This window comes from Listeria weihenstephanensis (genome assembly GCF_003534205.1).
In the GTDB taxonomy this organism is placed as follows: domain Bacteria; phylum Bacillota; class Bacilli; order Lactobacillales; family Listeriaceae; genus Listeria_A; species Listeria_A weihenstephanensis.
In genome coordinates this window covers 786,374-844,044 of sequence record NZ_CP011102.1, presented here as the reverse complement: position 1 = coordinate 844,044, position 57,671 = coordinate 786,374, and the positions used below count along the sequence as shown (strand labels likewise).

The 57,671-nt window shown below is 40.5% G+C and carries 57 protein-coding genes, 1 tRNA gene, 1 pseudogene, 1 CRISPR repeat array and 1 riboswitch (2 of these 61 running past the window's edge); of the genes and pseudogenes, 20 read left to right on the top strand and 39 right to left on the bottom strand.

The genetic code is table 11. The features are described 5' to 3' along the window. A CRISPR array of direct repeats spans positions 1-225; the repeat unit is 36 nt; unit sequence GTTTTAGACCTCTTCTATTTTGAGGTACTCTAAATC; it reaches 273 nt to the left of the window's first position. 127 nt (positions 226-352) lie between these two features. The 3 genes from cas13a to UE46_RS04060 all read right to left on the bottom strand — a co-directional run bounded on the left by cas13a (position 353) and on the right by UE46_RS04060 (position 5,070). Continuing rightward, positions 353-3,508 (bottom strand): type VI-A CRISPR-associated RNA-guided ribonuclease Cas13a, encoded by a 3,156-nt coding sequence (gene cas13a, locus UE46_RS04070; RefSeq protein ID WP_118907415.1) that lies wholly within the window; start codon positions 3,506-3,508, stop codon positions 353-355. Between the two features lie 852 nt (positions 3,509-4,360). Then, positions 4,361-4,852, bottom strand: a complete 492-nt coding sequence (locus UE46_RS04065) for a DUF4274 domain-containing protein (protein WP_077912451.1) — start codon at positions 4,850-4,852, stop codon at positions 4,361-4,363. Next, positions 4,852-5,070: a helix-turn-helix domain-containing protein gene (locus UE46_RS04060; protein ID WP_233230983.1), complete on the bottom strand. Its 219-nt coding sequence runs from the start codon at positions 5,068-5,070 to the stop codon at positions 4,852-4,854. Before UE46_RS04060 ends, UE46_RS04065 begins: the two co-directional genes overlap by 1 nt. Positions 5,071-5,159: 89 nt before the next feature. Here UE46_RS04060 and UE46_RS04055 point away from each other — a divergent pair, with 89 nt between their 5' ends. Then, on the top strand, positions 5,160-5,441 hold the full coding sequence (locus UE46_RS04055) for a hypothetical protein (RefSeq protein WP_036059178.1): 282 nt from the start codon (positions 5,160-5,162) through the stop codon (positions 5,439-5,441). A 265-nt stretch (positions 5,442-5,706) separates the two neighbouring features. On the opposite strand, the gene UE46_RS04050 is transcribed toward UE46_RS04055, so the two are convergent. The 8 genes from UE46_RS04050 to UE46_RS04020 form a co-directional block, all read right to left on the bottom strand. Beyond that, positions 5,707-6,189, bottom strand: coding sequence for an immunity protein YezG family protein (locus UE46_RS04050; protein ID WP_036059176.1), 483 nt, complete (start codon positions 6,187-6,189; stop codon positions 5,707-5,709). A gap of 51 nt (positions 6,190-6,240) precedes the next feature. Beyond that, positions 6,241-6,687: an SMI1/KNR4 family protein gene (locus UE46_RS04045; RefSeq protein ID WP_036059172.1), complete on the bottom strand. Its 447-nt coding sequence runs from the start codon at positions 6,685-6,687 to the stop codon at positions 6,241-6,243. A 35-nt stretch (positions 6,688-6,722) separates the two neighbouring features. After that, positions 6,723-7,055 carry an immunity protein YezG family protein gene (locus UE46_RS04040; protein ID WP_077912450.1) on the bottom strand — a complete coding sequence of 111 codons (333 nt, stop codon included), beginning with the start codon at positions 7,053-7,055 and terminating at the stop codon, positions 6,723-6,725. Between the two features lie 11 nt (positions 7,056-7,066). Further along, on the bottom strand, positions 7,067-7,201 hold the full coding sequence (locus UE46_RS16465) for an immunity protein YezG family protein (protein WP_077912449.1): 135 nt from the start codon (positions 7,199-7,201) through the stop codon (positions 7,067-7,069). Beyond that, positions 7,198-7,704 carry an immunity protein YezG family protein gene (locus UE46_RS04035; RefSeq protein ID WP_233230982.1) on the bottom strand — a complete coding sequence of 169 codons (507 nt, stop codon included), beginning with the start codon at positions 7,702-7,704 and terminating at the stop codon, positions 7,198-7,200. Before UE46_RS04035 ends, UE46_RS16465 begins: the two co-directional genes overlap by 4 nt. Beyond that, positions 7,685-9,190, bottom strand: a complete 1,506-nt coding sequence (locus UE46_RS04030) for a DNA/RNA non-specific endonuclease (RefSeq protein ID WP_159103080.1) — start codon at positions 9,188-9,190, stop codon at positions 7,685-7,687. Before UE46_RS04030 ends, UE46_RS04035 begins: the two co-directional genes overlap by 20 nt. Further along, positions 9,177-9,392, bottom strand: a complete 216-nt coding sequence (locus tag UE46_RS04025; RefSeq protein ID WP_036059169.1) for a hypothetical protein — start codon at positions 9,390-9,392, stop codon at positions 9,177-9,179. Before UE46_RS04025 ends, UE46_RS04030 begins: the two co-directional genes overlap by 14 nt. A 74-nt stretch (positions 9,393-9,466) precedes the next feature. Continuing rightward, positions 9,467-10,348: a helix-turn-helix domain-containing protein gene (locus UE46_RS04020; RefSeq protein ID WP_036059167.1), complete on the bottom strand. Its 882-nt coding sequence runs from the start codon at positions 10,346-10,348 to the stop codon at positions 9,467-9,469. 369 nt (positions 10,349-10,717) lie between these two features. Here UE46_RS04020 and UE46_RS04015 point away from each other — a divergent pair, with 369 nt between their 5' ends. Then, on the top strand, positions 10,718-10,912 hold the full coding sequence (locus UE46_RS04015) for a hypothetical protein (RefSeq protein WP_118907414.1): 195 nt from the start codon (positions 10,718-10,720) through the stop codon (positions 10,910-10,912). A gap of 35 nt (positions 10,913-10,947) precedes the next feature. Here UE46_RS04015 and UE46_RS04010 read toward each other — a convergent pair whose 3' ends face one another. Then, the gene (locus UE46_RS04010) at positions 10,948-11,271 is read right to left on the bottom strand and encodes a helix-turn-helix domain-containing protein (protein WP_036059165.1); all 324 of its coding nucleotides are present in this window, start codon (positions 11,269-11,271) and stop codon (positions 10,948-10,950) included. 216 nt (positions 11,272-11,487) lie between these two features. Here UE46_RS04010 and UE46_RS04005 point away from each other — a divergent pair, with 216 nt between their 5' ends. Beyond that, positions 11,488-11,748, top strand: a complete 261-nt coding sequence (locus UE46_RS04005; RefSeq protein ID WP_036059163.1) for a hypothetical protein — start codon at positions 11,488-11,490, stop codon at positions 11,746-11,748. A gap of 403 nt (positions 11,749-12,151) precedes the next feature. On the opposite strand, the gene UE46_RS04000 is transcribed toward UE46_RS04005, so the two are convergent. Together UE46_RS04000 and UE46_RS03995 are read right to left on the bottom strand one after the other, a co-directional pair. After that, positions 12,152-12,241: transfer RNA gene (locus UE46_RS04000), tRNA-Ser, on the bottom strand. A gap of 157 nt (positions 12,242-12,398) precedes the next feature. Beyond that, on the bottom strand, positions 12,399-13,565 hold the full coding sequence (locus tag UE46_RS03995; RefSeq protein WP_036059162.1) for a GNAT family N-acetyltransferase: 1,167 nt from the start codon (positions 13,563-13,565) through the stop codon (positions 12,399-12,401). 173 nt (positions 13,566-13,738) lie between these two features. Here UE46_RS03995 and UE46_RS03990 point away from each other — a divergent pair, with 173 nt between their 5' ends. Next, on the top strand, positions 13,739-14,365 hold the full coding sequence (locus UE46_RS03990; protein ID WP_036059160.1) for an FMN-dependent NADH-azoreductase: 627 nt from the start codon (positions 13,739-13,741) through the stop codon (positions 14,363-14,365). A 496-nt stretch (positions 14,366-14,861) separates the two neighbouring features. Here the strand turns inward: UE46_RS03990 and UE46_RS03985 are convergent, their stop codons facing one another. Then, positions 14,862-15,752 carry a hypothetical protein gene (locus tag UE46_RS03985; protein ID WP_036059158.1) on the bottom strand — a complete coding sequence of 297 codons (891 nt, stop codon included), beginning with the start codon at positions 15,750-15,752 and terminating at the stop codon, positions 14,862-14,864. Positions 15,753-16,021: 269 nt separating this feature from the next. Here UE46_RS03985 and UE46_RS03980 point away from each other — a divergent pair, with 269 nt between their 5' ends. From UE46_RS03980 to UE46_RS03955, 6 genes are all read left to right on the top strand, one after another. Continuing rightward, a complete protein-coding gene (locus UE46_RS03980) occupies positions 16,022-16,327 on the top strand; it encodes an NfeD family protein (RefSeq protein ID WP_036059156.1) in 306 nt (101 codons plus the stop codon). Then, entirely contained in the window at positions 16,324-17,259 is a 936-nt protein-coding gene (gene floA, locus UE46_RS03975; RefSeq protein ID WP_036059155.1) for a flotillin-like protein FloA, read from the top strand. The genes UE46_RS03980 and floA overlap by 4 nt, the downstream gene beginning before the upstream one ends. Before the next feature lie 631 nt (positions 17,260-17,890). Continuing rightward, complete coding sequence (locus UE46_RS03970) at positions 17,891-18,268, top strand: hypothetical protein (RefSeq protein WP_036059153.1); 378 nt, start codon at positions 17,891-17,893, stop codon at positions 18,266-18,268. A gap of 224 nt (positions 18,269-18,492) precedes the next feature. Further along, a complete protein-coding gene (locus UE46_RS03965) occupies positions 18,493-18,702 on the top strand; it encodes a LapA family protein (protein ID WP_051492796.1) in 210 nt (69 codons plus the stop codon). 26 nt (positions 18,703-18,728) lie between these two features. Continuing rightward, on the top strand, positions 18,729-19,946 hold the full coding sequence (locus UE46_RS03960; protein WP_051492795.1) for a chloride channel protein: 1,218 nt from the start codon (positions 18,729-18,731) through the stop codon (positions 19,944-19,946). Positions 19,947-19,970: 24 nt separating this feature from the next. Then, on the top strand, positions 19,971-20,351 hold the full coding sequence (locus tag UE46_RS03955; protein WP_036059151.1) for a PH domain-containing protein: 381 nt from the start codon (positions 19,971-19,973) through the stop codon (positions 20,349-20,351). Positions 20,352-20,416: 65 nt separating this feature from the next. Here the strand turns inward: UE46_RS03955 and UE46_RS03950 are convergent, their stop codons facing one another. The 10 genes from UE46_RS03950 to UE46_RS03905 all read right to left on the bottom strand — a co-directional run bounded on the left by UE46_RS03950 (position 20,417) and on the right by UE46_RS03905 (position 36,359). After that, the gene (locus UE46_RS03950) at positions 20,417-21,067 is read right to left on the bottom strand and encodes a MarR family winged helix-turn-helix transcriptional regulator (protein WP_077912446.1); all 651 of its coding nucleotides are present in this window, start codon (positions 21,065-21,067) and stop codon (positions 20,417-20,419) included. Between the two features lie 100 nt (positions 21,068-21,167). Next, positions 21,168-22,808, bottom strand: coding sequence for a M6 family metalloprotease domain-containing protein (locus tag UE46_RS03945; RefSeq protein ID WP_051492794.1), 1,641 nt, complete (start codon positions 22,806-22,808; stop codon positions 21,168-21,170). Positions 22,809-22,955: 147 nt separating this feature from the next. Then, a complete protein-coding gene (locus tag UE46_RS03940) occupies positions 22,956-26,834 on the bottom strand; it encodes a right-handed parallel beta-helix repeat-containing protein (RefSeq protein WP_118907413.1) in 3,879 nt (1,292 codons plus the stop codon). 81 nt (positions 26,835-26,915) lie between these two features. After that, positions 26,916-29,120 (bottom strand): InlB B-repeat-containing protein, encoded by a 2,205-nt coding sequence (locus UE46_RS03935; RefSeq protein WP_233230981.1) that lies wholly within the window; start codon positions 29,118-29,120, stop codon positions 26,916-26,918. A 238-nt stretch (positions 29,121-29,358) separates the two neighbouring features. Further along, a complete protein-coding gene (locus tag UE46_RS03930; RefSeq protein ID WP_051492793.1) occupies positions 29,359-30,039 on the bottom strand; it encodes a L,D-transpeptidase family protein in 681 nt (226 codons plus the stop codon). Between the two features lie 402 nt (positions 30,040-30,441). Next, positions 30,442-30,978 carry an AAA family ATPase gene (locus UE46_RS03925; protein WP_118907806.1) on the bottom strand — a complete coding sequence of 179 codons (537 nt, stop codon included), beginning with the start codon at positions 30,976-30,978 and terminating at the stop codon, positions 30,442-30,444. Positions 30,979-31,451: 473 nt separating this feature from the next. Beyond that, positions 31,452-33,284, bottom strand: coding sequence for an ABC transporter ATP-binding protein (locus UE46_RS03920; RefSeq protein ID WP_036059146.1), 1,833 nt, complete (start codon positions 33,282-33,284; stop codon positions 31,452-31,454). Further along, on the bottom strand, positions 33,281-35,005 hold the full coding sequence (locus UE46_RS03915) for an ABC transporter ATP-binding protein (protein WP_036059144.1): 1,725 nt from the start codon (positions 35,003-35,005) through the stop codon (positions 33,281-33,283). Before UE46_RS03915 ends, UE46_RS03920 begins: the two co-directional genes overlap by 4 nt. Before the next feature lie 8 nt (positions 35,006-35,013). Beyond that, positions 35,014-35,481 (bottom strand): MarR family winged helix-turn-helix transcriptional regulator, encoded by a 468-nt coding sequence (locus UE46_RS03910; protein WP_036059143.1) that lies wholly within the window; start codon positions 35,479-35,481, stop codon positions 35,014-35,016. 116 nt (positions 35,482-35,597) lie between these two features. Continuing rightward, entirely contained in the window at positions 35,598-36,359 is a 762-nt protein-coding gene (locus UE46_RS03905) for an SDR family oxidoreductase (protein WP_036059141.1), read from the bottom strand. Positions 36,360-36,525: 166 nt separating this feature from the next. Here UE46_RS03905 and UE46_RS03900 point away from each other — a divergent pair, with 166 nt between their 5' ends. The 4 genes from UE46_RS03900 to UE46_RS03885 all read left to right on the top strand — a co-directional run bounded on the left by UE46_RS03900 (position 36,526) and on the right by UE46_RS03885 (position 39,506). Next, complete coding sequence (locus tag UE46_RS03900) at positions 36,526-37,101, top strand: TetR/AcrR family transcriptional regulator (RefSeq protein ID WP_036059261.1); 576 nt, start codon at positions 36,526-36,528, stop codon at positions 37,099-37,101. Positions 37,102-37,210: 109 nt separating this feature from the next. Next, complete coding sequence (locus tag UE46_RS03895) at positions 37,211-38,551, top strand: MATE family efflux transporter (RefSeq protein ID WP_036059139.1); 1,341 nt, start codon at positions 37,211-37,213, stop codon at positions 38,549-38,551. Between the two features lie 123 nt (positions 38,552-38,674). Then, on the top strand, positions 38,675-39,025 hold the full coding sequence (locus tag UE46_RS03890; RefSeq protein WP_036059137.1) for a magnetosome magnetite crystal formation protein family: 351 nt from the start codon (positions 38,675-38,677) through the stop codon (positions 39,023-39,025). A 79-nt stretch (positions 39,026-39,104) separates the two neighbouring features. After that, a complete protein-coding gene (locus UE46_RS03885; protein WP_036059136.1) occupies positions 39,105-39,506 on the top strand; it encodes a hypothetical protein in 402 nt (133 codons plus the stop codon). Positions 39,507-39,537: 31 nt separating this feature from the next. Here UE46_RS03885 and UE46_RS03880 read toward each other — a convergent pair whose 3' ends face one another. From UE46_RS03880 to UE46_RS03860, 5 genes are all read right to left on the bottom strand, one after another. Then, on the bottom strand, positions 39,538-40,038 hold the full coding sequence (locus UE46_RS03880; protein WP_036059133.1) for a GNAT family N-acetyltransferase: 501 nt from the start codon (positions 40,036-40,038) through the stop codon (positions 39,538-39,540). Positions 40,039-40,108: 70 nt separating this feature from the next. After that, on the bottom strand, positions 40,109-40,672 hold the full coding sequence (locus UE46_RS03875) for a hypothetical protein (RefSeq protein WP_051492792.1): 564 nt from the start codon (positions 40,670-40,672) through the stop codon (positions 40,109-40,111). A gap of 49 nt (positions 40,673-40,721) precedes the next feature. Beyond that, the gene (locus tag UE46_RS03870; protein WP_118907412.1) at positions 40,722-41,750 is read right to left on the bottom strand and encodes a DUF4097 family beta strand repeat-containing protein; all 1,029 of its coding nucleotides are present in this window, start codon (positions 41,748-41,750) and stop codon (positions 40,722-40,724) included. Then, entirely contained in the window at positions 41,743-42,321 is a 579-nt protein-coding gene (locus UE46_RS03865; RefSeq protein ID WP_051492791.1) for a DUF1700 domain-containing protein, read from the bottom strand. The genes UE46_RS03870 and UE46_RS03865 overlap by 8 nt, the downstream gene beginning before the upstream one ends. Beyond that, the gene (locus UE46_RS03860) at positions 42,314-42,646 is read right to left on the bottom strand and encodes a PadR family transcriptional regulator (RefSeq protein WP_036059127.1); all 333 of its coding nucleotides are present in this window, start codon (positions 42,644-42,646) and stop codon (positions 42,314-42,316) included. The genes UE46_RS03865 and UE46_RS03860 overlap by 8 nt, the downstream gene beginning before the upstream one ends. A gap of 180 nt (positions 42,647-42,826) precedes the next feature. Between UE46_RS03860 and UE46_RS03855 the strand changes: the two genes are divergently transcribed. The 3 genes from UE46_RS03855 to UE46_RS03845 all read left to right on the top strand — a co-directional run bounded on the left by UE46_RS03855 (position 42,827) and on the right by UE46_RS03845 (position 45,834). After that, positions 42,827-43,366, top strand: coding sequence for a biotin transporter BioY (locus tag UE46_RS03855; RefSeq protein WP_036059124.1), 540 nt, complete (start codon positions 42,827-42,829; stop codon positions 43,364-43,366). A gap of 89 nt (positions 43,367-43,455) precedes the next feature. Further along, a complete protein-coding gene (locus tag UE46_RS03850; protein WP_051492790.1) occupies positions 43,456-44,178 on the top strand; it encodes a Crp/Fnr family transcriptional regulator in 723 nt (240 codons plus the stop codon). A 294-nt stretch (positions 44,179-44,472) separates the two neighbouring features. Next, positions 44,473-45,834: an LPXTG cell wall anchor domain-containing protein gene (locus UE46_RS03845; RefSeq protein ID WP_051492789.1), complete on the top strand. Its 1,362-nt coding sequence runs from the start codon at positions 44,473-44,475 to the stop codon at positions 45,832-45,834. A gap of 254 nt (positions 45,835-46,088) precedes the next feature. On the opposite strand, the gene UE46_RS03840 is transcribed toward UE46_RS03845, so the two are convergent. After that, entirely contained in the window at positions 46,089-46,760 is a 672-nt protein-coding gene (locus UE46_RS03840) for a hypothetical protein (RefSeq protein WP_118907411.1), read from the bottom strand. A gap of 94 nt (positions 46,761-46,854) precedes the next feature. Here UE46_RS03840 and UE46_RS03835 point away from each other — a divergent pair, with 94 nt between their 5' ends. Continuing rightward, positions 46,855-47,082, top strand: coding sequence for a hypothetical protein (locus tag UE46_RS03835; protein ID WP_036059568.1), 228 nt, complete (start codon positions 46,855-46,857; stop codon positions 47,080-47,082). 193 nt (positions 47,083-47,275) lie between these two features. Here the strand turns inward: UE46_RS03835 and UE46_RS03830 are convergent, their stop codons facing one another. Both UE46_RS03830 and UE46_RS03825 read right to left on the bottom strand, forming a co-directional pair. Next, positions 47,276-47,464 (bottom strand): hypothetical protein, encoded by a 189-nt coding sequence (locus tag UE46_RS03830; protein WP_118907410.1) that lies wholly within the window; start codon positions 47,462-47,464, stop codon positions 47,276-47,278. 217 nt (positions 47,465-47,681) lie between these two features. After that, complete coding sequence (locus UE46_RS03825; protein ID WP_036059571.1) at positions 47,682-48,209, bottom strand: HdeD family acid-resistance protein; 528 nt, start codon at positions 48,207-48,209, stop codon at positions 47,682-47,684. 312 nt (positions 48,210-48,521) lie between these two features. Continuing rightward, a riboswitch (SAM riboswitch) is annotated at positions 48,522-48,622 on the top strand. 120 nt (positions 48,623-48,742) lie between these two features. Here UE46_RS03825 and UE46_RS03820 point away from each other — a divergent pair. Together UE46_RS03820 and metX are read left to right on the top strand one after the other, a co-directional pair. Beyond that, positions 48,743-50,020: an O-acetylhomoserine aminocarboxypropyltransferase/cysteine synthase family protein gene (locus UE46_RS03820; protein ID WP_036059572.1), complete on the top strand. Its 1,278-nt coding sequence runs from the start codon at positions 48,743-48,745 to the stop codon at positions 50,018-50,020. A 30-nt stretch (positions 50,021-50,050) separates the two neighbouring features. Beyond that, positions 50,051-51,160: a homoserine O-acetyltransferase MetX gene (gene metX / locus UE46_RS03815; RefSeq protein WP_036059574.1), complete on the top strand. Its 1,110-nt coding sequence runs from the start codon at positions 50,051-50,053 to the stop codon at positions 51,158-51,160. 16 nt (positions 51,161-51,176) lie between these two features. Here metX and UE46_RS03810 read toward each other — a convergent pair whose 3' ends face one another. From UE46_RS03810 to fdrA, 6 genes and pseudogenes are all read right to left on the bottom strand, one after another. After that, positions 51,177-51,665: a GyrI-like domain-containing protein gene (locus tag UE46_RS03810; RefSeq protein WP_118907409.1), complete on the bottom strand. Its 489-nt coding sequence runs from the start codon at positions 51,663-51,665 to the stop codon at positions 51,177-51,179. A 153-nt stretch (positions 51,666-51,818) separates the two neighbouring features. Then, entirely contained in the window at positions 51,819-52,619 is an 801-nt protein-coding gene (locus UE46_RS03805) for a formate/nitrite transporter family protein (protein WP_036059619.1), read from the bottom strand. 246 nt (positions 52,620-52,865) lie between these two features. Next, on the bottom strand, positions 52,866-53,825 hold the full coding sequence (arcC, locus tag UE46_RS16255) for a carbamate kinase (protein WP_036059620.1): 960 nt from the start codon (positions 53,823-53,825) through the stop codon (positions 52,866-52,868). Positions 53,826-53,855: 30 nt separating this feature from the next. Then, a pseudogene (locus UE46_RS16250) lies at positions 53,856-54,449 on the bottom strand (oxamate carbamoyltransferase subunit AllH family protein); the annotation flags it as partial. A gap of 194 nt (positions 54,450-54,643) precedes the next feature. Then, positions 54,644-55,912: a YlbE family protein gene (locus UE46_RS03795; RefSeq protein ID WP_036059575.1), complete on the bottom strand. Its 1,269-nt coding sequence runs from the start codon at positions 55,910-55,912 to the stop codon at positions 54,644-54,646. A gap of 22 nt (positions 55,913-55,934) precedes the next feature. Next, positions 55,935-57,671, bottom strand: partial view of an acyl-CoA synthetase FdrA gene (fdrA, locus tag UE46_RS03790; RefSeq protein ID WP_036059577.1) — the 3' portion only. 36 nt of this gene lie beyond the right edge of the window; only the last 1,737 of its 1,773 coding nucleotides appear in the window; its start codon lies off the right edge, out of view — the gene reads right to left on this strand; the stop codon is at positions 55,935-55,937.

Below are 57,671 nucleotides of genomic sequence, written 5' to 3'. Positions count from 1 at the left end.
CTCTTCTATTTTGAGGTACTCTAAATCGAAAAAGGTGAGTTAGCAAGCCTTGGAACAGTTTTAGACCTCTTCTATTTTGAGGTACTCTAAATCATGACTGGGCTCAATAGTATCAGTATCTCTGTTTTAGACCTCTTCTTTTTTGAGCTACTCTAAATCACTTGTAGACCGTCTCACTCGATTATTCTAGTTTTAGCCCTCTTTTGTTCTGAGGTACTCTAAATCATATTTTTTGTAACGGCTTGCAATCATTTGTTTTAGTCCTCTTCTGTTTTGAGGTATTTTTTAATAGCAAAATGAAATTGCATTCTCCCATCCAATTTCATTTTGAAATTAACTGCAACATTCTATATCAAATTTCTAATAGTCTCTTTACTATACCACAATACTCTTCTGAAACTTGATTTGTTTCTATATAACCATTATCGATTTTTTTCTCACCTAGATGTCTCAATTTTTTTGGCTCTAAGCTTTTTATCACCAACCTATGTTTATTTTCTTTCAAGTTAGCAAATACGACGCTCATACCATGTCTATCTAAAATATCGATTAATGACTTGGAAACGGCATTCTTTAATTTACGATCATACTTAAAAATTTCTCTCAACCTCTCAGATAAATACAGCAACGTGCACTCAGATTTGAGTGATAAATAATTTAAATGCGCTATATGATTCCTTGCATTTTTCTCAGAAACAAACAGTCCTTCTTTTTTCAAGAATGTATCCAGCTTTTTAATACTTTTTAGTCTATTATCGCCCCAATATTCCACTCTCTCAGTTATTCCTGAATGCTTAAAATATTGATTCGCCATACATTGAAAGTCTCTATCAGCTATTGCTACATAGCCAACATATCTTCCCAGAATTTCAATTAGCAAATGGTGCAGCTCATTAACGTATACAAGCGTAGTTTTATTTTTATGCCAATTGTAAGCATCAATAGCGTCACAACACTCTTTATACTCTTTAAAAAATGCATTATTTTGCGGTTTTTTGGGATTTTTTTCCCATTCATTATGCAATTCTTTTCTTCGCTCAATAGTCTCTTCAATGGTTTCTTTTTGCCGCTCCCACTCAGTTATGTTGCATTTCGACACTTTAAACTCAGGACTAGCATCAAAAAGCCGTTGAATCACTGTTTCAGTACCATACTTCCTCGCTTGCTCTACACCACGAAAAAGAATCGGTGTTTTGCCATCACTTTGTCGGTACGGTTCCCGCTGATACAATTCCTCTCCAACATAGCCCTTCATAATTTTCTCGTATTCCCGTTCTGAGCTAAAAAATTGCTTCCAATCATTCTCTCGTGAATCCACTCCAAGCAATGCTAAACCAATGATTTCTTGTTCTCCAGTTAAATGACCGTCATACTTAATCATTTCGTTTCTTAGCTCGCTTAAATGCCTAGCATCCAGCATTTTGCAGAATGTCCAAAATGCAATATAGTCATCTTTATTTTTCAAAAATGATGGCTCTACTTTAATATCAAAGCTCATTTCCTCAATTTCACTTTGTTCTAGCCCCTGATTTCTTGGATTTTTAATAAATTTTAAATCAGCAGATCTCATATGACTATCAAATCCCTTAATAAAAACCTGGCTAATAAATTTTTCAAAATGATTCGGTGTATCCTCAGTTGAATCCTCATGTATCGCTATTTGACCTTGGACATAGCCCATATAGTCTCTAGGCATCTCACCTTCTTCAACTTCTCTAATGTTAATAAAAGCTTTTGCATCCTGCTGTCTATTTTTATTTAATCGCAATACAAAATTGGCAGCATCTCGGAAAGCATTATTATCAGCTGTAAACCATGGCATAAATTGTTGATAATAAACTAGCTTCGTCAGGAAATAGCGTGCACGAAAATCTTCTTCTCCATATTCCAAAATATCAAAAGTAGTCAAACCTAAATCATAATATCTATTTTTAGAAGTTTGGTAGTCGTGCCCTTTTGCGTAGACACGTTTAAAGCTTGGGACAAACGGCGCATTAGTAGTCAACAACGAAAACCCTTGCTTCATTTCCCAGATAGACTGCAATTTATCATGACTGTAGAACCTTATTATCCCACTACTTTTAAGTTTTTCTTCGATGAAGTCTGGAATTTTGGCGATATCTTTATCCATCAATTTTTGCATATCAGAATCCGTATATTTCATATTGTTAGGTTCAAATTCAAAGCCTTTTATTTTAAGTATGCTTTTCCAAGAATGCTTTTTGCAATGGTAAACCTCATTTCTAATTTGCTGAATAGAGCCCCTAATCGCCCAGATAGCTTCATCAAAATTCACATTTTGAATCTCATCCGAGAAAAAAGGAATCATTTTTTTCACAACATCAGACTGCGTAGTACTGTTTGGCAAATTCTTTTTAAAATCGCCCTTACCTAAAATATCCTTTTCACATTCAGGGTTTAAAATCATCTTCAAATTATTGGATGCGAAGGCGCAAGCATTAATAAATTTGAAGCTAAATGCCTCACCAGATCTAATATCCTGCAAGTCTTTTGTTTTAGGATCTGTTAGCTCATATGCCTCCATTTTTCCTTGTTCCAGTACATAATGATATACAGCATTTTTAAATTGCTGCTCCACTGTAGACTCAATTAATTCCTTTTTCAAAAAGTCCGCTCGCGCATGTTTACTTCTATTCGGTGCACGTTTGATTGGGAAATATCGCTGTATATACTTCTTCACTTCTATACCATATTGATTTAACTCTGGATCTTCTTTCAATTCATCCAAAATATTTCGCTGATGTTGTTGCAAGCACGCTTTAATTTTATAGTTTGCACTTTTATCCTCGTTCAAATCTACTACTTTAAACGACTCCGCTAAGTCTGCCAGTTTATATTTTTTCGCCACAAGATCGAGTCCCAGCGGTTCTCCATTCAAAAAGGCTGTGACATATTTTTGCAATACTAATTTCCTTGGCGAATCAGGGGACTGTATTTTGTTTTGCTCAATGGATTTCTGTATGGTTGTCTGCTTATAGTGAATGTATGATTCTGCCCAATCCGTATAGGGTTTCAATTTTTCAAAAAAAATGCCCCAATCTGGCTTAATTTCATCTAAATCTCGAATCGCTGGTACCGCTATATCTGTAAGGCAAAATTGAACATGTTCGGCACCTTTGCTAGGCGGATAAGAAATCATGTTTTGGAACTTCGGTTTAAATAGTTTAGTTAAAGATTCCGTATTTAGACTCTTTAAATTATGTAACTTTTGGCTTGGCACTTCTTGATGTAACAGCGCCAACATTAATTCTGTTATTTCTTTATTAATCGCTTTATTAATTGCCTGCTTACGCCTATTTTTTTCTTTTTCATCAGGTTTTCTCACAGTTTTATTGAGGATACTCTTATAAAACGATTCTTTTTTCTTATCAAATATAATTTCTGTTGTCTTATTTCCATCGATACCTTCATAAACCAGTTGACCTTCCTTACTTGTCCTCTCCATTACGATAGTTCTTCCATCTACTCTCATCTTTGTGATTTTCATCTGTCTACTCAGCTCCATTTGGTTTTATAGTCATGTACCTAATGCTTCATTATTGCTGAAACTTTAATTGGTTTCTTCATGCGTGTATGAAATTTCTATTATTTATCAATATATTCATTATACAAGAAGGCACGTTGCAAGACAACATTCGCTGACAGTTCATCTACAATACTAAGAATTGAATAAAGCCATAAAAACCAATAATCCAGTTCTTTGGATCACAGTTTTTATGGCTTTATTTCGAATACTTATCCACAAAAGAGGTTTTAGTCCTCTTTTGTTTTGAGGTACTCTAAATCGGATTTAACGTACTTCACAAGTACAGAGTTGTTTTAGTCCTCTTTTGTTTTGAGGTACTCTAAATCAAAATGGACGAGATTATTGTCGGAGAGTGCGTTTTAGTCCTCTTCTGTTTTGAGGTACTCTAAATCTATGAAAATAATGTAACACCAATCGTTTGGGTTTTAGTCCTCTTCTGTTTTGAGGTAATATATCCGCCTATTCGCTTGCAACAACATAACTATACCAGATTATTAATGAATCTGCAGCTTGACAGATTAGCAAAACATAATTATTTTTTCATAAATTAAGAGACAGCTCAGCAGCCATCTCTTAAATTCAACCAATTATCTTCTGCTAACAAAATACCTTCCTTCTTGAAACTCTTCATAATAATTCAATACCTGTACCTCAAGTTTTTGTAAGTCAGCAACTGGGTTTTTAAGCAGATTTTCAGTTAACTGCTGCCAATGAAATTTTTACAATTACCGATATTAATAAATAGCAAAATTAAAAATCTAAGTTCAGAGAAAATGTTGCTAGTTCTGATTTCAATTAGATTTTTGTGTTGAATTATATCATAGGAATCTCAATATCATTTCCCTCTATACCATCCAAGAAAAAACCGGGTATGTTTGGATTCGATTTTTTCAATTTAAATAGTTGTACCTTAGTCAACTCTGGATAATATGAAATACTGCTGCGCTTGAAAACATCCATCTCAAGTTTGGAATAAACCTCCGTTATAAATTTACTCCATTCATCCAGTCCCGATTGTTCAACACTTTCTTTATCTACTAGTAATCTAATACCGTCAGACAAATAGAACATCATTAAACCCGTTGACATGTCACAGTTATTATTAGTAATTATCGCCCTAGGTATACTAAATCCGTTATCCCAATTATAATTTGCCGCAAGTACATAAAGCATTTCTGAATCTCCAATGCTCGCCACTTGTTTTGTGGCTTCATTCAAATCCTCAGAATACAGAATTGCCTCTATACAACTAATTTTTTCACTGTCGAGTCCTCCGTGCATAATATCTCCTCCATAAACCTTCATTAATGAGATTCTATACTTATTATCTCCCTTATATCATCAATTTCGAGCGCCTCTGCAATCCTTTCAATATGTCGCAATGAAATTCTCTCATGCTTATTATTTGATAGCTTATTAATAATCGAAGGCTCAATATCAGATAACCGTGCAAGTTCTCGTAAAGATATATTTCTGCTCTCCACCAGATTCTTCAAGTTAATAATTACATATCTACTCAACATGCTCATCCCTTTCTGTTGTTTATAAGAACATCATATAGTATAATGTGTAATCATATGGTGTCGCTAAAGACATCGGAAAGGAGTTATTGATGAAAAATTTAGATATTGATTTTCAAGAATTTGTTCTTACCCGAATTGAAACCCTTATGGAAAGCCCTTCAACTGATAAAAAATTAGCGGAATTTAATTCTAATTGCACTTCCTTATTAAATGAATTATTTTTACAATTAGACGAAGATGACCAAGCGCTAGATCTTTTAAATCGTTATGAAAAAACCATCCTTAACTATGAACAACTTCTTACTCAACACATTTATAAGCTAGGATTTAATGATGCTAAAACTCTGTTATTCCAAAACCATATTGTATAAACACCAAATAAGACATTGAACCCAAACACAGTTCAATGTCTTATCTAATCATTAATCTTATTTAATTCTTTTTAAACCAACTACATCATCTGTTCAATTTACTAAGCAGCATGCAGCACGCTCCTCCGCCATTATTTTCAATTAATAAAGCTTAGTATTTTGTTGGAAGTTTAACACCCCACATATTTTCCTCGTTGCTTACTATGTCTTTTGTAGGTAATGGTAATACGACTGAACCTTTTTCTATGCGCATTTTATACTCCACTCACTTTTTCTTGCTTGCATCTTTTTTATACTTCTCAATTAACTTGCAACCACTTACATCCTTAATGTTAGGCAGGATACCTAGTTTTTCATACTTCCAAATTTTAACCCGCTCAATATAATCATAGCCATCCTTCTCCAAGTCATCGTAGCTGTATTGAATATTGAACTTGCCCTCAGAATCCAGACTTAGATTTAAACTTTTCCATGGTTCTTGTTTATTATCAATAAATTCATTCCATAAATCTCTTAATAATCCATTTAAATTGCTCAGTCCATTTTGAACTTCATCCATATCAATGTGCTCCATATCTTCAATATCCAAACTATAGATGGGATCTTTGCCTTCAACCAGATAATAATAAAAGAAAGTTGCTCCTCTGTATTGATCCATTTCAGAGTAAAGTAAGAACCGGCTCCAGTCCTCTGGAATAACATTATTCACTTGATTAGCTATTTCTTGATACAATGCTTCCATACTCATTTAATACCCTCTCTACTGTAACTAGCTTTCTAAATTTATCATTCTATAGAACTATTTTTCTGGTTTTAGTCCAGAGATAAAAGTGCTAAACGGAGTTGCCAACTTATAAACATTCTCCTCATCACTAGACCCTTCTAATTCTTGCCCATTATCCCAAAAATATATTCCTTCTTGATCCCCTTCACATATTAGAATAAATAATCCAGAGCCATATTCTGTCCCTATGATTAATGCTGACTCCATCAATTCATCACCGTACTCTTTATACCAGCTTTCTAAATCAAAATTATCATTTTCGTTAACTCCCAATAACGCGCCTAAAACAATCTCTTCGCCATTAGATGGGATTATCATAGACAAATAATTTTCTGCTGGAACCCCACCATTTTTATTCACCAAAAATTGTTTATAGTCTTCTGGAAATTTTAGTTGCATCTCTTTTTCTAACCTAATAATCTCTTGCATTGACAATGTGCCAAAACCTTTAATTTTATGCATATCCGTTGCTCCTTAGCGGCAAACGATTTTTAATACTATTTCCCCTTGCTAGATTTCTTTTTATAGTTTTCAATTAGTTCTATACCACTTATATCAGTCGGTTTGGGTAACATGTTTAATTTCTCATATTCCCAAATAGCTATGCGATCAACATAATCATAGCCATCTTTCTCTAAATCTTCATAGCTGTATTGGATGTTAAATTTGCCCTTTGAATTTAAAGTGAAGTTTAGACTTTTCCATGTTTCTTGTTTGTTTACAATAAATTCATTCCAAAGTTTTCTTAATAGATCACTTAAATTGCTCAAACCGTTATCTACCCCTTCTACGTCTACACCCTCTATATCCTCAATATCCAAGCTATATATCGGTGTACTATTTAGTAAAAGAAAGTTGCGTCACTGTGTTCTTCCACCTCTGAATATAATAGAACCTCACTCCATTGCTCTGGAATTATCATATTGAGTTCTGTCGCTATTTCCTGATAAAGTGAATTAACATTTTCATTACTCATTTATTTTTGTTCGCAATATAAGCCTCTACCATACTCAATTCATCATCCCGCCCAGCTTTAGGCAAGATACCTAGATGCTCATATTTCCAAACGATAACTCTCTCAAAATGATCATATTTACCCGCATCCAAATCCGTATAATCATAATCGATAGTGAAATCGCCTTCTGCATCTACCTCAAATGTTAAATTAGTCCATGGCTCATGTTCATTTCTTATAAACTCTTCCCACAAATCTCTCAATAAATTACTCAATTGGCTTAAATTATCTTGTGTTATATCTTCATCCACACCATCTATGTCTTCAATGTCCAGACTATAGATTGGTTCCTTACTATTTTTAGGATAATAGTAAAACATTGTTGAATCGCTATATTTATCCACCTCGGAATAAAGCTTAAATTTATCCCATGCTTCTGGTATTGTCTCTATGACCTGTGTTGCGATCTTTTGATATAATTCGTCTAGTATTTTAGTCTCCATTTTATTTGCTTCCATACTCATTTAATAGCCTCCTTGATACTTTTTCTCCATCTATTGAATAATTGATATTAAACGCTACTGGTCGTTTGGATGTACCAAGATACTCAGGTCTAATATCGACAATTACTTCTTTACCTTGCGATAACGCAGCTGCCCATTTATTTTCGATTTGCTTATATGCACTAACGTTTACATTTCCGTTCATGGCAACAATATTATCAATAAGTGGCGACCCATTAAATCTAGTCGCTATTAAATGTCCACCATGATCTCCTTGTGTACTAGGAGCTATAATACGATCTTCTCCACCCGCCTTAAGTTGATGAGTGGTATTCCTTGTACCGTTCACAGCTGTCAGTTTACCTTTAGCTTGTTTAACTCTGCTAAGCTCATCTGTCTTATACATATATCCTTTACTATCGTACTTAACATTTGGCTTTAATTCAAATTCACTCAAAAAATGGCTATTATCATTAAGAACAATTCTACTAGATGTCCCTTTAAGCTTCACATTACTATATATTTTACTGACATTGCTTTTAGGCACCTTAATCCCTTTTGATTTCATAGCTACTCCGCCTAATAGAACAAAAGAGACAATAGAAATACTCTGCATTTTAGTTAAAGGTACATCGGGATTAAGTGTATTGATACCCTTCATTGCATCTAGCATATAATCCGTCATGAAATCGCCAGTTTCTTCGGATGTCACTTTAATTGTACCATCTTTTAAACCATCATTATAGGCAATGCTTGCTTCTGCGGTTTCGCGATTCGTGATGCCCTTTTTGCTTAAGATCCAATAGCTACCTTCCAGCGTCTTCGTGTAATCATCGAAATTATACGTTTTCTTCGGCTTCTTCTCTGGTACTAGATGGTTCAGCCAGCCCAATTGCATTTTACTGGAATCGTAGGTGTGTGTTGTCGCATTGAATGCTTTTCTGGCTAGGATTTCATTCACGCCCGTCTTCACCTGATACATCCGCGATAAAACATCGTGCATCACGTTCGTATGACTATGCTCAAAATCCAGATACCGTTCTAAAATCTTGATCTCCTCTTTGATTTGCATCATCGACGTTTCCAGTCCCAGCTTCATGCCTATCTGTTGCCCAAGGTTCAAGTTGCCCGTCATCGAATCCATCGCGTGCGTGAAGTCATCCAACAAATTCTCTGACCGCCTGATTTCCGCATACAGCGCATCTAATTTATCCGAATCCAATCGCGAGTCAAACGCATCATCCACCTGCGCTTCAAAGTCCTGCACATACTTCTTCAAAATCCGATCCGCTTCACTCAAACACTCGATGGTCGTGTCTACGATGGGATAGTGCACCGTTTCATAATAGCTTTTCGCGCTATCGACAAATTCGCCTTTAATCTCACCATCCGCCACTAACTTCGCGACGGCTTTCCGGTAATCCCGCAACGCATCTCGTAATCGTTTACTTTCTCTTAAAAACTGTTCCACAAAATAACGTACTTCCCCAATCTCAATCCGTGGCATGCGCATCAGCCTCCTTCGATGCAAATTTAGCTCGCTGGTGAGCGCGATGCGATTCCTGTATCGCATCATCCACGGCGTACATCTGTTTTTTCCGCTTCTGCCATTCTTCCGTCATCGTTTCTTCCACGAGTCCTAATCGCTGTCGTGACCGATTCCCCTGCCACGCATCCTGAAAAGTATGTAACACATTCCATCCTTTCATTATTTTTTCTTAAAAAGCTTCCTCTCATTTTTCTAGCACCTTTATTATACAATTTCTAGCATAGACCGGCAAACTCAATTTACCGGAGCCGCTTCTAATTCGGTAATAAAGTTCCTCCAAGAATGATCAATATCATCGGCTAATTGTTGTTTCTTACTTAATGACAGAATTGCAATCGCATTGTCTATCAAGATTTGCGCCTCTTCTATTTCACCATGAGCATGCTTCACTTTTGCTATTTCTGCATTGGCAAACGACATGGTGACTAAATTATCGGCTGCATATGACAAATCTCTGGCTTTTTCGACAAGCGGTAACGCCGTAGCATACAATCTCTTGGAAATACGATAGCCACCAGCATTCAGCAAGAAAGCGATTCGCGTGCCTTGTATATTCTCATACGAATTATATTTTTCGAATTCTTTGTCGATTCGTTGCACAATTTCCAGTGCGCGTTTTTCTGGGAAAATGTAAAACAGTTTGGACATGACGTAAATCTGTTCATACGTCCATATTTTTTGTTCTTCGATACGATCATAAATAGCAAACGATTTCGGAGAGTCAATTTCATACGTATCCGACTCGCTTATCTCAATGTAACTATCTAAGATGACTTTTAAATCTTGTATGAACATGTCGCGCGGGTTATTCTCTACGTATTGTTCTATACGGTGTTTCAATTCGACATTCTCTTTGGCATACAAACTATGTCGCATGGCACGTACATCTTTGAACAGTGTGGTACGCTCATCATAAGCATAGCCATTTAATATGAACATAAATTCGTCTAAACTCACATGCAATTCGCTGATGATATCCAGAAACGTATTCACGCGCGGTACCGTGTTATTCACTTCAATATTGCCGATTGTACTTTGCTTGATGTTTTTAAAAGCGCGTTGACTCATGTTTAAATTCTTTCGCAGGTAAGCGAGCGTACTTCCAATGGGTTTCATATATTCTGCTCCTTCGATTGTATTTTGGGTCAAATGAAAAATGGAACTATTTGTGTGATATACTAAGATTTAACAAGTAAAAGAGTGAGGTGAATCTACATTGAAAAAAGTACTTGCTTCTATGTTAACGGTTACTTTTCTACTAGCTACAGTCAGTCTAGTAGTGGCGGAGTCTCCAATCGCCCAAACAATGATTAATATTCATACAGGATGAATGTAAAAAAGCCGAAGCCTATTCTTTCCAATCCCGACGATTGTGTAACGAAAGATAGACCTCGAACATATACTTAGTCTACCATATATTATGAAAAAGTAAAAAAGAAAATGAGTGATGAATGAGCATCATATTATCGTAGGAGTGAGGCTGAGATGGAATTAAAACACGGGTTACTATTAGAACATGCGAAAAAAAATAAAACGCATTACAAAAAGATAATAGAGATAATTGATCAGGATAGAAATAGCAAAGATGAATTGATGGCAGCAGGATACACAGAAGATGAAGCATTCAAAACATTGTTTATACTTAACGGTGCATTTTTATCAACACTAGCTTGCAAATAATCATCGTCCCATTGCCGCCTTTCTTGGGCGGTTTTCTATTTATCCTTTTTTTGATTTTCAACCGTTTTTATCAAATGTCTGATGGATTCCGCAAAGTCACTATTTTGCTCCATGTAATCAATAATATCCTGTATTTCAGAGGAATGACCATTTTCTGGAATTGGATTATCTGATCTGCCGAGTAGGTAATCCACAGAAACGTCAAGATAATCCGCAACCGCGCGAAGCTTATCACTAGTGGGAGCATTGGTTTTCCAAGCGTAGATTGAATTTTCTCCTATATTTACACTGCGAGCTAAGTCTTGAAGCGACATGCCTCTCGCTTTGCAGAGCTTTTTTATGCGTTCAAAGGTTATCATTTTACCCTCCCTAATTTCATTTTTATTAAATGCAATGATAAAGTGTATCCATAAACTAATTTATCCGCTTACAATGACTGTAACAAATGTTATGTTTCGTACTTACAAGTTATGGATTCATTTTATCAAATTTAATAAATCAAGTCAATATTAGAGAGAAAAAACCAAAATAATGAATGATGTATCGTTATAAACTATAGAAAGAGGTGATCACCCTTGATTCCAAAAACATTCGAACAAGACTTTGAAAACTTTTGCTCCATGCGATTACAGGCTATGTTTGAAGATGAAGTCAACCACAAAACATACCAAGAAAAAAGTGCTGCCTTTTATCAAGTACGCGACCAAATGGAAGAACAATTGTTTCCCGCAGTCCTCCCCTTTCTTGATGAACTAGAGAAATTCCAAGTGGAAGCCTTTGCGTATATTTATTCGGTAGCCTTTAGAGAAGGCTTACAGTTTTCACAAAATAAATAACAAACTTCCATTTATTCTTTCGTAATAAATCATATTCAAGGCATTAAAAAAAGCTCCTATCCTCGTTTTTTAAGGATACAAGCTTTTTGGTTTCATAATTTTATAACTTGTTGTTAGTGCTTAGAATTGGGGAACTTAGCCCTCTAAATTCCGTCGGTCTTAAGTAAGTTTTGGTATTCGAATAACGGTAAACATACAGCCACATAATAGATGAATTAGAGCAAAAAGAATCCCGTCAAGTAGGTGATATTATGAGCGATGTATGAGCAAATATTGCTTAATTTCTTGTAAAAAGGCTTATTTCTATGTTTTTCTTTCATTTTCCCTCAAACAAAAAAACACCATAAATCGCATCATATCAACGATTTACAGTATCTTCTCTTTTTCCTTCATTTCCTATAAACGGAGAAACGGGGATTCGAACCCCGGCGCGGCCTGAACCGCCTAACAGATTTCGAGTCTGTCCCCTTCAGCCGGACTTGGGTATTTCCCCAGATTGCATGATATGTATCATGACCACAAACTATATTTTAATGTATTTTTTTCTAAAAAGCTAGTGTTTTCTTCTATTAAATCTCATGTTGTGATTATTTACTCCAATACGCAAAAAAACCACAAGAGTCTGGCCTAATCTCCTGTGGTTCTCCATCTCAAAATGCGTCGTAAAAATCGCTACGCACGTGTGGTATCACTTTTTCCCATGCGGCAATTGTTGCTTCGCTCGCCGTGGCCTTATCATAATACACCAAGTCAGCGGGTCTCACAAAGCCCATCAACATCTGGCCAAGCCCTTGAATCGTGATCGCGAACACTTCTTCCTCTGTACTTTCTACTCGTTTCACAAAGTTACCACGGACTTCAAAAATGCCTTCGTTCCAAGGGGCTGTCTCGTCCTCCACTTTCAAATATAACGCTGCGTCAAATCGTTCCGCGAAACGATATTTAATCAAAAACGGTTCAACATCGACAATTCGCATCATAAAATCAAGAATTTCGCGCTTTTTGAAATTAGGCGACGGGAAAGCGAGCGCAACATCGCGTAATGAACCGACGTTCTTCGCAATCACGCGATCTACCATCATGCTATGCGTTCCAATAAATCGCCATAACCCTTTTTCCGCTTCGTAATTAAGTGCGATCATCTCGTGAACCTTCAATACCTCGTGATCCATCGTGAATAACATATACCCCATCGTGACCCCATTTTCATCACAATACATCGCAATTTCCTTTGTATATCCACGGCGGGCCATTCGCAACCACCACGCATCATCGCGCATCATCATGCCACTTTTTCGCGTTAAGGCGAATCGATTATACATCTCGCGAATCACCGCAATCCCCGTGCCATCCTCACTACTAAGTCGCATCACACGACCAGGGACAGTTCCCATATCCGGCAAATCATGCGACTCGATTTCCAGCTCCACTTTTTCCGTAAACAGCTCATAGCCGAACTTGCGGTAAAAAGGGATTGAGAACGGGCTTAAATAAGAAACCAGCTGCCCAGCCTCACGCATTTTCACAAGCGATTCTACCATTAATTGACGAACCAAGCCTCCGTTTCGATACTCTGGATAACTCGCCACATAAGCAAGCCCACCCATCGCAAAACGTTCACCCAAGATCGACACGCTCAGCGGATATGTTAATACTTGCGCCAGTAAATGCTCGCCATAAAACAAACCAAGACGCCTCGCATTTTCTGCCCAATAATTAAAATCATCTTCTCCACCAGAAGCTGGAAGTCTAAATGCATAGTCGCGTAAATCCTTTATTTTTCCAATCTCAGAATCCTTAATTTCCCTCAATTCCATGACAGCACCCCATTTCTCCTTTATTTTAGCACAAACTGCGTCAATATGTGCAGGTAAACGCTTTCACTTACTTTTTACAACAAACTAATTTTTTGTAAGCATATTACTTGAAGTGTAAAGAGAGATAGGATAGAATGTGAAAGTAATCAAAACATATTGGAGGAATTTATAAAATGGCTAATGTATTATTTATCAAAGCAAATGGTTTACCAGCGGAACGTTCCGTGAGTGTGAAATTATACGAAGAATTCTTAAAAAACTATACGGCAAGCAACGCAGGGGATACAATCACTGAACTTGATTTGTTCCAAGCAGACCTTCCTTATTATGACGCAACGATGATGAGCGGCCTTTACAAAGAGTCGATTGGCGAAACATTAACGCAGGACGAAGCTCGCCTAGCAAAAGTTGCAAACAGCTACCTAGAACAATTTTTAGCAGCTGACAAAGTTGTGATGGCATTCCCATTGTGGAACTTCAGCATCCCAGCACAATTCCTAACTTACCTATTCTACTTAAACCAAGCTGGTAAAACATTCAAATACACAGCAGAAGGCCCAGTTGGTCTTGTAACAGATAAAGAAGTCGTACTACTAAACGCACGTGGTGGCGTATACACAGACGGCCCAATGCAAAGCTGGGAAATGTCCCTTAACTACGTGAAAAACGTATTAGCACACTTCGGTATCACAAACCCTGAAACTGTAGTTGTAGAAGGTCACAACGCAGCACCAGATCAAGCACAAGATTTAATCGCAGCAGGCGTTAAAGAAGCCGGCGAATTAGCAACTAAGTTTTAATACGAAGTGCAGAACACGCCCGTTAGCTTCGACAGAAATTGCTAGAGGGCGCAGGAAAAGTCCTCTTTGACTTTTGCGGAGGCCACGAAATTTCCGAGAAGCTGGCGTGTGGAGCCGGATCAATCGAAGTGCAGAACACGCCCGTTAGCTTCGACAGAAATTGCTAGAGGGCGCAGGAAAAGTCCTCTTTGACTTTTGCGGAGGCCACGAAATTTCCGAGAAGCTGGCGTGTGGAGCTAGATTAATCGAAGTGCGGAACACGCCCTTAGCTACACAGAACGCTAAACGAAATAAGTCTCACTACTTCTCAAAAAAGTAGTGAGACTTATTTTTTTGCTTACTCTACTAACAATATTTCCTCTACCTATTATGCTTAAGAATTCCACTTTTCCCGTAAAGGACGTACAGCCCCACCTTAGGAAAGCTCATATTCAAGTCCTGAAATATAACATTACGAAATTGTTTCGTCACATTTTTTAATTCTACTAAATGCACATTATTTCTCCCCTACTGTGTATAAATTATGCGTTGCGAAGAAGGTAACTTTCTTCCCGTCCACTTGATAACCTAGATAATCTGCTTTATTCAATAATGTTTCATTTGTAGTCATGTCCTCTACTGTGAACCTCCCAGTTGACATAACTTGTAGAATATAATTATCGGCTATAACTGTAGCATACGCCACCGATCCATCTAAGTCTTTCAACTTATCCAGACCACTGTACAACTGGTTTCCCTTCACATAAACAACATCCCGTTTATAGGTACTCAGAGAACTTTCCTTAACATCTTTGCTAATAAGAGTAAATTGTGATAAATACTCGTTTGTTTCATAAAGATTTTCCCCTCCATTTTCGGCAATCAGCGCATATATTTCACCGGTATTTGAAGAAATACCCTCAAAAATATTCTTTGCCTGATCATTGATTACGATATTTTTTTTGTTTGCAGTACCATTAGAATCGACTTCAAGAATTCCTAATAATGAATTTTCTTTCTTAGAGTAATCAATAATGGCAAACAAGTATTTGTTATTACTGATGGCAAAAGGGAAAAGTGCTTCTGTTTTACTTTCTAGTTTGTAGATGGATTTATAATTGCCCTTGTTCTGCACAAATACTTCAAACTCATTCGACGTAGAGTTTCCAGATGTTATGTATTTGGAGGAATTAGGAAATACATACTGAAATTGATTATCACGGGTGTCCCAATCCCCTAATGACATCTTAGTTTTCATGTCAAATTTCACAAGCTTTGCCCCGTCATACACTAGATTTGTAGCTTCACTAGTATTTAAATCAATACCTTGCTCCTCTAGTTCGTTTGAAGAACATCCCGATGCAAATAGTAGCAAAAACATCATTAAAATAACTTTTAATAGTTTCATAATTTACTCCTTTTTCAATGTATAGCCCCTATGTTGGTTTTTTATCCATTTAAGTATTATTTAGTCATCTATACACGAATATATTACTATATAATCCCCTGTTAATCAATCTTCATTTTCCAATCTTTAGTTGTATTATGTATCTTTTTATACAGTTCGACTACTTCCCTGAAATAATTTCATACTATTTCCACATTCCTCCCCACACCTAACGCAAAATAGGTTATACTAGAAGTAAGCAATCTATTATCAAGAGGATGGTGAGCATAATGTCGCGAGAATATACCGAAGATGATCTTGTATACGGCGAATCTTGGGGACTTGTACATCGTGGTTTCTTAGCGGACAGCGAGATTGAACGAATGAAAGCGCTACGAGATAAAGTGATGGACAAGCATGGAACAGCTGGGACAACTTTGAAACCGATTGGCAGAGTTATCATTGATGGTGAATGGTATGACGCTAGGTTAAAAGACGGCTATTTAGATATAGGAACTCCTATCGTTGTTGTCGGCATTGATATTGGCTATGTATTAGTAAACGAAGACCTAAAAAGAGAGGAAGATAATTCATGATTGGACCAATTATTATCGCAGTTTTAGTACTTGTAGTTTTGATTATATTTTTCACACTAGTACCAGTAGGCCTATGGATCAGCGCCATTTCCGCGCAAGTTCGCGTAGGATTGGGAACACTTGTCGGCATGCGTTTGCGCCGGGTAACTCCTTCCCGCGTTGTCAAACCACTAATTAAAGCTGTAAAAGCCGGGCTTGACCTAGAAGTAAACCAACTGGAAAGCCATTACTTAGCTGGTGGGGACGTCGATAAAACCGTCGATGCTCTAATTGCCGCGCACCGTGCCAATATTCAACTTGATTTTAGCCGTGCCGCAGCGATTGACCTTGCAGGACGTGACGTTTTAGAAGCCGTTCAAACTTCCGTTACACCAAAAGTTATCCGCACACCTGAATTTACTGGTGTTGCTCAAAACGGTGTTGAAGTAAAAGTTATCACACAAATTACCGTGCAATCCAATATCGACCGTATCGTCGGTGGTGCCGGTGAAGATACCGTTATCGCGCGTGTCGGTGAAGCCGTAGTCTCAACTGTCGGTGAAACTCGCGAGCATACCGATGTACTCGAAAATCCAAACAGCATCTCGAAAAAAGTACAAGAACAAGGTCTTGGCGATGGCACAGCCTACACGATTCTATCGATTGATATTGCCGAAATGCGTATTGGCGATAACATCAAAGCCAAACTAGACATCGAAAAAGCCAACGCGGACATGGAAGTTGCACAAGCCGCAGCATCCAAACGTAAAGCAGAAGCGATCGCACTAGAACAAGAAAACCGTGCAGTCGTAGTTGCCGCCGAAGCCGAAGTTCCAAGAGCCCTTGCAAAAGCACTTGAAAAAGGTAACCTTGGCGCAATGGATATTTACCGTATGGATAATGTTCAAGCGGATACGACAATGAGGGAAGCTATTGCTAAAGAAGACAAATAAGTTTAGTGGGCATTGTCGTTATTAGGGATTAGATATTCACTTTGTTCATATCTATATTGATGCTGTAACTCATCTTATTCGAACAGCCTCAACAATGCGGGAAGCAATAGCGAAGGAAGACAAATAAGTTTCGTGAGCATTGTCGTTGTTAAGGATTAGATATTCACTTTGTTCACATCTATATTGATGCTGTAACTCATCTTATTCGAACAGCCTCAACAATGCGCGAGGCTATTGCGAAAGAGGACAAATAAGTTTCGTGAGCATTGTCGTTGTTAAGGATTAGATATTCACCTTGTTCACATCTATATTGATGCTATAACTCATCTTATTCGAACAGCCTCAACAATGCGCGAGGCTATTGCGAAAGAAGACAAATAAGTTTGGTGAGCATTGTCGTTGTTAAGGATTAGATATTCACTTTGTTCACATCTATGTTGATGCTGTAACTCATTTTATTCGAACAGCCTCAACAATGCGAGAAGCTATTGCGAAAGAGGACAAATAAGTTTAGCGGGCATTGTCGTTGTTTAGCGGGTAGGATGTTCACTTTGTTCACATCCATATTGATGCTGTAACTCATTTTATTCGAACAATTCCCACCGTAGTTCAGAAAGAAGGTGTAACGAAAATGGATAGTATTTTTGATAATATTGGTGATTGGTTTGGTACCGCCGTCGTTATCATTGGGATTCTTTTCGGGCTCATCAGCTATTTCAAGAAAGCCGAAACCGAGCAGGAGGAAGAGGAGAGATCCAACCTTCCAAAAGTCCCAAAGCAACGTTCTCAAACCCGCTCCAGCACTAAAACAACACCTGCTAAAAAACCGCAACCATCGGGATACAAAGATACTGTAATTAAAGATGCAATCACAAATGCCGATACAAATGTGACGCGCATGCACCATCACCATACCGTTACGAAAAAACGTGTTCGTGGTAAGATGCAAGACGCTATCATCATGAAAGAAATTTTAGATAAACCCGTTTCACTAAGACAGGAGAAATAAGGTCGAGCCAGTAAGTGTTGCGTCTTCTCGCGCATTTACTGGTTTTTTCGATTTCATTTTCATGCAAGTAATAAATTCAACAAAAAGGCACATAATAGTTCCGTTCCGCCTATTTATATTGTATAGTAATTTATGAACGGCTTATCCAAACTGTATCTAAGTTTAGCCTAAATCATTCTAGGGAATTGTTATTTACTTAAGTTTCAAGATAAGGAGGGTTTCACATGGCCAATAAAAAAATATCCGTCAAAGCTATTATCGGGATTATCATTGCTATTCTATTTATTATTTTCGCCTTTGCCAACTGGGATAGCGTTCGTGTTAGCATCGTATTTATGCACTTCAATGCACCACTTGTTTTCATCATCCTCGGCTCCGCTATTATGGGTTCATTAATCACGCTAGCCTTTAAAAAGTTCAGGAAAAATAAATAAAGTAGCACCATGGGGGTATGGAAAACATGAAACTTCGATTACAACTAGTTCTAACTTTATACGGAATTATTCTAGGCACGCTCGTAGCCGTTATCGCCTTCTTATTCCTCCGATTGGTAAATTTCCTCATCTATCTTGTCTGGGATGCAGGAGCTTCGTTATTCGGTGATCCCGTATTTTGGCCAATCTTGATATGTACATTAGGCGGCGTATTTGTCGGTCTATCACGAAAACACATTGGGCCATACCCGCGTGAAATGGATGAAGTCATGGGCGAATTTCATGCAAATGGTCGCGTTTCCTATCAAGGAAAACTCTGGCGAAACCTTGTAGCCGCTCTGATCGTACTAATGTTTGGCGCAAGTCTTGGTCCAGAGGCCGCTTTAGTCAGTATCTGCGCAGGTCTTGTAACATGGGTCGGCGATAAACTCCATTTTACATACCAACAGCGCGACGCACTCATCGAATTCGGAATCGGCGCATTGCTATCTATCATCTTTGCCTCGCCATTATTCGGAATTGCTTCTACACAAGAAGGAGAAGCTAACAACATAAGTAAAAAGTTACATATCCAAAAAATAATTATTTACTTCTTCTCCGTTTCTGCAGGCTTTCTGGTTTTCTACTACCTACTGCAACTTAATGACGGCCCAAGCCCATTTGCAAATCTAGGCTCTGCTACCATCTCTTGGCCAGAATTGCTCTTACTAATTCCACTCTTACTCGCAGGCAAATATTTTGGTAAAGTATATGGCCTTTTCGAAACTGGCATTACCTTTGCAACTCGGAAAATTCAATCCAAACCCATTATGCTTGCCGTAAGTGGTGGCTTGATTTTAGGTGTTTTCGCTTTCTTCCTGCCTAACATGCTCTACTCCGGTGAACACGGTGTCGGTGAAATCGCGAAAGAATACGATTCAATGTCTATCTATCTTTTACTCGCCATTGGTTTTGCCAAGTTATTCGTAACAAGAATATGCCTCGGCACAGGTTGGCGCGGTGGTCACATTTTCCCAATCATTTTTGCCAGTATTGCCGTAGGTTTTGCCTTGACGAAAATACTTCCCGCTGACCCAATATTCATCGTCGCCATTTTTGCAACAGCCTCTTGCGCTGTGATTCTGAAGAAACCGCTAGCCGCTGCTTTTTTACTAGCCTTATTTTTCCCGTTCCAATTATGGCTATTTATCGTAGTTGCAGCGTACCTGGCCGTTTATAAACCTAAACGCGTGTCAGCATCATAAATATCATTCAAGGAGGAGATTCAGTTGGGATTCTTAGACAAAATTATGGGAAATGCATCTACAACAGACTTAGAGGAAGTTCAAAAGGAGCTAGTGGATGTCCTTATTCCCGATGAAGAAATTATTGCGGGCTACAAAATCATCCGCAACTCCCTAGCCTTCACAAATAAACGCCTGATCTTAGTTGATAAGCAAGGCGTGACGGGGAAAAAAACCGAATATAAAACCATTCCTTATAAAAGTATCAGCCGATTCAGCGTCGAAACAACCGGCCATTTTGATTTAGATGTGGAATTGAAAATCTGGATTTCTAGTGAGTCAGACCCTTCCACAAGCATCAATTTTTCAAAAGGTGCACCTGTCGTGGAAATACAAAAAATCTTAGCACAGGCTATTCTCTCATAAAGAAAACAAGCGCAGTATGGAGTCTAGGGTTATAATCCCAAGCTCTATACCGCGCTTTTGTATGCTTATTTTTGGTTTTCAAAATCGTGATGTCCGAAATGGTCTACGTCGCGCATAGCACCAAAATCGGGATATTCACCACGAGAAAATCTTGGGTCGCAATGATGGCCTCTGTGACCATGGCCGCCTGGGTGTGGTCTTCCACCGCCAAAGCCTGGGAAGCCGCCTCTACCTTGCATCCGTGGATCTTCGAAAGCTTCATCGCCGGCAATATCGCCTAACTCTTTCTCAAGTTCATCTGTGATTCGGTGCATATAATCGTGCAAATTAGCCTTTTCTTCATCCTTTAGCACGTCGAAAATCTTGTTATAGTCGGTTTGGTTATCTTTACTTTGCTCCGCTGCCTCGGCACCAGCTTCGGTCAATTTCACATTCATCACACGGCGGTCTGCTTCTGATGGTTCGCGCGTAATGTATTCGCTTTTTTCCAGCTTCGTCAATAACTCGCCTAATGATTGGTTACGCATATCAAGCAAATATGCCAATTCTTTCTGTGTAATCTCTGGTTTCATTTTCAAAATGGATAGCACGCGTCCTTGACCTCGATATGGGTTGCCGAATGGTCCTGCACTTCGTAAATTGTGGATTTGGTAATGGTGCAGCATCCGGTTAAATTGAATAAATTGTTTCATCAAATTGTTTTCTGTTTCGCTCATTTGTAATTCCTCCATTTGATTGTTTTTTCGTCATTAGACATAATTAAAAGGTACCTTTGTTTTATATTATAAAGGCACCTTACTAATTTGTCAAGCTGATTTAATTCGTTACTTTAATGAGCACGGTATCCTTTTTAGAGCCGTCTAATGTTCGTGCTGTGATTGTAGCTGTACCAACCGCTTTCCCGGTTATCTTACCTTTTGCATCTACTGTCGCAATTTTTGCATTCGAGGTTGTCCACGCGATTCCTTTATTCGATGCGTTGGTTGGTGCGATGGTTGCGCTCATCTGGAAAGAGGCATTCTTTTTGATGTAAACACCGCTACGATTAAGTGCGATCGCTGTCACTGGATACGCTGGGCCAATCGTGACGGACATCGCAGTTCCTGACTTGGAATTGACTTTGAATGAGAAATTTGGATAAACGCCATTACTGAGGCGGTTCGACGGTTTTGTGCGATTATTCAAATAGATCTGTTGCGCTTTTCCTCGAGATCCCGTGCCAACGTAGTAAAGAGCGTCGGACATTGCGGTATTGCCACTATTTAGTTGCGAGTAGCCTATGATTCCCTGATTCGCTTCAATCAGCGTGACAAGTTGTTTGCCGATCGTTTGATTGCTACCATAATTCGTATTCACATGATAAATCGCGATGCCTCCTTTAAAAACTTTTCCAATAAGCGCGCGATCAAAACCGGTAAACTGCCGATTTTCGATTAAAAAGTACTCTTTTGCGGAGCTCGTATTCACACGTAAAATTGTTGTTCCTGCGTAAACGTTTTGAACGGAAGACGTTGTTGTGCCTACAACTCGAGGTGTCACAGCGCCAATTTTGACTTTGGAATAAGCATCTAAAAGCACTGGTGTCTGTCCTGGATAGCTATCGCCAGGCTGCGTTCCCCAAGCGCCTTTTGCCATCAAACTGTAAACGCCAAGCCCACTTCCTGTGCCGTTCGTGTTATAAAGATCCAGCAAGCCTAAATCGTGTCCAAGCTCATGCGTGATCACACCAATCGTTGCCATATGCGTACCGTGCATCTCGCCAAATTGTGTGTACGTGAAAAACGTTTTGCCGTCCAATTTGGGCGTAACATTTGTATTCATTCCCCACATATGCCCCCAAACTGAAATCGGAGTGTTTGTATACGCCCGTTCCTGCCCAGCCACAATCGTCATTACATGTAGCTCTCTCGCATCGATACGTCCATTTTTATTCGCATCATATTGCGCAAAATTAACAAAACCATTCGCTGCGATTAAAGCGTCCCGAACAATATATTGATTGCGCGTATCGATTGCAGCGCCAGTCCTAGGATGGTTACGATTCAACGTCACCCGGACCACGCCATTATTCGCCGTACCAGACGTTTCATTCGCTGGAACGAGATTAATTTTGGCATTCGTCGCTTGTGTGTAATAAAGTCGTACTGATTTACTCGTCGTACTAAAAACCTTCTGATTCCAACTTGCTTCGCTTTGCTTGATTGCCGCGTCTTTGAAACTCACTAAAATAACTAAAACACGGTTCGTTGTTGGCATAGCGCTAACTTTTGGAATCGCCGTCGTTGGTGCCTGCGCTGGTAGAGATGATGCGCTCGGATATTTACTTACCGTAACGGGGGTCGTTTTTAGATGGGTTGCCTCTAAGGAATCTGCGGAACTTGCTTGTGCTATCGTTGCGGTACATATCGATAGAACCATCATGACTATCAGCGCCATCCATTTCAGAATAGGCCGCATGATTTGTTCCTCCTTTAATTTCGGCAAAATTCACCGCTTCTTGATTGGTAATTAATACCCGAATTTAAAAAAGGTTAAACGATGCGCACTAGTGAACACAAGAAAAGGACCTCCACGTTTCAATCATTGGATGTCCTTACCCTTTAATTATTTCCCTATTTCAACTGCTTTGCGATTAACGACAGTATAGATGTGATCAACAGCAATGAGTTCGACTTTATCCGTATTCTTCTTAATCTTTGTTTGGCAGTCTGTAAAAAGATATGTATTCCCTGTTAATGTTGCCTGCGCCACGATATTACCATTAACAGATAGACGAATCCGGCTACAATCTTTCCCAAAAGTTCCTGTTAACTCCGATGCCCCAAATCTATAGGCTTTGTTTGTCAATGTGTAATCTATTATTTTAATCGCCAATCGATTGACTATTTTATTTTGCTGATCTAATGCTACGACTTCTACTTTATCAGTGACTTTAACTATTGTCTTTTGAACATCCAGCCAACTGTAAATCCCATTTTTAGTAGAGGCGAAGGAGCTGCTTTTTCCGTTAATCCACAACTGCACACGAAAAATATCGCTACCGTATGTTCCTTTTAGCATTGTACTACCCAGCATGTACGTTGAATTTGTTAAACGTTGATCATATATCACTACGCGGATTCGATTAACTTCACTGTAGTTCGTATCAACAGCAACAAGAATAGCTGCTACATTTGCATTTTTAAGTAGATTTGTAGCATTGGAAATAGTGAACTGACCTGCTGCTTTTGTTGCTTGAGCTACTGTTTTTCCATCGACAACAAGCCGTACTTCATGAATATCTGTTCCATAACTACCTGTTAATTGCTCATCATCTAGTTTGTATGGATTCACAGTTAGTGTGAAATTGGCTTTCTGTTGAATACTCACCTTGATTCGTTGCACCTCTGTATAATTGGAATCGACACCTATTAGTTCCACTATATCCAAGGCGTTTTGGATATAGTTAGCCGCTTTTGTAATCGTATACTTACCATTAGATGTCGCCGCTTGCACCACGACTTTTCCATTGACCCACAGACGGATTCGGTTTATATCTCGGCCAAATAATCCAGTTAGTATATCCTCCCCAAACGTGTATGTATCTGCATCTAGTCCATAATCAGAGACATATTCCAAAACGTTCACGCCAATCGCTCGAACTTCTTTTCCGTCTTCATCCATAGCTATTATTGTCACTTCATCCGTTATTTTGGTGATGTAACCTGATATATTAGTAAAACGATACACACCGGAATTTCCACCTGTTATCGTCTGTTTTCGCATGCCATTGACTTGCAAAATCAAAGAATGTACACTCGCGCCATACGTTCCCGTCAATTCTTCCTCTTTGCGCGTATAGTCATTTGCAGTGATACTAAAATCCAGCACACGTACAGGAAGCGTTTGAACCGGCGTATAAAATTTATTGATCGCTACTATTTTCATCGAATCATCTTGACTCCTGACTAAACTATTGACGTTTACAAATTGAAAAGTTTGTCCCTCCATATTTAGCTTAGCCTGTTGCTTCACTTGCTCATTCACAAATAAACGCACCTGAAATATATCATGACCATATATCCCCATCAAGCTATCGTCTTCTAGTATATAATCCTGAATAGCTAGTGTATAATTGATGCCTCTACTAAGGCTTACCGTGATTCGCCCGTGCTCCATATATTTCTCATCTACCGCAATGATTTCCACTGCATCCGTAATATTCTTGATAAAACTAGCCACATTTTGAAACGTAAAGCGACTTGTCTCCCAATCCATCGTAGCCTGCTGCTTCACCGCACCATTAATCCATAACCGAACATAGGCTGTATCTTTCCCGAAACTCCCCGTCATCATCTCATTACCAAGCGTATACGCGTCCACCGATAAACGATAATCCAATACAGACACTGTAATACGCGCCAATTCCTGCCCATCCTTATCAAAACCGCACACTTCAAGTTCTGAACCCGCCACATCTGGCACACTACTCATATCGAAATAAAAAGAGCCCGTTTGCTCTGATATTGCATTTTTTATAACCTCTCTTCCATTTATCCATAACGCCAATCGCGAAAATGATTTCCCATACGTCCCCTGTATTTTCTCCTCACCAGCGAAGTAAGCATCAGTAGAAAGCGCATACATAACTGAAGTAAATTCAATCGTTTTCCGTTCCATAATCTCACCTAAATGATCTAAACCAACCACTTCATAATTAGCCTGCTGATCCTGTAGATATATTTTGGCATTCTGAACCCTGTACATCCCGTCCTCTACTAATGCCTGCATGTGAAATACCCCGTTCTTAAAAATCTGAACTTGCTGAACTGGCCCATAATAATGTCCCATATAAATAGAATCCTTCTTGTCATCAAAAGGCAATGATTCTACCCACGTTGTTTCCAATACATTGATTCGTCCCTCAACCGAAATAGTTGGCTCGGTTATATCCGTACTATATTTCTTCACAAAATTTTGAATCAAAGCTAGCTTTTGAAGAATTGTAACTGGTTCTTGTGGCCCCGTAACCGCGACAAGTTTAGTGATTGGCGTCCATTCAGAATCTGCTGGATCTAACGGCTCATATAAAATCGTATTATCTTTTAGCACAACTTTATCCGAGGACGTCCTTACTTCACAAAACTTAGGGGATCGATATGGATTTGTCAAATCAGATCGCTGTTCGATTGTACCTTTTATGTGGAACTCGTTATTTGTTATCGAAATACCGATACCATTGGTTTCTTGGATATAAAAGAGACGGATAGGATAACCTAGTTGACCCGATGCTTTCCACGTTTTATTATTGCGAACGATGATATTAGTAGGCGTCGTAACTTCTTCCCCACCAAGAACATTATCAAATATACGCTCTGCTACGAACAGAAAACCGAAGATGTCGCGGCTATTCATATCGACAGTGTTATCCTCGATGATTACATCTTTTGCGCCACTGAGACGAAATGCTTGGTAATATGACATTGGGCTTGTTGGTAGTGGTTTTATGTTACTTGGCTTTTCATCTGCATTTTCCAGCTGCGTTATCACGGATTCGATTAAAGGATTGCATGGATTAGGAGCGTCTGGGGCAGTATCGACAATAACAGAATTTCCGATGATTTGAATTTGCTGATTGTGAGGACCGTAACTATCGATTCCAGCATCAAACATTTTAGCCGGTACAGTAGCCGTTCCCCAAACATAATGCCGTACACCAAAACGTTGCATCCAGTTTGTGACCCTATTTCCGCGAATAATACAATCCGTATTTCCTCGGTAAAGCTGAATGCCTGAGCGACCGCTATCATTGACACAATTATTTTCGATGATAACTTTAGTAGAATACTCCACGCCAATCCCAGTACCTAATCCTGAACCTTCTACTAGACAATCTTTCACAAGTAAGTTAGTAATTCCACCAAGATTCATCGCTACATGTCCACGCTGCTCTGCCTTCACATGAACGTTAGAAATTGTGATGTTGCTTATTCCGCCATATTTATCATAATTCCCTTCATAAGGTCGGTTGACACGTATAAGGCTTTTTCCTTCTGAGGGATCACTTTTTTTTAAATGGTCCACTTTTGGTACAAGAGGCCCATATTGCACTACTAAATCCTTAATAGTTACATTCGTTAAAAAACTGGCTAAATAATTTTTTTGTAGCTGCTCAAAATTAAGATCATTTAGTTTGGGCTTCGCGTCCAATTTAGAGGAAATTCCTTGTGTTTGGTTTATAAAAGTTAAGCTTGTTAGATGAACAGGCTCACCATTATGATCTACTCCTATCTCTCCTTGTATGATGATATTCGAGACCAACTCTATTTCTGCATCAAAAAAATATTCACCTGCTGGAAGATACAAAATGACATCTTCTTCTGATGCTTTAACCCATGCACAGATTTTTCCCCAGTTTAATCTATTACTATTTGCCATAGATTTACCAGTTCTAATTATTTCCTTTATTTCATTTGATTCTGTTACTACTATTCTCTTTACCATTTTTCTTCGCCTCTTTCTCTTTTTTTATAGCATCCCAAAGTCTAGCTAAATAGTAATCAGACTTTGGAAAGATATACATTATTATTTTCTCAAACGTTGAATTCCTAAAAAGACTGCGCTACTGCCTAATAAAATCAACCAAAGAGATGAAATGCTTGTATCTCCAGTCTTAGGTAGTTGTTCTTCTGTTGCTGATCCCTTAAGTGTAGACTCTTCACCGCGTAAATCATCTATTATGAATGAAGTTACCGTGGTACTATTTATAATGCTAGACTCTGGCTGTGATGTTCCCACGGCTTGTACCTTCACTGGTTTTATCACACTCGTATTGGTACTTGGCGGTTCTTCCAGTGTTGGCTGCTCCGGTTTTTCTTCCACCGGGTTTGGATTAACAGGGGCTGGCGGATTTTTTTTCCACTGTGCTACAAGCCATATCTCCGTCGCAGGCATAGTCATTGTGTTAAAATCCCATAGAACTTGTTCTTCGCCAGTTTCTCGCATCCACCCTGTGAATGTATAACCTTCTCTTATCGGATCTTCGGGAGGAACAAGCAACTCCCCAAATCCAACCTGCTGACTAGTTGGACCTACTAAATCGCCACCATTGCCGATTAAATGATATGCATAATTCTGCTTTTCCCATTGAGCATATAATATAGTATCATTCGCTAATCGCAGCACGTCATTTGCTAAATAGTCTTGTCCTGAACCATCTTTTTCCGTATTCCATCCAATAAATTTATAGCCCTCACGTGTTGGAGTTACACTCGTTATACGTACGCCCTCCGATACATCAAAGCTTTGTTTCTCTGGCAACAGGTTATCCGCACCATTACCGTCATAGTCTAACTCGAAGGAACGTAATTGCCATTTCGCTTGCAAAAGTATGTTCTCATCTGGCATCACATCTTGTTCAAAACCCCAAGGTGTTAACTGACCATCTATATCCCGATACCAGCCAAGAAATTCATATCCTGCTCTACTCGGACTTGCAATCTCTGTCACGCGCTCCCCAGGTAAAACTGATTTTATAATAGGTGCTTGTTGTTCCCCATCGTTTTTGTAAAATCGAACTGAGCGTTCCTTAACAACTTCATAAGGTATGGTAACTTCGCCAGACATTCCTGGACTAGAAAATTCATAGAATACTTCCCCTTCTCCTACTAAACCCTTCCATCGAATTACTCCTTCTTCCGCATCATAGCTACCACCATTATCGGGAGTAATTTTTTCTGGCCTATTACCTTTAATATCCCGTATCTGATCTGGAACAACCAAATCTTCACCTGCAACTACTTTTTGAGTAGGTAAAGTTACATATTGCATATCTGCCCCAAACTCATCTAGTTTTAATTTACCTAAACTACTGAAATCAGCAATTTTATTGTTATAAATTCTTAACAAAGACAGCTTCTCCAACCCTTGCAATGGTGTCACGTCTTTTATCTTGTTGGACGTCAAATCCAGATATTTTGTATTTACTAAATCGCGTAATGGAGTCACATCTTCTATCTGGTTGACTGACAAATCCAAAATGTACAAATTTTTCATTCCTTGCAACATACCAATATCTTGAATAACATTATCGCTCATGTCCAAACTATACAGGTTTAACTGGCTAAATCCTTCAGGTAACTCCTTCACAGACTGTCTATAAATTGTTAATCTCCGCAATTCGCTCAAATTTTGAAGTGGTGTTAAATCCGATACTAAGCCATGCTCATCCCTATAATTACGGGTCTCATAAATACCCAATGTATTCAGCGTGGTTATATTAGCTAACGGTGTAATGTCCTCTACTAATGTATCTTCTAAATAAAGCGTTGTTAAATTAGGCAAATTAGCCAATGGACTAATATCCTCCAATGCTCTACAGCTCAATTCAAGGTATTCCAGGTTTTTTGCTTTAGCTAATGGCGTCAGATCTTGCAATGTAGAATTATAGTGTACATAGAGACGCGTCAAATTAGTCAAATGTTCTATCCCTTTAAATGAGGTGACACCACTAAGTCCAAAGCCTTCTCCAACAGGCAGCTCGGTCACTCTAGCCAGTTCAGCTTGTGTAATAGTATCTGTTCTATTCTTCCCAAATACGTGAGCCACAGAACTAGATAAATCTCTATCCTCAAACCACTCTTCAAAGGTTTTTGCTTCATTTGTTGCTTTGACCGCTATTTTCTCACTAACATCCTGGATTGGTTCCTTCTCTTGCGCATATACCGAACTATTCACCAAAAGACTTCCGCTGAGCAACATCAATATAGTGCCAATTCGTACTGCTTTCATTCGCTTCATTTTGTATTGTTTCCTCCATTTCCACACTTTATAATCCAAAATTAACATATTCACAACTTATTCCGCCATTCTCAACTTGCCAAAAGTGCCTCTATTATGCAACACTTCACAAAAACTACACATGTAGAGTCGAAAAACAAGAGAAAATGTATTTATTTTGGAATTAGATCCCATGATTCGATATACGCCCAAAATAAAAAGCCCTCCAAATTTGGAAGGCCTGACTTGCTTAATATCTACTCAATTCCGTCCGTGGCGATTGAATAATTACCGGTTTCTTCTTCGGATCGAGCCATTTCAGAATTTTAACGACGTTCGCTTGGCTTGTTCCTGTGCAACCCATCGTGTAACTGCTAGATACGTGGAAAAAGATTGCCGAGCCCCAGCCTGGTTTTCTCAGTGGATTATAGTTAATCGCGAACGCATAATTATACGCTGGCTGATACAATTTTTCTGCAGATTTCCAGCGATTATTGACCGGAAGTACCTGCCACGAATTGTAAAGCTTCGACTTGCTATCATCCACCCAAACATCGCGCGTACTCGTTTTGCGGTAAGGCATCTTCGTCCCCGGATTAGCATAGCGACCGAACGCCGTACCTAGCGTGAACTTCCCACGCGGACTTTGAACGACCGTTTCCCTCATCGTCGTCGCAAAACCATCCCGGCCGATAAATCCGTACATCAACGCCTTACGCTGCCAAACGCCCTTACTATCTCGCTCAAATGTCTGAATCGTTGCCTTGTTTGACTTGTAACCCGGCGTCGTCACCAAAATCAGCTGCTTATTTGCCCCAACTGTTTTAAAACGCTGCGCATCGTTCGTCGCCGCATCTGCCTTGCCTCCAACTGCAAAAACAATTCCGAAAGCTAGAAAAACAACAGCTATACTCCAACATACTTTTTTCACAACAAAATCCCCCCTACTTATCTTTATAAGGTTCCACTTTTTCAGATGTTTAAACATGACGCAGAGAAAAACAGCATGATCATTGCAAAAAAAGATATCCATGATGCTCCCGTTATTTTTAACGATTATGCCTTATTTATAAAGTAGGGACGTAAAAATAATTCTGTGGTAAAATGAATGTGATAGAACTCAAGGAAATGCTTACAATAGTTTTAAACCAACTATTTTCTGAAAAGCTAGCCTCGCACAAATGGAACACTAAAAAAGTTAAGAACGAGCGAAACTTCTCGCAAACCGACTTTAACAAAGCAAAGCCCAACTACCATCAAAATCTAAAGATAAAGCACTGCATGAAAGACTATAGAAAGCATCCGCAAAAAATGGATGCGCTCTATAGTCTTTTTACTTTGATTGAAGCTCTGTCAAAACCAGCCCCACTTCTTCCTCGACTGTCATATCCCCAGTAATTCGTAACACAGGGCATTCCAACCTTTGAAACCAAGTCTCATGCAATTTCTTGCTCCGAACATCTACATCCCCGTCCTCATACCGCGACGCCCACGCAACAAATTCCAGATGCTCCTGATACCTACTTCCTCCTGGCAAAATCGCCTCGCCATACCGCACCCGTTCCCGTCTGACCAAGCGTTCCAATCGCACATCCCGCGGCACCTCTAAAAATACGACTATATCAAAAAGCGGTTCCAGCGGCGTTCCCCAATTAGAAAGCGCTCCCGACAACACCCAATCCTCACGCGTCATAAAATCCCGCCGCATCATCTCAAGTCGCGTCTCAATCGCCCGTTTGACAGAAAACTTCTCCTCCCAATAATAATCATCCGTATCAAAAAAAACCACCCCAAGCCTATCAGCCAGCGCCTTACCAAGCGTTGACGTCCCAGCCCCCGACGCCCCCATCACATGAATCCTCACAACGATCACTCCTCATAAAAGTAACTTCCCAACTATGTTACCACAAAAAAGCACCACCAAACAAAATACAGCGTGACGACAAACACTCATTTTCGTCGTTAAAAGCTCCGTTCCAGTGCTCACGTACTCTAGTACGCTCCGCCCTGGTACTCGCTTTTGCCTTGAAACTAAGTATTTGTCGTCACGCTGAAGTTTGGAGATACATCATGTAACGCGGTTTTTCCTGATTCTAAAAATTTTTATTCTCTAATCTCTTCGCCCAAGCGTTGCAGTCACCGCCACACCTCAGGCGGACGACAAATGCTTAGATGCTAGGCAAAGCCGAGCAACGGAGCGGAATGTACGACTGTACCTGAGCACCGTAGCACAGTTTTTTTAAGGATGGCAAGCTCACTCTGTTCCCTTGCATATTGGAGTTTGTAACTCGTTTTACTTCGAACAACCCCAACAATAAGCGTTTGTCGTTCGCCTGAGAGAACTTAGACGGCTTGATCGTCTGAAAATTGACTATTATAAAGATCCGCATAGAAACCATTTTTATCAAGTAATTCCTGATGTGTTCCTTGCTCGATAACATTCCCGTGATTCATAACTAGGATCAAATCAGCGTCACGAATTGTGGATAGACGATGGGCAATTACAAAACTAGTACGCCCTTCCATCAAGTTCCCCATCGCAAGTTGAATGTTCAGTTCTGTCCGTGTATCGACGCTTGATGTTGCTTCATCAAGAATTAGAATACTTGGATCAGAAAGCAGTGCACGAGCAATTGTTAGTAATTGTTTTTGTCCTTGTGAAATATTCGAACCTTCTTCGTTCAAAATAGTGTCATATCCTTCTGGTAAACGTCTGATGAAATCGTCGGCATATGCTGCTCTTGCCGCTTCAACTACTTCTTCAATCGTTGCATCATCGCGTCCGTAAGCAATATTTTCCGCAATGGTACCGTTAAATAACCACGTATCTTGAAGTACCATTCCGAATTTATCCCGAACATCATTTTTCGTCATGTCACGCGTATCGACACCGCCAAGACGAATACCACCGCCATCAACATCGTAAAAACGCATAAGCAAGTTGATAATCGTTGTTTTACCTGCCCCAGTAGGACCAACAATCGCAACCATTTGTCCTTCTTTGACATCAATATTAAGATCATGCATCAGTGGTTTATCTGGTGTATAACCAAATTTCACGTGATCAAAGACAATACGATCTTCTTCTCCCGCGTGATGTTCCACAGTTGCTGGAATAATGTCTTCTTCTTCTTTTTCATCCAATACTTCAAAAATACGTTCAGCCGAAGCCATTGTAGATTGGATAACGTTCGAGATATTAGCCACACTTGAAATTGGTTGTGAAAATAGTTGTACGTATTGTGTAAACGCTTGGATATCACCGACTTGAAGCGAACCATTTGTTACAAAAATACCACCACCAACACAGACCGCCACATAACCAAGGTTACCAACAAATTGCATTAACGGCATCATGATACCAGAGATAAATTGCGCTTTTTTAGCAGCAACATAATAATCATTGTTTACAACATCGAACGTTGCTAATGTCTTTTTCTCTTGTCCAAACGCCTTGACTACCGTATGACCACCGAACGTTTCTTCCACGTGATCATTTAGCACACCAAGATTTTTTTGTTGCGCGCCGAAATATTTTTGCGAACGACTAGCTACAATCGCTACAAGTAGAATACTAAGTGGCACTGTTGCAACAACAATCAGCGTCATCTGCCAACTAATTGTTAACATCATAATCAAGACACCGATAATTTGTACAATCGCCGTAATCGCCTGAGTCAACGCCTGTTGCAGCGTATTTGCGATATTATCCATGTCATTGACAGAACGGCTTAAAATATCACCATTCGAACGCGTATCGTAGTAACGAAGCGGTAAACGTCCCAATTTCTCTTTCAACTCTTTACGCATATCATAAACCGTACGTTGCGCCACACTCGACATAACATACTGTTGCAAGAAACTAAATAGCGAGCTACCTAGATACAGCATCAAAACAATAAACAGGATATCGAAAATTTTATCATAATTAATCCCAGCTGGCGTCATCACACCTGTAAAAATTTCAGTGGTCGCCTTACCGAGTTCTTTCGGGCTAAAAATATTGAAAATCGTAGACAATATCGCGAGAATCAGCACTGCAATAAGCGAGATAGCGCGCGGTTTCATATATCCTAATAAGCGGAACAAGGACTTCTTAAAATCCTTAGGCTTAGCGGTTGGCATGACTACTCTTCCAGCTCCGCCTGGTCCACCTGATCCTGGTCCTGGACTCATGCTATCTCCTCCTCTGACAATTGTGATCTCATGATTTCTTGATAAATCGTGTTCGTTTCTTTCAATTCTTCATGCGTACCAATTCCGGCAATTTTACCTTCATTGACAACGATGATTTGATCTGAATCCATTACGGATGTAATACGTTGCGCTACAATAATGGTAACAGATTCGCGCGTTTCAGGTTTTAAAGCTGCACGCAATAACGAATCGGTTTTAAAATCAAGCGCTGAAAAACTATCATCAAAGATATAAATTTGCGGTTTACGAATCAAAGCACGCGCGATCGCCAAACGTTGCTTTTGACCACCGGAGAAGTTATTTCCGCCTTGTTCGACACGACTTTTTAGGCCATCCGACAATTTCGAAACAAAATCTTCTGATTGCGCTGTACGCAGACCCGCCCAAATTTCTTCTTCGGTCGCGTTTTCGTTTCCGTAACGCATATTTTCCTCAATGTCGCCCGTAAATAACATCGCTTTTTGAGGCACAAGACCGATTTTCATACGTAGTTCTTCTTGTGTCATTTCTTTCACGTCCACGCCATTAACACGAACCGCGCCTTCAGCCACATCGTAAAAACGTGGAATCATATTGATCATCGTGGACTTCCCAGCCCCCGTACTACCAATAATCGCGATTGTCTCCCCAGCCTTGGCTTTAAAAGAAATATCCTCAATAACAGCTTTTTCAGCACCTTCATAGCGGAAAGTGACATGATCAAATTCCAATGAAACTGGAGATATTGCTGTTTTAGGATCATTCGGATCATGAATTTCAGTGTCCATTTCCAACACTTCATTGATACGTTCTGCCGATGCTGCTGCACGTGGAATCATAATAAATACAGCGGAAACCATCATAAACGCGATCATAATTTGTGTTGCATATTGGATAAAGGCCATCAAATCACCGACTTGCATGCTACCATCACCGACAAATTTCGCACCAATCCAAATAATAGCAATTGTTGTCAAATTCATGATCAACATCATCATTGGACTCATAAGCGATAGCAATCTGTTAACGCCGACCGCAGTTTTCGCGTAGTCCTCATTGGCTCCGTCAAATTTCTTCAACTCGTCATCGCCACGATTAAACGCGCGAATAACACGAATCCCCGTCAAACCTTCACGGATAACTTGGTTCAGTTTATCCATCTTCTTTTGAAGAGATTTAAACATCGGCATCGCTTTTCCACCGATAAGTACTACCAAAATCAATAAAATTGGCAATACGACTACAAAAATAAGGGACAGTTTCGCGTCCTTACCGACAGCCATGAAGACGCCACCGATTAACATAATTGGCGCCATCACCATCATTCGTAGCATCATGTACAGTACATTTTGAATTTGCACAACATCATTGGTTGAGCGCGTAATAAGAGACGCCGTTCCGATTTTGTCAAATTCTTGTAACGAGTAATTTTCTACCCGACCAAAAATTTTATCACGCAAGTCGCGTCCAAATCCCATCGAAATCTTGGATGCGTAATACACGATGACAACCGAAAGACCTCCAGATAGGGCAGAAATGAGTAACATCTCTAGTCCTACTTTCCATATGTAGGCCGTGTCGCCCTTTGCAACTCCTTTGTCAATAATGTCTGCCATTAGTGTTGGCAAATAGAGCTGGCCGATAACTTGTACAAAAGTCATAACTAAAACTAGCACTATTCCCCACTTATAGGCGCCCATTCGCTTCATTAATTTCATCATAGCGTTGCTTATACCTCCTCGTTCTCAGCTTTTGTGTTGAGATACTCTGTTAGCTTATCAAGTAGTGAAATTAATCTCTCCATTTCTTCTTTACCCAAAAAAGAGGTCATATCCTCAAAATTCTTGTGAAAAGTTGAAATAATTTCTTCTACTACTGATTCTCCCTCTTTTGTAAGCCGAATATACGCGGCTCTTTTGTCCACTGGATCTTGGCTGCGAATGATCAATTTTTTCTCTTCTAAGGCGTTGATTTGCTGTGTTACGCTTGGTTTAGATACCTTTAGAATCGCTGTCACATCTGCTACTTTCATACCCAGCTTGTCTTGTTTATGTTGTAAACCGTGATGTAGCATAAATAGGAATCGTGTTTCAGAACGTTTTAAACCAGGAACCTTAAAATTTTGCAATTCAGCTCGTTTAAAATTCATGAACGCTTTGACAACGGATTGGCCTAAATCTTCCCCCGAATTTTGCACTTCCTTGCCTCCTTTTATTTAGTTTACTTAACTAAGTATATTACTAAGTTCTGGAATGTCAAGCGAGAACAAAAAAAGCCTCCAGCAAGGTTGCTAGAAGCCATTTTTTGATTCGTTTAATAGGCGGTCCATCCAGCATCAGCGGTGATTACAGTACCATTGACAAAGCTCGAATCATCGGATGCTAAGAATAAGGCAACTTTTGCAATTTCCGAGGCATCTCCAGCCCGTGGGTTCGTCCCCATACCAATCATCGCCCGTTCTTGACCAAATGCATCTGGCGCGTAAATCGTTGTTCCGATATTCGTGTTTACAGCCCCTGGAGCAATCGCGTTACAACGAATATTCTTCGTCGCATACTGAAAGCCAACATTTTTTGTAAAGCCAACAACGGCATGTTTCGAAGCTGTGTAAGCCGCGCCAGCACGTGAGCCAAACAACCCACCAGCTGATGCGATATTCACAATAACACCACTTTCTTTTTCTTCAAAGATACTCAGTGCTTTTCTCGTCGTCCGCATCACACCAGTTATATTAATCGCAAAAACGCGATCCCACAAGTCGTCTGTGATGTCACCCGCAGGAACAAAATTATCCATGATTCCCGCATTATTTACAAGTATATCGAGCGTGCCGTAGACTTCGACCGCCTTGTCAATCATCGCCCGTATATCGTCTTCCTTCATTACATTGGCAACTACTGCCAAAGCTTCCCCATTTATCGCTTTGATTTCATTTACCGTTTCTTCCGCCGCCTCGAGTTGAATATCCGCAACGACAACTTTAGCGCCTTCTTTCGCGTAGAGTAAAGCAATTTGGCGTCCCATTCCTGATGCTGCGCCAGTGACAACAGCAACTTTTCCAGCTAATTTTCCCATGATTTTTTCCTCCTCAAATTTAATTGCGCAAGAGTATAACCTCTATATCCTAAGTATAGCCCCTTCACACTCGTCATTTCAATAGTTAATGAAAGCGCTTTTAGTTGCTTAAGCATCACTTTTGCGGTATATGTATACTAAGTTAAAAAAAGGACGTGAAAAAATGATGGAAAATCAAAAACCAGATCGGCGTATTAAAAAAACAAAGGCTGCCTTTTCGCATGCGCTTCTCACACTTCTAGACGAAAAAGACTTCAAAAAAATCACCGTCACCGATATCGTGACGCGCGCAGACGTAAATAGAGGCACTTTTTATAAACACTATCAAGCAAAAGAAGATCTGCTGGATGAAATAATCTCGGATGTCCTCGCTGATCTTGAAATCGCATACCAAGACCCTTATTTGAAAACAGAGCATTTTTCTGTGGAAACGTTGACGCCTACGATGGTTAAAATTTTCGATCATGTATATGCGTACCCCTTATTTTATAAGCAAGCGATCAACGAAAAATTGCGTATCGGCTTTCAAAATCAGCTATGCGATGTGATCAAGCGTATTGCCTTGCGCGATTTAGTTTTTGACGGTGGCAATGCTGATCCAGAGCTTTTTGCCAGCTACCAGTCGCATGCCATTTTTGGATTGATTGTATATTGGGTGCAACACGATTTTGCCGATTCCCCCGCCTATATGTCCGAACAGCTTCTCTATATTTTACGTGCTGATACCTCGATTCCTAAATGATTTGTTACAGTTCATTGTCATTTGCCGATTAGTCTATACTTTAGCCTCCACCTGCCTTATAATAGGGATATTGTATTTATAAAGTAAGAGACGAAAGGAGCCGGATTCTATGGACAAAGGTCAGACAGCGACAAAATTAAGTTTATTCTCACTCGCTTGGCCCATTTTTATCGAGCAATTTTTGCGTGTCATGATAAGCTATGTCACCGTTTTTATGCTAGGACATTATTCCGATGATGCGGTTGCTGCGACCGGTGTGGCCAATCAGATTCTCGTTCTTTCCGTTATTATGTTTGCCTTCATTAGTGTCGGCGTTCAGATTCTAGTCGCACAAATGATCGGTGCTAGAAAACATAAACTCATTGAACAGGTCATTACAAATGGCATCGTATTTTCCGTCGTTATCGGCGCGATTGTCAGCCTCATTTTCATTTTCCTATCGACTCAATTCTTAACCTGGATGGGTCTTGATGCACATTTAGTGGAAGTTGGCGCTCCATTTTTAGAAATTATCGGTGGCGCATCGATATTGACCGCAATTCCCTATGCCATTATGCCAATTTTGCGGACACACGGTCATGTTCGCCAAGCTATGTATATCCCCGTTTTAGCCGGTATCATCACGGTTATTGGGAATTATCTCGTTTTGTACGGCCCCCTTGCCTTCTTAGATTTAGGCGTAACAGGCGTCGCATTAGCTACCGTTTTTGGTAACACAATCGCCATTTTCCTATCTGTCTGGTTACTCCATCGCCACGTTGATTACCGCTTCAAATGGAAGAAGTTCAAAGATTTATCACGCCGAACGATGTATTCCATTTTGCGATTAGGTTTGCCTTCTGCAGGTGAAAATATGTCATATGCAGGCTCCCAACTCATTGTTACCGCAATCATAGCCTTGATGGGAACCGACGCCCTCACCACAAAAGTGTATGCTTCAACGGTTAGCCAATTCGTCGCGCTATTTGCGATAGCGATTGGACAAGCCTCACAAATTATTATCGGACGAGCAGTTGGTGCAAAAGAAGTCGATAAAGCCTATAAGCAAGGTTTGCGCAGCTGGAAAATCGGCCTCGTGATCGCTGTCTTTGTCAGTATTTTAATCTATGTATTTTCCGAACCAATCATGCATTTATTCACGTCCAACGAAGAAATTATCGCGATGACCAAACAGCTATTCTTCCTTTCCATCTTCCTTGAAATCGCGCGCTCTACAAATATTATCATTATTAGCAGTCTTAACTCGACAGGAGATGTACGCTTCCCGTTCATTGTCGGAATCATCGTCATGTGGATCGTCAGTTTGCCGTTCTCCTATGTTCTCGGAATCACCGCAGGAATGGGACTTGTCGGCGTCTGGGTGGCTTACATCATTGACGAAGGACTACGTGGTTGCTTGATGGCTTATAGATGGCGCTCGAAAGTCTGGTCGCTCAAATCCGTTCTTTAAACTCGTTCTCGTGCTTACAAAAATGTAATACTCAGCGTGTAATTTGTCACCTAATTCAATGGTTGTGAGGCCCTCACCTATCGTATAATAAGGATATCAAGTTACGAAAGGATGTCTCACATTATGAGCGATCAAAAAATATTAAACGCACTCAGCTATTTCAGTCTATTTTTTGCACCATTTATCGTACCTATCGCCATCTGGATTTTCAGTGGCACAGAGAATACGAAACATCACGCAAAAGTAGCTTTGTTCACACATATATTACCAACAATTGGAGGTATCATTACAGCACTCAGCATCGGAGTCGTTGGGTTTAGCACGAATAGCGCTAATGCTACAGGATTTATCGGCCTCGGTTTAATCGTCGCTGTTGGTATTATGACAGTGATTCTCGCAATATTCAACATCATTCGCGGTATCCAAGCCTTGATGGCAAAAGAAGATAATCCACTTTTTAACTCTATCGATTAATTATTATAAAAGCTAGCTGGCAACATGATTCCGGCTAGCTTTTGTGATATAATAATGGGATGAAATGGGGGAATGCATCATGCGTTTTATCTTTGCCTACTTAACCGTATTTATTTTAGGTATTTTTTCCGTGATTGGGATGGAAGCCATTATGTATGGTGAAATAACATATCAACTGGTGTTCGCTGCAATTCTCTTTGCCGCGCCACTTATACTTGTTGGAACTACTGTTGCTGAAATGTTTTACGGCTTTAGTCAAAAAGCTACAGCAAAACGTTTCATCATTTGGGGCTTTTTGTTTGGCGTGATTGCAACTGTTATTATCACGAGTATTCTACAGCTCATCAGCGCCCTTATGGTCATCTTGACTTCACTTCTCGGCGGTGTTATGTGCGCGATTCTAGCATGGATTTTCTTCGCGATTCGTGGCGGTCAAAAAGCTAGCGGAAAAGCAGCTACAAATTCAAAAAGCAGTACTTGATTTTTCGTCAAGTACTGCTTTTTTGTCACTATTAAACTTCTTCCTCGACATGCTGAATCAACTGCAAACGAACCGTCTCTAGCTTATGTCCATAAAAGTCTTCCTCAAACTTGTCCCATTCAACAAACCCTCGCGCCTTATAAAAAGCAATCGCATTTGTATTTTCTAATTCCACATTCACAAATAACGGTAATGGCAAGCCGAATAATTTGATGCCCTCATCCAACAATTTCGTACCGTAGCCTTTATTTTTCACACCTGGCAACAAATAAAAAGCTGCCAGTTCGCTTTTACCTTTTTCGAGCTCGATAAAACTAGCAAAACCGATCACATCTTCGTCCTGCTCTAACACCGCAAAAGGCGTTGCTGCAACACGCGTTTTTAATGTTTCCAAATTATAAAACATGTCTAAAAATCGATCCTGCACCGCGCGTGGAATAATTTCCTCATACGTATCATGCCAAGATTTTACCGCGATATCTTGAATGGCTTCGATATCCTCAAACGTACCTTTTCGAATTTGAACTGTCATCTGTGATTTCCCCTTTCATCCTTAAAGATGTAGCGTTATCACTTAATATACCCTCTCAAAAAAATTTTAGTCACGCCAAAACTCGTAATGCCAATTCTTCATTTTCCAACTCAAACTGCTCTAAATACCGCGACATCAGCCCACAAAATTCTATTTCCATCTCACCTTCATACAAAAAATCACACGGTTGTAAAAAATTTTGCGAACGACTTCCTACAACGGAAATCCCGCCTAATTCTAAAATATGTCCCACAAATTGCGAACAGAAGAACTCATTTTTTGCCGATAAATCTAGGTGTAACATCAACCCCAAAATGCCCCAAAAATTATAGCGATAATTATCCGAAGTTAACTGGAACCAGTCCAATTCTTTTTGAATCCGTCGATATTGTAGCTTCGATATCTCATAACTAAGAATCGCTGTCGTCGCGTTTTCCAATACACCGCTACGTACATCTTCCACCACAAATCCCCCATTCAGCGGATTTCGTTTCCCGAGACGACCAAAACTATACACTTCCGTCAAATCTTCTGTCAAACTAATCGATACATGATTAAACGGTTTTCGCGTGTATTTTTGAATCATTCGCCCAGGTATCGTTGCTGTTTTCGTTAATATCACATACACTTTCATGACAACATCCTCCATAAATTAAAGAAGTGAGCGTGAGCCCACCTCCAAATTACTGCTCTACTTTAATATTTCCAGATCCTGTACGTACCTTAATGACTTGGTTTCCGCTTGTTTTGATGTTAGGTGATTTAATATCGCCAGAATTGCTTCGTAGGTCTAAGAAACCGTTGAACGCCCCTGGAATCTCGATATTTACATCTCCTGAATCCGCGTCTACCGTCACGTCTTTCGTCACATCATGAAACGATAGATCAACTTCACCCGATCCACTCGTAACACTCGTCGCATTATCCAATCCAGACAACTCCACATCGCCAGAATTATTGTCGACTTTCACCGTGCCACTCACTTCTTCCCCGTCAATACTCCCCGAACCATTTGTCAGCGTCGTTGTTTTCGCCGTAATTTGGTTCACTTCGATATCACCAGAACTCGAGGTTGCACGAAGCGTGTCGCCAGTCATTCCCTGTACAGAATTTTCACCAGAACCATTGATAACTTCCAGATTCGACGTCACATTTTTCAAATCGATATCACCAGAACTATTTTTAACAGTTGTTGTATCCGCCGCTAGATTCGTCGCTTCAATTTCGCCAGAACCACTCTCAAGCGTAATCGATTTCGCCGTCGCATCACGCACGACCAAGTCACTCGAACTCATATCGCTCGCCAGCTGCCCCAATTTCGCGCCTTTTGCCACGTGAATCGTCACCGTCTGCTCGCCATAAATTTGAAACTCTAAAAACTGGAACCATTCCTGCTCATTTTCCACGTTAATAGTCAAACTATCCTGATTGGCCTTCACGCTCTTATCCAAGCGATTAATCACCTCTTGCGACAAATGCCCGCTCATCGTAACGTAATTTTTTCCAGTCGTACTTTCCGCCACATTCACGCGCAAATCCTGATCACCCATCAATTTAATCACCGAAATGTCACCGTCCGCCAGCTGCCACTCCCGGTGGTAAGCCTCGCCACGATCCACATTATTATTATCAAAAGTCAGTCCAAAACCAATACCACCAACGACTAGAAGAGCCGCGCCGATAATTAGCAATTTTAATTTATTTTTAAACATGTTTGCTCTCTCCCTTCATCAAATGAATATTGAATTTCGTATAACCCACTGTAGCTATGATCATCGCTTTCGTCATCCAAATTGTAACGACGAAGAAAATGAAGCCCAGTCCAACAATACCAATCGTTCCAAATAATTTATACCATTCAAACGCTTGATTCAACACCGCGTCTAAAATAAAGCCAAACGGAGTTAAGAAAAAGCCCACAGTCGATCCGATGAAACCCGCGACCACACCCCAAAAAGATAGAAGCAAGGAGTAAACGACCAAATTCGGAATCAACATTGCTAAAAATACGCCGACTTTGAAGCCTGCCCCACGTTTTTTAGGCTGACTCGGTCTAGGCACATAATACGAATCCTCTGGTAATGACTCACCACGCTCCGCCAAAATATCACGCGCAATTTCATCTGGAGTTCCAAGATCAAACACAATCTCCTGCTCCGATTTCCCACTCGTTTCACCTGCTGCAAAATGCTCCATATAATCCGCTAATATCTCTTTTCTTTCCTCAGGATCCAGTCCCGCCAATTTTAGCGCCAGCTCATTTAGAAATTCTGTTTTATCCAATTTGCTCTCCCCCTTCTACAAATAATCGATTCACATTCGCTACAAAATCTTTCCATTCAAACATTAATTCCGTCATATACATCTCACCCTTAACCGTTAGTTGATAATATTTCCGCGATGGGCCTTCTGTCGACTCCTTCAAATACGTGTCGCAATAACCCTCTTTCACCAAACGCCGCAATACCGGATAAATCGCACCCTCCGCAACCTCCACATATTGTGAAACATGTTGCGCCAGCTCATAGCCATATTGATCCTTCTTATGAATAAGGAAAAGGCAGCATAACTCAAGGACACCTTTTTTAAATTGAACATTCACTTCCATGCCAAACCCTCCATTTCTTATTATCAAAATTTCAGTACTGAACATTAATCACTACCTGTTATAAATAACTATAACACGCACTACTAATTAATGCAAGGTAGTGTCGCAAAAAAAATAGTATTGCCAATTTTCGAATCTAATGTTAACCTAATATCATATAAAGTTAACAAAGGAGAATTTATGAGAAATAAAAAATTGAAACAACTTATTATTAATGCCCTTTTTGCCGTCATCATTGCGATCCTAGCACAAATTGTAATCCCACTTGGCCCGATTCCATTCACAGGTCAAACGTTTGCCGTCGGACTTGCCGCAACCATATTAGGCGCGCGCAATTCTACGATTTCCGTCGCCGTTTACCTCGTATTAGGTGCCATTGGCGTACCCGTTTTCGCTGGTATGACTGCTGGACTCGGTATTATATTCGGTCCAACTGGCGGTTTTTTAATTGGATTTCTATTTAGCGCCTACATCACTGGTTTCCTCATTGAAAAAACAAATTTCAGCTTGGCCTACGCCATTTTTGCTAATATTATCGGTGCCTTCGTAACACTCCTTTTTGGCGCTCTTTGGCTAAAATTCAGCGGCGATCTTCCATGGGGAACTGCTTTTACAGTTGGCGTTATACCATTCATCATCCCTGGAATCCTAAAAGCAATACTTGCCGCCATCATTGGGATAAGCATTCGTAAGCGTTTAGTTACTGCAAAGCTACTCTAAATTTTCTTGGCGTCAAGGGAAAACGTTATACAAACCCTGTCCCCTTCGATATAATATAGTTGAAACTCACTGAGAAAAGGGGCCAAACTATGACTTTATATGATTACAATAATTTGAAAAAAAATTTCGATACCGACAAATTGCTTGCCACTTTGATGGATTCAATCGAAGGACCACCGCCTTACAAGGAACTAACTTACCGGCGCAACGAGACCATTATGGAAGAAGGCTCTGCAAACCATTATTTCTACGTGGTAAAAAAAGGGATGGTTGCGATGTCAAAAGGAACAGTAAAAGATGATTCTATTCTCACTTTCTGCGGTCCCGATGATATTTTAGGATTTTTGAGCGTCCTTGAAAATGCGATATCTCCCGTTGCCTACACAGCTGTCAGCGAAGTCACACTACTACAATTCGAGCGCCAATACGTCATTGATAAAATCACTTTCAGCCAAGAAAGTTTTTGGTACGCTTATTTCTTCTACTTAAACTTTACCCATCCGATTCTAGTACGTGAATCCTTATCTAATCTACCGTCCGACAAAAAAGTTTTAGCAGGCTTGGTTATCGTTGCAGAACGCTTCGGTCGCGCTGAACCAGATGGCTCCTACTTAATCCCATATTACTTTACACAAAAAGTCATTGGCAAGTACTTAAACTTGGCGCGTGCTTATGTCGCAACAAATCTACGTAAATTAGAACAAGACGGCTACATTTCCCTTTCACCAAAACCTTGGAAAATTCACAACATGGCCGCAGTTAAAGAAATGTTAGACATGAAATATACCGATCTATATTCCGTAACAAAATAACGACTTAATCGATGCCTCCGTTTTATGGGTGTCGGTTATTTTAATTTCACATGATTTAACAACAATACATTTTAAGTTGACTTACTAATGAAAACTAGAATAGCTTCTCTCGTGTTTCAAAACTGGAAATACACCACATCAAACGTAACGATTCTATATAACTATGAATATTAGGGAATTGTGACAAAATTATGTCGGAATACGCTTTCTTTTGTCAATCGTTACAAATTTATAGTGACGATTAGACTGAAATTTAGTATACTGGTTTTATTACATGAAAAGGGAGAGAAATTAATGTCTAACAAAACAACAAAACTTGCTTGCGGATTACTTGCTTGCAGCCTAACATTTTCACTAGCAGCACCAGTATTCGCGGAGGAAGTAGCACAAACACCAGCTACATATACGGATGAGGTAACACCAGAAACGAAGGATGTTACAACTACTGTCGAAACAACTGTACCTACAGCTAAAGTTGCTGCTGATACAGTTATCTCAAAATCAGACGTGTCTTTCGTCAAAGATGCAGCCACTGCACCTGCTGATTTTGTAACAATTACAGATGCAAATGCTAAACCAGTTCTTTCTTATAAAGCTGGAACAGAAGCAACTACTGTTAAAGCAGGAACATTCTCAACAACAGTCATAGCAACTTTTGATGACGCTACAACACAAGAAGTCGTTGCAAGCTATACAGTAACAGAGCCAGTAAAAACTCCTGTAAAAGCAGCAGCTCTCGCAACAGCGAAATCAAATGTAACAACTGAAATCAACGTAGCAGCTAAAGATCCAAGCAAGTTCGTAACAGCATCAGCTGGTGTTACACTATCCTTTGTTAAAGCCCCTGTTGTGAATCGCTTAGGAGCTCAAACAGTAACGGTTGCAGCTACAGATGGTACGACAACTGAAAATATTTCAGCTACTTATACAGTTGTTGATACTACGAAGCCAGTTATCGAAGCTATTGAAGATGATTTTTATGTAGGTATTGATGAAGATTGGACTGCTGATGAACTGGTTGACGCTACTGACAACTCAGGTTTCGTTAAAGTTTACTTTGAAAATGGTAAAGAATTCTTAGATACATCAAAAGAAGGCAATTTTACAACGGTTATAGTTGCTGAGGATGCTAGCGGTAACACTTCAAGCATCACTCTTTCTTATGAAGTACTTGGCGATGATGTTTATTTCTTTGATGCACCTGTTGTGAATGTCTCTAAATCAACAAAACTCGATATTTATGGAAAAGCGGAGCCATTAACAACTGTTATGATTTTTGACGAAGATGGAAATATTATTGGAGAAGATCAAGCAAATGATGAGGGCGATTTCCATATTAGATTTGATAAAGCTGACGCACTAGTAAACGGTCAAACGATTTATTTATGGAGTGTAGACATGGAGACTGGTGAATACAGTGATGTTTCTGAGTTCACATATGTAGGGGAAGAACTTAAAGTTGAACCAGCGGATACTAATACCAAACCAGCTGTTGTGCAAGCTGTGAAAAAAGCTACTGTAAAAGCAGCTACACCAGCAAAAACTACAAATCTTAAAGCACTACCAAAAACAGGAGACTCTAGTTCTGCTGGCTTGGTATTCGCAGGATTACTCGTTTCAGGAATTGCAGCAGCTCTTCTTAGAAAACGTGGATAATTAAATGTAAAAAAGATGAGGGCGATTTTCGTCTCTCATCTTTTTTTACTTAATATCTGTAACAGAAAAACAATACTCTCAATCATTGATGCAATATCATAATTTCACTATTTCCCAATGGATAATTGAGCAGGAAGAACCCTACCACCCTACGTACCTTCAGTATACGAGCCTTCTAAGCCATTAAAAACGAAGATGTCAAAGGCAGAAAAACAGGACTTACCAGAAATGAGAGCCCTGTAATTTAGTATTGATTATCTTACACGAACATCTATTGAATCATTTTTTTTGACTTTTACATAGTAATTAGTTACAGCTTTTTGACCCGTCCAAGTGTTCATGACTGTTTTAGTTTGTTTGACTTCATACACTTTATAACGTGATCGAGATTCTGCTATATAGGAAACATTCGCTTTACATTCCCAGTCGTTCTTAAAAGATGTTGTTTTGGAAGATGTTAAACTGAAACCAAGAACACTTTCAACTTTCTTAACGCCTACTTTAATTGAACCGCTATAGGATGTAGACACTTTTGTACTGAAATCAACATACATTTTCCCTTTAGTTGGTGAAGCTTTTCGCACGCCTACTGTTTTCCAAGGACCATATTCCATACCCTTGTATGTTTTTTTAGTTTGCCACATAACCGCGGCGCCAAAAGTTGTAATTTCTCCTTCGGTACCTTCATTATCAAGTACTGCGTCATCGCTCACACCCTCAACTTGTGCGTCTGGAAAAATCGCTTCTTCTCCAACCGTAGTAATTTGACTGTTGTAATAATCTTTTACGAGGTTAGTAACTTTATCTTTAGTTTCTTGTGAAACTTCCGCGTTTGCTGTTAGCGGTGTTAGGATCGCCCCCGATAGTGTTAATGTAGCCACCAATAAACTTGCCCTAACCTTTTTAAATGTTCTTTTCGCTTTCATTTTTAAAAACCCCCAGTGATTTCTATATATTTCTTGTTACAATCTTCATAATATCATGTTATAGTAAAGATTACTAGATAAAGGGGGAAATTAGATGTATAAAATTTTCAGTTTCGTTACTTTTACACTTGGATTGGCGGGAATATTCTTGTTGCAAGTATTGGACATGGCATTTAAGAATTACACGCAGGGATTACTTCATTACGATTCAGAGAATTACAGCAATATCAACTATTTTGGTGCTCCGTTGGTAATACCAGTAATTTTCATAGTTATGTCAGTTATTTTTGCTTTTCTTGCTTTCTTTGAAAGCCGTAAATAACCTACAACCATAAAAAAACTCTGTCTGAAGACAGGTTTTTTTTATGGTTGTAGGTATAATGCACAGGTACCTTAAAAATCTATATGGTTTGAAATCATTGAGTTCGGGCATAGAAAAGGACATGCCAAAACACGCCTCACTTTTACATAAGCGTAGAAATGTCACTAGCGAGTGATTTATCTATTTTAAGATGTTACACAATCATATACTTTCCTTGGATTTTTGTCGTAATGTTACCAACACGGTTCCAAGAATTGTTGTTGAAAGTGCTACTAGGGCTAGAACCAGGATCTTCGAGTAAAGCTGATTTAATTAAATCCTTATTACGGGATATTCGGGCATATTGGACCTCGATTTTTTTAGCAATCTCATCCGTCTTCATACAGCCTTCTATGCAGTTTCTGTTCGTCAGCTCGATATTTTCTCACTAGTTTCCTTAAGATTCCACCTCACGATGGACACCCTTGCCTTGAGCTAACAGTTCCTACCGCCAAGCCTGTAGTGGACTTTCACCACCTAGTATTTGCGCATGCTGGGCGCACCAAAAAGGACAAGCATCCCAGATTACTGGATTACTTGTCCTTTTCAAGTTCATTCTATTATTTCAATTTGCCAACAAAGAAGAACGTTGCGATACAGTTGATACCTTGGACGATGAAGAATGTACCAACGATAATCACGATACCGATTGCGCCAACGATTGGATTGAATAAAGAGATAAAACCAAGAACAATTCCTAGAATACCTAATGTTAAAATCCAGCCCCAACCTTGAACGTTTTCATTTTTAGCAGCGAAGGCTCCGATTGTACGCATGATTCCTGCAAAAAGAACCCACATACCGAAGACAAGTACTAATGTTACTGTTCCTTCCAATTGGTCAGCTAGTAGCAAGATTCCTAGTAATACAGACAAGATTCCTTCTGCTAGGATCCAACCAGAAACTTTTTGGCCACTGCGATGGGAGAAATATTGAATGATTTGGAATACCCCAACGATTAACATTAGGATTCCGATGAATAGAGTGAATGATAGTAAAGAAATACCTGGGTGGAAAACAAACCAGATTCCTAAACATATCATTGCGATACCGGCGATTAACACCAATATACGTGCGAATGTTTTCATGATATGTAACACTTCCTTTTTTATGATTAGAATTTTTAGGCTCTATCAGCTATTTTACCCTTTATTTCTTGATTGAAACACTTTTATTTTCGTATATTATTTTATGAATTTCGCCTTTAGTCACATTTAGGCAAACAACTTGTATATGTAAGCGTTATTTAATGCTTGTTTAGTGTTTTATCGGATGAAATTTAGTTACAATGTACTCAAAAAATACATATTTTAAATTAAGCTTTATTCTTTTGAAAAATCTGTCTACTTCTCTTGACAAAGGTATCTAAATAATTGTATGATAGAACCAATTTAATACGCTTCTTATCAAGAAAGGTGGAGGGACTGGCCCTGCGAAACCTTAGCAACCGGATATTTTGATCACGGTGCTAATTCCAGCAATTTTTTTGCAAAGATAAGTTACTGACTACGAAATCGTTGTTCGTTCAACCTTTCCTAAGTAACGCTTATCATCTGCGTGCTATGGAGGGGTTTTTGTTTTTTCTTGATAAGTTGACGTTTTTGAGAGGGGTAGAGGAATGATGGGAAAAGATTATCGTTTTGAAACTATACAAGTACATGGAGGGCATACGCCAGATTCCGCGACAAACGCTCGTGCTGTGCCAATTTACCAGACTACTTCTTACACGTTTAATGATACGGATCACGCGGCGGCGCTGTTTGGTTTGCAAGAAGCTGGGAATATTTATACGCGTATTACGAATCCTACGACGGCGGTTTTTGAGGAACGATTGGCGCTTTTGGAAGGCGGCGTTGGGGCTGTTGCGACGGCTTCTGGGATGGCTGCGATTACATATGCGATTTTGAATATTGCGAGTAGTGGCGATCATATTGTTTCGGCGAGCACGCTTTATGGTGGGACTTACACGCTATTCTCCCATACGCTGAAGGATTTTGGGATCGATGTGACGTTTGTTGACCCAGATGATGCGGAGAACTTCGCTGCGGCTGTTACGGAACGCACGAAAGCGATTTTCATTGAGTCAATTGGGAATCCTGATATTAATCTTATCGATATTCGCAAGGTGGCAGATGTGGCGCACGAACATGGTATCCCGCTGATTGTGGATAATACATTCGCGACGGCTTACTTGAATCGTCCGTTTGATTTTGGCGCTGATATTGTCGTTTACTCGGCTACGAAATTTATCGGTGGACACGGCGTAGCAATAGGTGGTGCCGTGATTGACGCTGGTACTTTTGACTGGAAAAATGGCAAGTTCCCAAAATTGGTTGATCCTGATCCGAGCTATCATGGCCTTTCTTATGCGAATGATGTCGGTGCTGCGGCTTATATTACAAAATTACGCGTGACGCTGCTTCGTGATACAGGTGCTGCGATCTCCCCTTTCAACTCGTTCTTGCTAATTCTCGGTTTGGAGACATTGTCGCTACGTCTCGATAAACATGTGGCTAACGCTCAAAAAGTGGCGGAATACTTGGAATCACATGAAAAAATAGCTTGGGTAAACTATCCTGGTCTCGCATCGAATAAATATTATGATTTGGCGCAAATTTATTTTCCAAAGGGACCTAGCGCTATTTTCTCGTTTGGCGTGAAGGATGGCTACGAGGCTGGCAAAAAAGTCATCGAGTCTGTGGAACTATTTTCGCATTTGGCAAATGTCGGTGATGCGAAATCGCTCATTATCCACCCCGCTTCAACGACACATCAGCAGTTGAACGCTGCGGAACAAAAGGAAGCTGGTGTGAAACCCGAGACAATTCGCGTTTCGATTGGGATTGAGAATAGCGAGGATATTATCATGGATTTGGCGCAAGCTTTGGACAAAATTTAAAACTATCAGATGAAGAAAAGGTGATGTGGGATGGGAACACTTAGACAGATAGAACTTTTTAATGACACGCCTTTTGTGTTGGAAAATGGGGAAACGATTGGCCCGATTGAGGTTGGTTTTGAGACGTATGGCGAGCTTTCTTTGGCGAAGGATAACTGTATTTTGTTGGAGCACGCATTGACTGGGACGGCGCACGCGGCGAAGCATTTTGACGAGGATGTCGCTGGTTGGTGGGATGATTTTATTGGAGCGGGAAAAACGATTGATCCGGCTGATTATTTCATTGTTTGTACGAATGTTTTTGGTGGTTGTAGTGGAACAACTGGGCCTTCTTCGGTAGATCCGCGGACGGGGGCAGAATATCGGTTGCATTTTCCTGGGTTTACGATTAAGGATATTATTAAGGTGCAAAAGGCGTTGCTGGATGCGCTCGGTGTTAAGCATGTGGTTTCAGTGATTGGCGGTTCGATGGGTGGCATGCAGGCGACGCAATGGGCGATTGATTACCCGGAAATAACGGGGAGCGTGATAAATTTAGCGTCTCCTCTTGCGGCGAGTCCTGAGGCGATTGGGTATAACCTGATTATGCGGATGGCGATTTTGAATGATCCTGATTTTAATGGTGGGGATTATATTGGGCAGCCTGAGGGTGGGCTTGCGACAGCGCGGATGGTTGGAATGATGACGTATCGCACGAGTGAGCTATTTTCGAAACGGTTTGAACGATTTACGGTTGCTGATTCTTCTCCGGGTGCTTTTTCGAAGGAGCATTTCCAAGTTGAGTCGTATCTGCAATACCAAGGGGATTCGTTTGTGGAACGGTTTGATGCGAATAGCTATCTGTATTTGACAAAAGCGATTGATTTATTTGATGTGACGGTGGTTGGCGCTGATGACAAGCCGCTTTTTACTGGGATTCGGATTCCATATTTGCTGGTTGGTGTGACAAGTGATCAGCTGTTTCGGATTCATGATTTGCGTCGGGATTATGAACTTTTGAAGGAATGGGATGTCCCGGTGACGTATTATGAGGTGGATTCGGATTATGGGCATGATGCTTTTTTAGTTGAAGTTGAGAAGTTTCATCCGCTGATTAGTACTTTTTTGACGCAGCATTCGCGAATTGAATCGAAAAAATAAGTGCGCCGTGGCGCACTTATTTTTTTATAACCGGTATCCAAACTTCGCATTCATAATCATCCGCTCTATTATCGCCTGGGCCATAAACCTCGATCTCAGGCCCTGGACCATGTTCATAGCCACTCGCTGGCAACCATTCCGCATAAATCTTCTGCCACGTTTGTTGAATCGCGTCTGGCAACGCACCTACCGATGGAAACACTGCCCACTGCAAACTCGGAATTTCCCATTTTCCCATGTCAACAGGCGCTTCCCCGTCGCAATCCACCGCTATCCAATAATCCATTTCCTGTTTCGGTGCTTGTTCCTCAGAAACGCTACAAATCCCCATATAACGCGGAACTTCACCGTTCACCAAACCTGCTAAACGCTCCATTGTCCCGTCTGACCACACTTCTTCCCAAAATTTCGGAATCTCGACTAAATTCTGCCCTGCCTGGAATGAAAAGACTTTTTTGACAGCAATGATCTGAAATCCTTCTTGTTCAACGATTTTATAGTCCATATTTCTACCCCTTTTCAAGATTAGTCTTCCAAATTTTAAAAATGACTCACCTCTAGTATACCTCTTTTATTGGCAGATTTCTTTTCAAAACGTGTATCACAGAACATAAAAAAAGCGCGGTTTAGGAATATTTCTCCTAGACCGCGCAATTTTTTAGTCTTTATAAATTGATTTCGTTTTGTTGAGCCATGCATAGCCAAGTCCGATAACGAGGCCACCACCGATGTAGTTTCCGATAAAGGCCAAGGAAAGATTCGTTGTTACGCTACTCCATGTCATCGCGTCTAAGTGACCGCCTGAGGCAAAGAATGCCAGTGAGAATGACGAGAAGTTAGCGATAACGTGCTCGAAGCCTAGGAAAGCAAAAATGAAAATAATGAAAATCATTGCAATAACTTTTCCTGCATCGTCTTTCATCCGCATCGTACAAATAACCGCCGTATTCACGACAATATTTGCAAAAATCGCTTCAATAAAAATCTGTAATGGTTCTTTTTCCAATTTTCCTGTCACTGCTGTGAACAAGAAGTGATCGGCTGGCAATGCATGGAAAGCTGATGTGAGTGACATCAAATAACCTGCTAGAATACCACCGATTAAATTACAAAATACACAAAGTAATAAAATTCCTAAAGCTTTACCAGGTTTAATAATTTTTTGGTAGACACCTGTTGTCATATACATCATGTTACTCGTACCAAGCTCGGCGTTCATATAAATAATCATGACAAGTGACCAGCTGAACATGAAAGCATAAACGATTTTACCAAGTCCGTGCGCAAAATGATCCACCTTGTCGCCAATCATAACCGCCACGGCTGTTCCTAATGTTAAAAATAAACAAGCTAACATGGCACGGAAAATGTATCGAACAACACTATTGTTTACTAGATCGATCTTCTTACGCGTACTATAATCGATTTTTTGCATCAATGTACTGTTTTCTGAATCCAAATTCTTCATCTCCATTAATCAGTTTTCATAACTCCACAACTTTACTATTGTAGCATGAATTTTATCGATTGAAAATAACCATTTTACCTTTAATGAAAGAAATTTTCGTTATTTTCATGTTTTTTCTGAAATGTGATGGGAAACAATTCTGCTTTCTTGAATATAAACTACAATTCCCAAGATTATGAACGGCTAAACATGAAAAAAATATCGCAGGAAATCTTAGGCTGATTTCCTGCGATATTTTCAAGCGTTCACCGTACTTTTTTCTGGCAAAATTCGTGTTCCTGCGCGACCAGCAAGTGCTTCTACCGCAGCGTCTAGTGAACAAATGATAGCTTCTTTTCCAGATTCGGCAAAAGCAATCGCTGCTTCCATTTTGGGACCCATACTGCCGTCTGCGAAATGGCCTTCTGTCATATATTGCTTCGCTTCCTTGACTGGAACGCCTTCTAGTTTTTGTTGATTTGGTTCGCCGAAATGTAAGTACACGTTTGTCACGTCGGTTAGAATCATGAAAACATCAGCTTCGACTTGTTCGGATAGGCGTAACGCGGAACGGTCTTTATCGATGACTGCTTCGACGCCTTTTAGATCGCCTTCTTCGTTTTGTACGACGGGGATGCCGCCTCCGCCTGTCGAAATAACGACGGTATCTGTGGCTACGAGTTGCTTAATCGCTTCGACGCCGTGGATTTTTTGTGGTTGTGGAGATGGAACAACGCGGCGGTATCCTCGACCTGCGTCTTCTGCCATTTCCCAGCCTTTTTCCGCAGCCAGTTCGACGGCTTCTTCGCGTGTATAGAAAACACCGATTGGTTTTGTCGGGCTTTGGAACGCGGGGTCGCTAGCGCTAACTTCCGTTTGTGTTAAAAGCGTGATGACGTTTGTTGGTAGTTTTTTTCGTGCCAGTTCGTTTTTTAGTGATTGTTCCATCATGTAGCCGATAAAACCTTGTGATTCTGCGCTACACGCGTCGATTGGAAGCGCTGGAACGTATGCTTTGGCTTCTTCATTTTGGCGTAAAATATTGCCGACTTGCGGGCCGTTTCCATGTGTCACGATGACTTTGTGCCCTGCTTCTGTGATTTCTGCGATTTTGGCGCAGCTGTCTTCCACGTTTTTTAATTGGTTTTCAAATGTTGCTTCTTGGTTCGGTTGCAAGATTGCATTGCCGCCAAGCGCGATAACTACGCGTTTTCCCATTGAAAATTCCTCCTTTATTGCGAGTGCGACACCTGCTATCGTGTCTATTCCCGACGTATGTCCATTTTGATAAACTCGTTCGACGATGTCCTTCGTTTCTGCGCCTGTCTGGAACGCTTCGTAAAGGGCAAGTAATGTGTCGCTAAATTGGTCTTGTAATGCGTATTTTAAGTAGGTTTGGCTGATATCTGTGGTCAATAACTCGGTCTGGATTAACTTGGAAAGAACTTCTTTAAACGTTGTGCTTTCCTGTCCTACGAGCAAAATGCCGAGCAGGATATCGTCTCCGGATGGCGTCAAGCCGTTGCCGCGACCGATGAAATAACGCAAAGTTTGTTCGATAAATGCCGAATCCGTGCTATTTATTGCTTTCGCGAGATTTCTAGCTTCGGCTTGTGTTAGCCATTCTTGGATGGAAACACCGAGCCCCGTCTGCCTCTCGCTTTGGACTATACGGATCAAAAAGGTTGGGTTCAGCCGGATTTCTGTTTTTTCACGTTTGCTGGTGTATTGGGTGGCACCAGTGAGCGTGAGTTGGAATTGTTGATGAAAAAGGATGCCGCCTTCGTATCGAAAGGTTTGATTGACTTGGATTGTAGCGATAAGCTTGGTCACATCACCCATTGTTAGCTGAATCGCAAATGGTAATTGGCCGTTTTTAGCGGTACCAATGAAAATACGTTCGTCTTTGTTTTCCAAGTTGAAACCGTTTGTGAAAACACTGTGAACGCGCCATGTTTCACGCTTAACTAGCAAATTCGCGACATTTTGAGCCATACGCTGTGCTTCGATAATCAGCATCCTTTTTCACCTCCTATTTATACGGTTAAGCCTAATTTTTCTGCATAGGCTGTGATTGCTTTTTCAAAACAGGCAACTGGTGGATTTACGGTTCCAGCGCCGATTTGGCCGATTCCTGCTTTTTTATGGGCGATTCCGGTGTTGATGACTGGTGTAATGCCGGTTTCGACCACTTTACGCGCGTCAATGCCGAGACAAATTCCTTGGAAATCCCATGTTGGAACGGTGAAATTCGGATTTTGGTCGATCACGATTTCAAGCATTTCATTACTTGTTTTCAGCGCGTCGCCAAATCCGCCTGTACCGACAAAACGAGTCACGGCTGGTGCTGCGATCATTGCCATGCCGCCAACGCCAAACGTTTCTGTAATCGCGCTGTCCCCGATATCTGGGTTTGCGTCTTCGCCGGAATAGCCTGTGAAATAAAGGCCTTGTGGTGTGTTGACGGGAGCTGTAAACCACTCGTCTCCCATGCCGCTGATGCGAATTCCGAAGTTTTCGCCGTTACGACACATCGCAGTTACAATCGTACCTTCTTCAATCATCCGCGCGCCGTCCATCACGGCTTTTGCGGAAGCCATCATGATATTTAGGAAGAATTGGTCTGTGTCTGCGAGGAACTTGATGACTTCTTGACGTTCTTTTTCGTCGATATCTAGGCTCACGATAATCGGGCTCACTTCTTTTAAAAATACGAGGGAAGCCGCGATATTACGTTGGTGGAACTCGTCTCCCATCGCGATTGCTTTTGCAACGATAACGTTTAAATTCATACCTTCATCGAGCGTTTGAAGCGCTTTGCTAAGCACTGGGCCAAGTACGTCACGCATCCAACGCAAGCGATTCACAACTTCTTCGGAATAGGCGCCAAAACGTAGCACCGCTCCAATGCCTTCATTCATCGTACAGTAAGCGCGATTGCCATCTGTGCGATTTTCAACAACAACAACAGGCATATTCGCCGATGTAATACCGCCCATTGGTCCAACTGCGTCCACATGATGGCACGGAATAAACGTCACATCTCCGCGGTCAAGCATCGCACGCGCGTCGTCTTCATTATCCGCCCATTCTTCAAATAATGCGGCGCCAACACAAGAACCTTGCATCGGGCTCGTCATATTTTCCCATTTGATTGGAGGGCCCGCGTGAAGTAGTACCTTTCCTTCATTTAATTCAGCGATCACAGATTTAGCAGGAACTACATCCAGTAAAAATGGTGCCGAAGCGACAATTTTGTCCGCCACTGCGCGGTTTGCCTCATCGATTGTCTGGTAGTTTGTCATTATTTTTTCCTCCTTCAAAAATTTATTTCACATCCGCCGTTTCAGCGCGATAACTATTTAGGAATTGTAGTACTTTTTGTAGCTCAGGATTTCCACCAGCCACTGGGCGCCAGTCAAATTGCACGACACGTCCGCCAGTTTCGGTAATCGCTTCCGCAAAACTTTTCAGTCCAATGTTGATGACACGTGGTTGTTTTGCCAACAAGTCTAACATCGCGTCTGATGCTTCTAAAATTGGCGCTGCTTCGCCTGACTCGACTTCACGAATCGCTTTATCAGCCTCTTCCACCGTACGACCAACGAGCGCGAGTCCCGTTCTAACCGCTTCATTGTTGCTGTCTTTCACGATGACACCAGCAGTTTCCAACGTTTGGCGCTGTTCATTGTAGTCTTGCGGATCTTGAAGCGTTCCACAAACCGTTCCAATAACAGCCAATTCGCGTCCGGCCGCTTTTGCTTTGGCGATCACGTCTTTGATTGCTGGCGCAAGTTGCCCAGCCATGTCTTCATGTGAGCCGTAACCAAGTACTACGTCAAGCAAAATAACCGCTGTTTCCGGATCATTCGCCGCATCTTCAATGAACGCAATCCGTTTTTCAGGGTCGATCATTGGATGAGGTTTTCCTTGCGTGTAAATATCATCGCCGAGATCGATAACCTCGTGACCTTCTGTTTTCAAAATATAGCCGTCTTGCTTAATCAGGCCTTCTTTTAACTGTAAGGCGTCCGCGATAAGCATAGCTGCCTCAGATGCTAAAGTCCCGCCAGAGTAGTAGCCTTTGATGTGTTTTTGCTCTGGAGTTAGGCCGATTTCAGGTTTCACGATTTGCGTTTCCACAGCTTTCACCGCTTCTCCTTTTGCAAGTGCGATCGCAATGCGCGCCGTTTCTTCGAGCGTGTAAGCATGATATAAATTCGCCTCATGATATGTCGGTTTTTCACCTAAAAAGATCGTCACGGCTGGTTTCGTAATCGTGCGTAATAATGCCAAAACTTTATCGCGAATCGCTTTTGCAGGTGGCTTCGAAATCACGACAATCACGTCTGTGTCTGCTTGCTTTTCAAGTGCTGCGATCGCATCCAACATCGTGATTCCACCAACTGTTTCAGATAAGTCACGCCCACCCGTTCCAATCGCATTCGTTACGCCGCCGCCAAGACGGTCAATAATCGTTGAAACTTCTTGAATTCCCGTTCCAGATGCGCCGACAATGCCGATGTTTCCAGGCTTCACGACGTTTGTAAATGCCATCGGAACGCCATTCACAATTCCTGTCCCGCAATCCGGCCCCATCACAAGAAGTCCCTTGTCATGCGCTTTTTGCTTCAAGCGTAGCTCTTCTTCAATCGGCATATTATCGCTAAAAATAAACGCGTGCAAACCTTCATCCAATGCCCGATCCGCTTCCGCCGCCGCGTATGTACCTGGAATCGAAATCAAGGCCATGTTCGCATCCGAATCTAATTTCATCGCCTTGTCCCACGTCCGCGCCGTTTCCGTCGTGTTGCTGCTTTCCTTTGTCGCTTGACTTGCTAAAAATGCATCCACTTCCGCCAAAATTTCATCAATTTTAGAAGCATCTTCCGTGTCCACAACAATCGCCATATCATTCGCCGACGCCGCTTCCAATTCTTCCGTACGCAAGCCCGATGTTCCGAAAATATCTTTATTCGCAGGCGTTCCCATCATGATCGATACCCGGTTTACCCCATCAATCGTTGAAACCTTATTCGTAAGTAGCATCAAAACAACCGAATC

Coding starts and splice junctions, on each gene's coding strand:
- UE46_RS03885 (WP_036059136.1), top strand. CDS start 39,105: ATGCGTTTTATCTTTGCCTACTTAACCGTATTTATTTTAGGTATTTTT.
- UE46_RS03860 (WP_036059127.1), bottom strand. CDS start 42,646: ATGGAAGTGAATGTTCAATTTAAAAAAGGTGTCCTTGAGTTATGCTGC.
- UE46_RS04025 (WP_036059169.1), bottom strand. CDS start 9,392: ATGAAAGGATGGAATGTGTTACATACTTTTCAGGATGCGTGGCAGGGG.
- UE46_RS03890 (WP_036059137.1), top strand. CDS start 38,675: ATGAGCGATCAAAAAATATTAAACGCACTCAGCTATTTCAGTCTATTT.
- UE46_RS04055 (WP_036059178.1), top strand. CDS start 5,160: ATGAAAAATTTAGATATTGATTTTCAAGAATTTGTTCTTACCCGAATT.
- UE46_RS03880 (WP_036059133.1), bottom strand. CDS start 40,038: ATGACAGTTCAAATTCGAAAAGGTACGTTTGAGGATATCGAAGCCATT.
- UE46_RS04020 (WP_036059167.1), bottom strand. CDS start 10,348: ATGAAACCCATTGGAAGTACGCTCGCTTACCTGCGAAAGAATTTAAAC.
- UE46_RS03875 (WP_051492792.1), bottom strand. CDS start 40,672: ATGAAAGTGTATGTGATATTAACGAAAACAGCAACGATACCTGGGCGA.
- UE46_RS03855 (WP_036059124.1), top strand. CDS start 42,827: ATGAGAAATAAAAAATTGAAACAACTTATTATTAATGCCCTTTTTGCC.
- UE46_RS03905 (WP_036059141.1), bottom strand. CDS start 36,359: ATGGGAAAATTAGCTGGAAAAGTTGCTGTTGTCACTGGCGCAGCATCA.
- UE46_RS04065 (WP_077912451.1), bottom strand. CDS start 4,852: ATGAAGGTTTATGGAGGAGATATTATGCACGGAGGACTCGACAGTGAA.
- UE46_RS03920 (WP_036059146.1), bottom strand. CDS start 33,284: ATGAGTCCAGGACCAGGATCAGGTGGACCAGGCGGAGCTGGAAGAGTA.
- UE46_RS04050 (WP_036059176.1), bottom strand. CDS start 6,189: ATGAGTATGGAAGCATTGTATCAAGAAATAGCTAATCAAGTGAATAAT.
- UE46_RS03825 (WP_036059571.1), bottom strand. CDS start 48,209: ATGAAAACATTCGCACGTATATTGGTGTTAATCGCCGGTATCGCAATG.
- UE46_RS03935 (WP_233230981.1), bottom strand. CDS start 29,120: ATGAAAGCAGTACGAATTGGCACTATATTGATGTTGCTCAGCGGAAGT.
- UE46_RS04030 (WP_159103080.1), bottom strand. CDS start 9,190: ATGCCACGGATTGAGATTGGGGAAGTACGTTATTTTGTGGAACAGTTT.
- UE46_RS03995 (WP_036059162.1), bottom strand. CDS start 13,565: ATGGAATTGAGGGAAATTAAGGATTCTGAGATTGGAAAAATAAAGGAT.
- UE46_RS03850 (WP_051492790.1), top strand. CDS start 43,456: ATGACTTTATATGATTACAATAATTTGAAAAAAAATTTCGATACCGAC.
- UE46_RS03940 (WP_118907413.1), bottom strand. CDS start 26,834: ATGGTAAAGAGAATAGTAGTAACAGAATCAAATGAAATAAAGGAAATA.
- UE46_RS03795 (WP_036059575.1), bottom strand. CDS start 55,912: ATGACAAACTACCAGACAATCGATGAGGCAAACCGCGCAGTGGCGGAC.
- UE46_RS04060 (WP_233230983.1), bottom strand. CDS start 5,070: ATGTTGAGTAGATATGTAATTATTAACTTGAAGAATCTGGTGGAGAGC.
- cas13a (WP_118907415.1), bottom strand. CDS start 3,508: ATGAAAATCACAAAGATGAGAGTAGATGGAAGAACTATCGTAATGGAG.
- UE46_RS03835 (WP_036059568.1), top strand. CDS start 46,855: ATGTATAAAATTTTCAGTTTCGTTACTTTTACACTTGGATTGGCGGGA.
- UE46_RS03820 (WP_036059572.1), top strand. CDS start 48,743: ATGGGAAAAGATTATCGTTTTGAAACTATACAAGTACATGGAGGGCAT.
- UE46_RS03990 (WP_036059160.1), top strand. CDS start 13,739: ATGGCTAATGTATTATTTATCAAAGCAAATGGTTTACCAGCGGAACGT.
- UE46_RS03960 (WP_051492795.1), top strand. CDS start 18,729: ATGAAACTTCGATTACAACTAGTTCTAACTTTATACGGAATTATTCTA.
- UE46_RS03965 (WP_051492796.1), top strand. CDS start 18,493: ATGGCCAATAAAAAAATATCCGTCAAAGCTATTATCGGGATTATCATT.
- UE46_RS03840 (WP_118907411.1), bottom strand. CDS start 46,760: ATGAAAGCGAAAAGAACATTTAAAAAGGTTAGGGCAAGTTTATTGGTG.
- UE46_RS03900 (WP_036059261.1), top strand. CDS start 36,526: ATGGAAAATCAAAAACCAGATCGGCGTATTAAAAAAACAAAGGCTGCC.
- UE46_RS16465 (WP_077912449.1), bottom strand. CDS start 7,201: ATGAGTAATGAAAATGTTAATTCACTTTATCAGGAAATAGCGACAGAA.
- UE46_RS04035 (WP_233230982.1), bottom strand. CDS start 7,704: ATGAGTATGGAAGCAAATAAAATGGAGACTAAAATACTAGACGAATTA.
- arcC (WP_036059620.1), bottom strand. CDS start 53,825: ATGGGAAAACGCGTAGTTATCGCGCTTGGCGGCAATGCAATCTTGCAA.
- UE46_RS03970 (WP_036059153.1), top strand. CDS start 17,891: ATGGATAGTATTTTTGATAATATTGGTGATTGGTTTGGTACCGCCGTC.
- UE46_RS03830 (WP_118907410.1), bottom strand. CDS start 47,464: ATGAAGACGGATGAGATTGCTAAAAAAATCGAGGTCCAATATGCCCGA.
- metX (WP_036059574.1), top strand. CDS start 50,051: ATGGGAACACTTAGACAGATAGAACTTTTTAATGACACGCCTTTTGTG.
- UE46_RS04010 (WP_036059165.1), bottom strand. CDS start 11,271: ATGATAACCTTTGAACGCATAAAAAAGCTCTGCAAAGCGAGAGGCATG.
- UE46_RS03810 (WP_118907409.1), bottom strand. CDS start 51,665: ATGGACTATAAAATCGTTGAACAAGAAGGATTTCAGATCATTGCTGTC.
- UE46_RS03915 (WP_036059144.1), bottom strand. CDS start 35,005: ATGATGAAATTAATGAAGCGAATGGGCGCCTATAAGTGGGGAATAGTG.
- floA (WP_036059155.1), top strand. CDS start 16,324: ATGATTGGACCAATTATTATCGCAGTTTTAGTACTTGTAGTTTTGATT.
- UE46_RS03870 (WP_118907412.1), bottom strand. CDS start 41,750: ATGTTTAAAAATAAATTAAAATTGCTAATTATCGGCGCGGCTCTTCTA.
- UE46_RS04045 (WP_036059172.1), bottom strand. CDS start 6,687: ATGCATAAAATTAAAGGTTTTGGCACATTGTCAATGCAAGAGATTATT.
- UE46_RS03980 (WP_036059156.1), top strand. CDS start 16,022: ATGTCGCGAGAATATACCGAAGATGATCTTGTATACGGCGAATCTTGG.
- UE46_RS04015 (WP_118907414.1), top strand. CDS start 10,718: ATGGAATTAAAACACGGGTTACTATTAGAACATGCGAAAAAAAATAAA.
- UE46_RS03950 (WP_077912446.1), bottom strand. CDS start 21,067: ATGAGCGAAACAGAAAACAATTTGATGAAACAATTTATTCAATTTAAC.
- UE46_RS03985 (WP_036059158.1), bottom strand. CDS start 15,752: ATGAAACTATTAAAAGTTATTTTAATGATGTTTTTGCTACTATTTGCA.
- UE46_RS03895 (WP_036059139.1), top strand. CDS start 37,211: ATGGACAAAGGTCAGACAGCGACAAAATTAAGTTTATTCTCACTCGCT.
- UE46_RS03845 (WP_051492789.1), top strand. CDS start 44,473: ATGTCTAACAAAACAACAAAACTTGCTTGCGGATTACTTGCTTGCAGC.
- UE46_RS03945 (WP_051492794.1), bottom strand. CDS start 22,808: ATGCGGCCTATTCTGAAATGGATGGCGCTGATAGTCATGATGGTTCTA.